Here is a 57,671-nt window from a genome sequence, read left to right as displayed (position 1 = left end):
CCTGTTCTTTGGACATCGAATCATTACTACCACCAACAGAAACACAAGTGCTGCCTTGGGTGCAATTGGTCGCCTGTGCCAGGGCCGGTGTTTGCCAGGCAAGCATAACCAAAGCTAGCGGTAGAAACGCACGCGTCAGGCGTGGCAGGCTAGTTATTTTCATCGTCTTAAGTCCTTTATTAGTCGGTGATGTTAAATCATCATGTGGTTTACTGGCACGCTATCAGCGGATAAAAAATTATATCATTGCTTTCGGTATATAAACCAGTCAGCGACAGGTTTGTCGGGAATATGTAGAGTAACCTAATGTTAATTTTAAACATTTGCCTCAGAGGTAAGATGTTGCTGGCAATATCAAGAGATCAGAACATGTTAAAGACGTCGTTACTGTTTTTTGTTACCGCACTGGCTGAGATAATTGGCTGTTTCTTGCCCTATTTGTGGTTACGTAAAGGAGGCCCTCTCTGGTTATTACTGCCCGCGGCGGCCAGTCTGGCAATGTTTGTCTGGTTATTGACACTGCATCCCGCTGCCAGTGGGCGTGTTTATGCGGCATACGGTGGGGTTTATGTCGCGACAGCGCTAATTTGGTTACGGGTAGTGGATGGCGTGAAACTTTCACTGTTCGATTGGGTCGGCGCAGGGGTCGCTCTGATTGGGATGCTGATTATTGTTGCGGGCTGGCGAGTAAATTAAGGGTGGGGCGGTGATAGCCCCCTCGTTTTCTTTATTGTACTAAATGTGATTATGATGATATTAATTAAAACTGACAAGCAGCCATTGAGATTATATATAATAAATTTTCGACTATATTTTTAGTTGATTTGTCTTTTGGTATGCATATGGATAAAATGCCTAAACGGAAAAATTTTTATTACAGTGATTTCGTTAAAACCATCACTTCAATATGATAGCATCCATCAAGCTTCATGCGGCAATGAATATTTAAATTTATTATAATGGGTTTATTTATAATTATTTTCCTAAATAACATTAGGGCAGGATTAATTCACTTAAGATTAATAAATAGTAGATAACTAAAGTGCCTTCGAGACCATCTTGATATCGCGGATTCTGTTGAGTATACTTTATAGGGTTGCACTCAATGGTCACATTCTTTTTTATTAAAAATAACTTGAGAGGCTGAACTGATCATGGATGAAAAAAATAAGCCATCGGATTCAAAAAATTTAGTCGTAAAATCCTTAAATTCACTGCCGCTGATTTCCATTATGGAACACAGCCATGAACCGTGGGTTGTGAGAGATTGCCAATCGCGTTACGTGTACGTAAATCAAGCCGGTCTGGATTTTTTAAATTTACCTGCTGGTTTTGATATCGAGGGACGGTTAGATAACGAATGTCCGGCTGATTGGGCGGAGTTTGCTGAACAATATCAAGCGAATGATAGAAAAGCGGAAAAAAGTGGAAAACGTGTGGCTATTATTTCAACCAATTTTTATGGCCGAGATAGAATACTAGAACCCTACTATTTACCCAGGTTTCCTATTTACAATAAAATCGGTGAATGTATAGGAACATTAACAAATGCCAGCAAATTAAATTTTATTTCTCTTTCTCAATATATAGACCGCCGTACACCTTCAGTATTAACACTTACCCCGCCAACAGATCTGTTTAGTGAAAAAGAACTTGAGATAATCTTTTTCATATTACAACCTATGACTACTAAGATGGTAGCGAAAAGGCTTTCTTTATCAAACAGAACAATAGAAAATAGATTAGGTATAATGTACGAAAAATGCGGTGTTGGTTCTATAAATATGTTTAGAGAGTATTGTGGGAACTTAGGTTTTGATTTATATATCCCCCCTAAGTTTGTAAGACCCAATGTTCAAAATCAGAGTTAATTTTATATTAAAAACACCCAACGCCAAGCATGCTGATAATTGTTGCGGACTGGCGGATAAATTAAGGGTGGGGCGGTGATAGCCCCAGCCCAATTTTACCCAATAACGCCTGATATTAACCTTCGCGATGAATACTCAACCCAGCAAAAGATTGACTGACCGGCATCATCTCCAGTGAGTTAATATTGACCCGTGCTGGCAGCGTAGCAACCCAATAGACGGCTTCAGCGATATCCTCAGGTATCAGTGGATTAGCGCCATCGTAGGTTTTATTGACTTTATCGCCATCGCCTTTAAAGCGAACTGCTGAGAATTCAGTGCCACCGACCATACCAGGCTCAATATCCGTCACACGAATATGTGTACCGTGCAAGTCAGCACGCAGACCCAGACTAAATTGTTTCACAAACGCTTTCGTGGCTCCGTAAACATTACCACCGGCATACGGCCAGTTGGCGGCAGTAGAGCCGATGTTAATCACGTGACCAACATTACGTGCCACCATTGCGGGCAATAATGCACGAGTCATATTCACCAAACCTTTGGTGTTGGTGTCAATCATCGTATCCCAGTCTTCAACATTAGCTTTATGTGCAGGTTCCAACCCCAATGCCAAACCGGCATTGTTAACTAACAGATCGATATCTTTTAGTTCGGTAGGTAGCTCATCGATAACTTGCTGAATAGCCGCACGATTCCGTACATCTAAACGAATGGAAGGGACTTCCCCTGGATATGCGCCTGATTAACTCTTATGCAATCATGGGGTAAACATAGCCCCGGAGGGATTCGTTATGACCATCACTACTGTCGGTATCGATCTTGCTAAAAATGTGTTTGCTGTTCACTGCGTTGACCAACACGGTAAAACTGTTCTGGTTAAACCCAAAGTACCGCGTGCTGCGCTTCCTGAGCTGATTGCCAGTTTACCTCCCTGTGTTATCGGGATGGAGGCATGCTCTGGGGCTCACTACTGGGCAAGGTTGTTTCGGCAGTATGGTCATGAACCGCGCCTGATGGCAGCTAAATTTGTATCGCCTTACCGTATGGCAGGTAAATCAGGGAAAAATGATGCTGCTGATGCTCAGGCTATCTGTGAAGCTGTTCGTCGTCCGCATATGCGGTTCGTACCAGTGAAAGACGAAAGCCAGCAGGCCATGCAGTGTTTACATCGTACCCGGCAAGGTTTTATCGAAGAGAAAACAGCAACATATAATCGCCTGCGAGGGTTGATCTCTGAATTCGGCGTCATCGCTCCACAAAGTACAGATGCCCTGCGCCACATGGTATCTGAACAGAAGAAATCTTTGCCGCTTCAGGTTCAGCAATGTGTTGATGACCTGCTGAAACACATTGATCGCATTGAAAATAACGTTACTGAATATGACCGGATCCTGTCCCGCATGGCAAAAGCGGATCACCGCAGCCAACGACTGATGGAACTGAAAGGGATTGGCCCCACAACAGCCTGTGCTCTGGTCGCCAGTATCGGTAATGCACACGATTTTAAAAATGGACGACAACTGGCAGCTTGGCTGGGACTAACGCCATCGCAATATAGTAGCGGCGGAAAATCAAAGCTTGGCAGGATAACGAAGGCGGGCGATTCGTATCTACGAACGCTGTTGGTCCAGGGCGCTCGTTCAGTTCTGATTGGCGCCGAGAAAAAGACAGACTCATTCAGTCGTTGGGTTTGCTCGCTAGTTGAGCGCAGAGGATACTGGCGTGCCGTTGTGGCCATAGCGGCTAAAAATGCAAGACTGTGCTGGGCATCACTACATTATGGTGATGATTTCAGGTTGTACTCAGTGAGCTAAAGCACGAAACTGATTAACCATCTTAACTGCAACTCGTTGATGATAAAGGGTTAGACCCCGTGAGATATATCTGACTATTGTACAGGATATACGTATCCGTTAAACGAACAAGAATCTCACGAGCGTCTTTCATCAGGGTCCGAATCGATTACGATTCCTCATGACCGTTTATAGTACCGCAGTCTCTCCCCTTTAATTTTAATGACGAGCAGACAGGAACCGAAAAAACCGGTGTTGACATGCCGGGGAAGCCCTTATAGTACGATATGTAACTGCTCACCCAATTCGTCCTTCAATTCTTCCAAACGCTCCTGACGACGACCTGTCGCGATAACCTGATGACCGTGGCTAATAAACTTTCGAGCGATTGCCTCACCAAACCCTGAGGTTGCACCAGTGACGAAAACGATCATACACATTCCTTATTTTTAGTTGTTAAAAATATAATTGATATGATTAACATACTCTTAACTACAGAAGGAAGCTATTCCGGCATAGTCCACTACACATTTTAGCGTCGTGATGGTTTCTTACGTACTTCATCGCCCGCATCACCGCTAAGGGTTAATGTATCTACTAACGATAGTAATGCGACCAGCGCGATAACCACAAATGCTATCTGGAAATTCTCCAATGGGATCACACCTGCGCGATGGGGGTGAAACCACTCAGCTATCCGCAGCGCTAAGGCTCCGATGGCGATGCCGAGGCCAATTGCCATCTGTTGCGCCATATTAGATAGCGTATTGGCACCGGCCATTTTCGGACCAGGCACTTCAGAAAAAGCCAGCGTATTGAAAGCAGTAAACTGCATTGAACGCGTCAATCCGCTGATAAATAACAACACAATAATCAGCGTTGTTGGTGTTTCTGGCGTGATAAACGCACAGGCAAAGATAGTCGCGGCATTGAGTAAACCATTAACCAATAGTGTAGGGCGGAAATGAAAGCGATAGAGGATAGCAGAGGTAAAAGGTTTCATTACCAGGTTACCAGCAAACACCGCCAACACTAACAAACCGGCATTAAAAGCGCTCAGGCCAAAACCTATCTGAAATAGCAACGGCAGCAAGAAGGGAACAGCACCAATAGCCATTCGGAATAAACCGCCACCCCAGATAGTGACGCTGTAACTTTTTATTTGCAAAGCCCACAAATCAACCAATGGGAATGCCTGATGTTTTGCATGATACACCGCCAGTGAACCTAGTATCAGGCTGCCTGCAATACAGAATAGTGGGATTAAACGTGACAAGTTTTGATGATTAAATAATTCCAGACCAAACATCAGGCTAAAACAAGCAGCGCCGGTTAACAGAAAACCAAGGGTATCAAAAGGCGTTTCTTTCTGTGGCGACTCCTGCGGTATTAACCGCCATGCAAGCCATAACCCAATGATCCCCAATGGAACATTTAATATAAATATCCAGTGCCAAGAAGCATAGGTAGTAATAAAGCCCCCCACAGGAGGTCCGAGTATCGGGGCTACCAATCCGGGCCAGGTAATGGTGGCGATGGCTTTGATCAGATCAGGTTTGGCCGTATTACGTAATACAATGAGCCTACCGACCGGGACCATCATCGCACCGCCAAAACCCTGCAAAATTCTTGCGGCAGTAAATGTCATCAAATCAGTGCTTAATGCACACAGCACTGATGCTAATGTGAAAATAATCATTGCGGCAGCAAAGATATTACGAGCGCCACAGCGATTGGCAATCCAACCACTGGCAGGAATAAAAACCGTCAGTGTCAGAATGTAAGCAGAAATACCAATATTCATATCAATGGGATGTACTGCAAATGCCGTCGCCATCTGCGGCATGGCGGTGACAATAACTGTCCCATCGAGATTTTCCATAAAGAAAGCGCCAGCAACCAATAATGGCAGAGCGGAATTGCGCACTATCGATTGGCTCATCATTCGCACCAGTGGGAGTTGTGGTAATTTACTGATTTATATTGGAATAGATAATTTAAGTTGGCTACTGGAATCACGTTTCAGATCCACAAGATTTTCTGACATATTTCGAGCATACCGGATCTAGATAGGATTAAAAAGGGGGGTTATTGGTGACGGTGTAACAAAAAAACAGGCAATCAGGGAGATTTGCCATCTAATAAAATGGGCTGTCACTTCACAGCCCATTCTGATATTACCGAGCAAACTATCATGGTTATTTTTTCTTATAAACATCAGCAGTAGCATGAATTTTTGTGTTGGTATTTGCTGATGTTACAACAAAGTAATCCCCACCAAGCTCATCAGCCTTTTTAGACAATTCTTCCTTAGCATCACTTGGCGCTAACTCGCCAGCAGTAACAATATTGCCGATTTTTTCGTATTGACCTGGGCTTTTACTCAGTTCATCTTTAGTTAACAATTCGGCGGCGATGGCACCGGAAGAGAATGCCCCTAAAAGAACTAATGTTGTCATTGCTTTAAATAATTTCATAGTATCCTCTCATCAATAATATTTACGGTTATGTGAAGCCTTATTCTAGTGGAAAGGTAAGTATTGTTCTCATTGCGGGTTTTATCCAGTGGATCAGCTGCTTTTAGGATTTTTGCACATTCGGGCGAGGATCATCGCCCGATTGAACATATAAGATAATTTGCTTAAAATAGATAAAAAGGTGATCGTGATGAATATGAATTTTTACCTCTGTCCGCTGTTGCTCCATCCCCGAATAACTGAATGCAGTGATTATTTGAGCGTGTAGTCACTGCCACGAAATTAAAATGTTCCGTGGCTTTCTTTTTGAAAGGGAAAAGTCATGAAAGAGAAACATTGGTCAAGAGTGGAATATCTCCATCTCACTGTTAAAAATCCAAATATTGAAATCAAAGGCCAACATAGCTACTACAGCGATAGCTGGGATCAGGGATTTGAAAGATCTGTCGTTCGATACCTGCATGGGGATACCATCAGTCAGGAATGGGAGCCGCTTGGGCATACAGACAGGCTTATCATCGGAGATTATGTCTGTATTGCGGCTGAAACAGTTATCTTGATGGGAGGTAATAACAATCATTGTACTGATTTTATTAGCCTTTATCCATTTATGAGCATGATAAAAAACTCATATCAGCACCGGGGGGACACAGTGCTGAACGATGGCTGTTGGCTCGGTATGCGTTGCATGATTATGCCTGGAATTACGGTCGGTGAGGGTGCCGTTATCGCGGCTGGGAGTGTTGTTACAAAAGACATTCCGCCATACGCTATTGTTGGTGGCAATCCGGCACGCGTTATTAAATTTCGTTTTACACAAGATGTCGTAACACGCATTCTAAATTTAAGTATTTACGACAAATCTGAAGACGAAGTAGCCCGGTTAATTCCCATACTCAGCTCTGATGATATTTCCGCATTGGAAGTCGCGTTAGCAAAGTGAAGTGCCTTAATATCGTATTTGAACAATGATCCAACCACAGCACTGGAAGACGATTCCAGTGCTGTTTTTAGTAGAACGTAGATAACTCAAAAGGCCCAGCCAAGGATAGTTGAGTAATTAATGACGGACCGTAAAATATGAAGCGTGAACTACGCCAGCGCAATGGTACAAGATGTTCGTGAGTACGGAACACCTGCCAGGAGCTTGGCAAGTACACTGGATTGATACAACCTGAGCAGGCAAGTTTCCCCTGAGCTGGCGTACCAACGAAGAGATTTAAATAATCAACAACCACATACCATGATAAAGCCTAAACCCTCAGATTCTACCTAACACCACCTTTGTCTATCCCAGTTTAAAATGTCACCCTGATTTCCCATTTTTGAATGTCACTTTTTATCCAAATTCTGAAGAGAAAAGGGCAGTCAGGTCATCTTTTCAGACTGGGTTTGAACAGGGGCGGGTCGGCAAGTACCGGGTTCATTGCCCTCAGTTGTTCCTGAACCTGAGCACGCCTTTTAGGCATATGTTGGCTGCGATTTCTTTTCCCCGCTGTCTCGAGTTCGTCCTGCTTTTCCTGCGCTAATTTCAGAACTGCCCCCAGTCGCTTGTTGTCCACAATGCGGCCCTGATCGATACAGGCCAGCTTGTCGAATACCTGATACTTCAGCGTTCTGTTGCCATAGCGGAACGCCAGCGTGCCGTCCGGATAGTCAAAAGCCAGGATTTTCTCACCCGCAATATGCGCATTTTCCCCCGAGGGTTCAACAAGATAAAGCATCTTATCATATTGAAAGGTCAACGATTTTGAGAGCGTACGCAGCGTCTGCCAGGCAAAAATATCATCCAGCTCTGAGCGGTTCTCGCTGACAGGTCGATGGAGGTCTTTCGGGTAGGTTGCGGGTCTGGCGAATCGACGATTAAAGTCGCGAATAAAAACGTCCAGCCACGCATTGGCCGCGTCAATGCCACTGATGTTTTCCAGCCGCATCTCCTTAATCAGCCGATCCTGCAGCGTCAGGTTGGCACGCTCGACGCGCCCCTTAGCCTGGCTGCTGTTAGCACATATCAGTTCAATATTGAGATCATGCAACGCACGTCCGAACTGAGTCATGCCGGTCCGACGAGTCTCAGCCTGGCTGACTCTGAACACAGCATGCTTGTCGCTATAAAACGCCACCGGCTTGCCGTGTTTATCCACGTACTCGCGCGTTGCCAGCATGTAGTCGAAGGCTGATTCGCTCTGACAAAATCGCAGATGCATCAGGCGACCGGTGGCATCATCGATGTAAACCAACAGGCAGCACTTGGAGGCACGTCCTTCAAACCAGTCGTGGTGTGAACCGTCGATTTGAATGAGTTCACCCAAACAGTCGCGTCGATAACGGGGCTGATAAACTCGCGGTCGCCGATGGGCATGCGGCACCCAGAGACCGTCGGCAGTCATCCAGCAGCGCAACGTCTCGACAGAAACGGAAATCCCATGGCGCTCCTGAAGCTTTTCTGCGGCAAGTGTGGGCCCGAAACCGACGTAATTTTCACGTAGCAGCGTCAGTATCCGATGGCGCAGTGCAATATCAATGCGATGAGTTCCGGGCAAACCGCGACGGCTGTTCGTCAGCCCGGCAGCACCGGATTCCCTGAAGCGGTTCATCAGACGTTGTACCTGACGTTCTGTGAGATCCAACTGAGAGGCGGCATCACGGCGACGCAGGCGCTTTTCAACAACGGCCTGGATCACCGGCAAGCGGTGAAGTTCTTTATTGGACATGGTTACCAGCATCAGAAGAGATCTCCCAGAAAGGTGGAAAATGCGCCGTATCTGGGTGACATTATAAACTAGCTAAAAAGTGACATTATCAAATGGGACTTACAACCTTGGTGCGCATAATGTATATTATGTTAAATTGATTGGAGCAACCCATAACTTCATGGTTATCTGTGCCACCATCACAAATCCGTCAGTTACCTTTGATGATGCCCCTCTCTATTTTGTTATGATCTTCATTGTTCATTGCAGATTTTGATGAATGTTCGTTATGTTGTCAGGAGTGATTTCTCATGTATTCACTCCCCAACCTCTGTCGACATTATCAGTTTCAGGAAATAATTCTTTACTGCCTCATCACCATCTTTAATGGTTTGCGAACCTAACATTATTTATGTCATTATCCCAAGGTTATTATTTATTAACTAACTCGCCATAATGCACCGCTAACCAGATAGTCGGTCCATTCGGATCGGTCCATGCAACCCGATGCCGGCACTGGGCTGGAATATTAACAAAATCCCCGGCGTGTAGTTCACGAACGCTCGATTCATCTGCAAAATGCAAACATGCGGATCCCTGTACAACCATCACCCACTCACTTTGTGGCTGACAATACCAGAAATCTGGCGGACTCGATTGCCCGGTTGATATTATGCGTTCAATACGGACATTTGGTTGAGATATCAACTCTTCAAAAGTTTCTGATGCCGCCTGTCTCGCCGCGTCTGGGAAGTTAGTAAATATATTTTCCGTCATATAAAATAATTCCTCTATTCGTTAGCTGAAGATCCGCGCAGGTCTGTGTGACTATGGGAACGATGTGCGAGTATCCACAGCAATGAGTAAAATCAAATTTCATGTATTTGGATACAAGAATCGGATGATTTGAATATAATTCTGCTCGAAGGAATAATAAATAAGGCACCATTGAATACTGACTCAGATATTAAGTACAATCCCTGTTAGCGTTAGTTAAGGCTCAACTGGCCTGTTTAGCTCCGGTTTATGCCTTTTAACACCATTAACAGTAAGATAAAGAAGAAGTTATCAATAGAAGAATTAAATAAAACAATTGAAAACTTAAACAAACAGAGGACAAAAATGTCCGTATTGTCTATTTTTGCCACTGATGACCATAGCCGCTGCTTGCACTTTAGCAGAGGATAGTCGGTTTCTTTGCCAGGCAATTATCAAAAACTGGAGAGTATTATCGCCTGTTCTCATCGCTTTCACTCTGTAACTAAAGTTACACCGCGGGGTGCACTTCTCGCTTGTACTCTTTTACTTGCCAGTTGCTCCTCCGAACCGCCGAGGTCGCTCGTCACCCCGCTACCTTCGGTGGCTAAAGTTCAGCAGAGTCAGGAGCCGGTGCGCGGTGTCTGGCTGGCGACTGTTTCCCGCCTCGACTGGCCACCGGTAGCGTCAGTCAATGCCAGCAGCTCTGCTATCCGCATCAGCCAGCAGCAGCAAGCACTGACCGATAAGTTAGATAAGCTAAAAACTCTCGGTATCAACACCGTGTTCTTCCAGATTAAGCCTGATGGAACTGCACTGTGGGCATCAAAAATTTTGCCATGGTCAGATATGCTGACGGGCAATATTGGTGAGGATCCTGGATACGATCCCCTGCAGTTTATGCTGGATGAGGCGCACAAACGTGGCATGAAAGTCCATGCTTGGTTCAATCCCTATCGGGTATCTGTCAATACCAAGCCGGCTACTGTTACAGAACTGAACCGTACATTGTCGCTACATCCGGCCAGCGTATTTGTGCTACATCGCGACTGGGTCCGCACCGCAAACGAGCGTTTTGTCCTCGACCCAGGTATCCCTGAGGTACGGGACTGGATCACCAGTATCGTGGCCGAAGTCGTTGCACGTTATCCTATTGACGGTGTGCAATTTGATGATTATTTTTATGCCGAGTCAGCAGATTCAGCCCTGAACGACAGCCAGACATTCAAAAAGTATGGTCAATTATTTGAATCAAAAGCGGACTGGAGACGGCACAACACTCTGCAACTTATTCAACAAGTTTCACGCACTATCAAGCAATTGAAACCCAACGTTGAATTCGGCGTCAGCCCTTCTGGTGTCTGGCGTAACCGTTCACACGACCCAGCAGGTTCCGACACGCGAGGAGCGGCGGCATATGATGAAGCTTATGCAGATACCCGCCTCTGGGTACAACTGGGATTACTGGATTACATTGCTCCGCAGCTTTATTGGCCCTTCTCACGCCAAGTAGCCCGTTATGATGTGCTAGCCAAATGGTGGGTTAGCGTGGTGAAACCCACAAAAACACGGCTCTATATTGGTATTGCCCTGTACAAAGTGGGTGAACCTTCAAAAAATGAGCCTGAATGGTCGAATAATGGGGGCGTGCCAGAGCTGAAAAAGCAGCTCGATTGGAACGAGTCAGTACCACAAATCACCGGAACGATTCTGTTTAGAGAGAATAACCTCAACCAACCACAGACCCAAGAAGCAGTCAGTTACCTTCGAAGCCGCTGGGGTGGTTAACTAAACTATTTAGGCAATTATTTGGCTCAGCCGCTGTATCCCTGCTACGATTTCCGCAGGTGAATGAGCGGCAAAACCTAATAAAATAGCCTGTTCTGGCGAATTTGTTTGGCAATAACGAGAAAGTGGTTGTGCCCCTAGCCCAATTTTACGACATTTATCGATAATATCTTGCTCTTTTAGATTGTCTAATAACCAGCAGACAATATGAATACCTGAATCAGCAGGTTCAATCTTAAAACTATTTGGCAGATATCGTTGTATGGCGTCTATTATTACTTTTTTACGTTCGTAGCAGGCTTTTCTGACCCGTCTCACGTGGCGGGCGTAATGACCATCAGAAATAAACGTGGCCAGTGTAGCTTGTTCTAAATAAGATGTACGCGTATCTGCATAGTATTTAGCGAGCTTAAATGACTCAATGAGATTATTCGGTATCACCAGGAAACCTAAGCGAAATTCGGGGAACATCATTTTTGAAAAGGTTCCGGCATAAATTACTCGTTGTTGTTTATCCAACCCCTGAAGAGCTTGTATCGGCGGAGCGGTATAGCGGAATTCACTATTATAGTCATCCTCAAAAATCCACGTTTTATTTTCAGCCGCCCAGTCAAGTAAAGCCATCCTCCTCGATAAACTCAATGTTCCTCCCAGCGGAAATTGATGTGAAGGAGAAGTGAAAATCATTTTGGCATTTGGCCAGCCCCTGATGCCATAGGAAATATCCATACCGTCTTTATCACTGATTACAGGGCAAATTTTGGCACCCATGGCAGTAAATGCACCTAAAGCACCATCATATCCTGGCTCATCCAGCCAAACTTCATCGCCCCTTTGCAACAGAACTTGTGCCGCCAAATTCATCGCCTGTTGAGTCCCATTAACAATGAGTATTTGGTCTTCATTACAATTTAAACCACGTGTGGTTCGAACATAATCAGATATTGCCATCCTTAATGGCTGAAATCCTAAAGGTTCATTTAATTGCCCAATCTGTTGGCGAAACTGCCGCCACGCTCGCCCTAATAACCGCCCCCAAAGTTCATGGGGAAATAAATCTGTACACCCTATTCCAATACTAAACATTCGATTTTGTCCGGTATAAGGTGAGGATTTATCCCAAATTGAGGACATTACTTTCATTTGCGGATTAATATTGAGTTCGATGTTTTTATCATCAGCACATTGGTGTTGGGGAGTAGCTTGTATATGAATCATTTCATCAGGAATAATGGATGAAACATAAGTACCCGCGCCCTTCTTGGTAATTAGATAGCCTTCATCAATCAAGCGTTCGAAACCCGAAATAACCGAATTCCTGGAAATTGACATCATTTCAGAAAGCGTTCTGCTGGAAGGAAGTTTAGTTCCCGACCTTAATTGCCCATTGAGGATCAATTCTTTTAGCGCATGATGAAACTGCTCTTTAATTACGCCTTTCTTAAGCAATAAACTGGGGAAGTTGGCATCGTTCTTTTTCATTGTAAAGTGGACCCATGAAAAATGAAGAAAGTGTACCTTATGTAAGACCACTATAAAAACTATGATTCAATCTCTAAAGGCTTATATTTCTATTTATGAATACAAGAGGTTGATATGATTGACAATACCCATACTATTTCAGTGAGCCCAGTACAAGCAGATGATTACGCTAAATGGCTGCCCTATTGGCTGGACTACCAGAAATTTTATAACGTTCAGTTATCGGAACAGACAACGCTAGTAACATGGAAACGGTTTTTTGCAGCAGAGATCCCACTGTATTGTGCAGTTGCGCGAGAAGGTTCGAAAATTCTTGGCTTCGTTCACTATGTTTTTCACGGTTCAACTTGGGCTATCAATGATTTTTGTTACTTAGAAGACCTGTTTGTTACCCCAGAATCCCGAGGTAAACATGTTGGTAAACAGCTCATTGAATATGTAAACCAACAGGCACAGGAGCGCCAATGTGCTCGATTATACTGGCATACTCAGGAGAGTAATTTGACGGCTCAAAAACTGTATAACTGGATTGCTGAGAAGCCCGGCGTCATTGAATATAGAATGCCCGTTTAAATAGCGAATGCTGAACATTTCAACCTTATATAATTGATGCAATAACAGATAGTCAGGCGGAGTTTAAAGCATCGAGCAGGTTAATCGTCGATGCTTTTCTTTCTAATCGATAGGCTTTCGACCCCACTCACTCGGATGGTAATAGTAAAGAGTCATATGGCACAAATGAGCAAACATTATTTCATTTATTAAAAATGTGACTATATGGCTTAATTTATTTAACTTTTTTACTGTATTTAACTAGCGTCAGTGATTAATGGTTTTTTTATGGTGGTGCTGGACCCTCTCTATATGCCCTAAAGCATAATATGCCCGTAGAAGACCATGGTAGCAGTGACCTATAAACACTTTTCTAAACGGTACTATAGGGCGCGGTAAATCCTCAAATTAATAAATATACCAACCGTTTAACTTTCATTTATATTTAAAATGTTAAATATCGTAGTGACATTATCATTTAAATTTCTGTGATATTTTGTCGTTTACTTCTTCATCTGAAGATCCTTATTGTTTACTTATAGCGTAAAGAAAATCATGTTTTCTAAAGAAGAAAGTATTAAGTTACGTAAGAGATTACACGGGATTAGCGGAGGGAGTGATTTCATTCTCGCGAAGTTAGAGAGTATGGGTTACCACTCATTAAAACAGCTCTCCGACGTTAGTGTTACCGATATTGTCTCTATCGAATACATGCGTTCTGGAGCGCCAAATTGGACAGAAAAACCAGGATTCAGGACATTACTTCGCTCAATATTAGATATTGCAAAACAATCGAAATATCCTATATAAGCTATTTAGAAGGTCTGTTTGTTGCACAGAATCCCAAGATAAACAGCTTATTGAATATGTGAAGTAACAGGCTAATTTGCTCGATTATATTGGCATACTTAATCGAGCGAATTGACAGTTCAGACGCAATTAACGCGATTGCTGAGAAACCCAGCGTCATTCAATAGAGAATGCCCGCTGAATGTCTGATTATTCAGCTACACGTCTGCCCTGCTCATCTACCAACCGTTCACCATCTTCCTTGGTGAACGAACCACGTTGCGCATCGGGCAAAATCTCCAACACCACCTCAGAAGGTCGACACAGCCGGGTACCCAGTGGCGTGACAACAATCGGGCGGTTGATCAGGATGGGATGCTGCAGCATAAAATCAACCAGTTGGTCATCGCTGAAGGTGTTTTCTGCCAGACCTAATTGCTCATAAGGCTCGACGTTTTTACGTAATAACGCCCGAACCGTGATCCCCATATCGGAGATCAATTTTACCAACACCTCACGACTTGGTGGTGTCTCCAGATACCGAATAACCGTGGGCTCAGTGCCACTGTTGCGAATTAACTCCAGCGTGTTACGCGATGTGCCGCAGGCCGGATTATGATAAATAGTCACATTGCTCATTTGGGTGATCTCTCATTGAAACCCCAGCCGGCATTGCCTTCTGGAGGGTAAATAATAGTTATTGCATCATTGATAATCGCAGCGCCAATGCTGCCAGCGTGACCAACAGCACCGGGATCGTCATGACAATGCCCACCCGGAAATAATAGCCCCAGGTAATGGTCATATTCTTTTGTGACAGTACATGCAGCCACAATAAGGTCGCCAGGCTACCTATCGGGGTGATTTTTGGCCCCAGATCACTGCCGATAACGTTGGCATAAATCATCGCTTCCTTGATCACGCCGGTGGCAGAGCTGCCATCAATCGATAGCGCCCCCACTAACACGGTCGGCATATTATTCATGATGGAAGACAGGAACGCCGTCAGGAACCCGGTACCGAGCGTAGCCACCCATAATCCCTGCTCCCCCAGTTGATTCAACAAGGCGGAAAGGTAATGAGTCAGTCCCGCATTCCGCAGGCCATAGACTACCAGGTACATACCCAGTGAGAATATAACGATTTGCCATGGCGCACCACGTAGCACCTTGCCGGTGTTGATGGCATGTCCTTTCTTCGCTACGGCAAACAATATCAGCGCCCCCACGGCGGCGACCAAACTGACGGGCACACCAAGTGGCTCCAGGCCAAAGAAACCCAACAGCAGCAGCACCAGCACCAACCACCCGGTTTTAAAGGTGTTGATATCGCGGATGGCCTCTTTTGGTGCCTTCAACAGCGACAGGTCGTAAACGGCAGGAATATCTTGGCGAAAAAACAGATGCAGCATGACCAGCGTCGCCGCAATGGCGGCCAGGTTAACCGGCACCATCACTGCCGCGTATTCAGTGAATCCAAGATTAAAGAAATCAGCTGAGACAATATTGACCAAATTCGAGACGATAAGTGGCAAGCTGGCTGTATCGGCAATGAATCCGGCTGCCATCACAAAAGCCAACGTAGCACCACGGCTGAAGCCCAGCGCCAACAGCATCGCAATCACAATCGGTGTCAGGATCAGCGCGGCACCATCATTAGCGAACAGTGCTGCCACTGCTGCACCTAATAAGATGATGTAAGTAAACAGTAAACGGCCACGGCCATTGCCCCAGCGGGCCACATGCAGTGCGGCCCATTCAAAGAAACCGGATTCATCCAACAGCAGACTGATGATGATCACGGCAATAAAAGTCGCGGTCGCATTCCAGACAATCTGCCACACCACAGCAATATCACCCATGTGAACCACACCGGTCAGTAACGCCAGTCCCGCACCGAGCAGCGCACTCCAGCCAATTCCCAACCCTCTGGGTTGCCAGATAACCAGCACAATAGTCAGGACAAAAATAGCACCTGCCAACAACATACCGCCCCCGAAAGGCAAGAGTTCTCTCCTGCCCGGTAAATTTTAATGGATTAAACATCAACGGCCAGATGAGCTAGACCATCCTTCCTGCTATCTGCTTTCTCTTCCAATCAAATATGTAAATTCATATATGATTAGGCAAATTTTTACTGTATTAGCGGCAAATTGCCTTACCGCCCGAGGCTACATTACCGCTCGCCAGCAAAACGATTTTATCTCGTTGGCTAAGATAGGCCTGCTCAATCACCGTGGCCGCCCAAGCTGGGATATGTGGTGACAGACGATAGTGAATCCACTTCCCTGCACGGCGATCGAGTAAAAGTCCAGATTCTCTCAGCATTGCTAAGTGTCTGGAGATCTTGGGTTGAGACTCATCCAATGTGTCACAAAGCTCGCAAACACATAGCTCGCCCGACTCTCGCAACAGCAGGATGATATTCAGACGTGTTTCGTCGGACAGATTTTTGAAAAGCTGTAATGGCGTGAGTGTAATCATGGGATCTCCAAGACTGAATACTGAGGTTATCTTAGAAGTCTTGGCGTTAAAGTCAATTATATATTCGTTTTACCATATCTGTTTTCATCGTCACCGATTACAATTTTTGTGTTGAAAGTCATGTCCCCTGGCCGCTCATTGGGTCTGGATGATAAGAAAGTCACTTTTATGGCATGAAACGGGCCATTCTAATGAGAAAATTCTTATTAATCTGGAACAATTTGCACCTGTTGTTTAGTATGTCGCTATCCTGTCTACGCTATCAGCAAATCCAATATTTATGAAAAAACTCATTAAACGGCTGGAGATCATTAAAAGTGCTATTGAGCTTGAAGATGAGGATATTATCCGACAACAACTGCCTTATCTTAAAAGCGAATCCCAGGACGCGGTGCTGGCTTTTATTGCCATGGAAATTGAACAAGGGAAATTTACGCATGCGCTAGACGCAATTGCAGCCTGGCTGGCGAGTAAACAAGCGGTTACCCAGTGGCAAGACCTTGAATTGGCCGCCTGTAAAATGGAGCTAAAAGCACTGGAGGAACAGTTACGCGAGTTAATCGATAAACGTAACGAGCGGGTTCAGTTGCTGGATGACTTTAATGATCTCTATCTGGTGCGCCTTGGCCCATTGATGAATAAAATCCTCCAGTTACGTAAACAGTTGGCGGAATGTACTCTGCGTAAAGCAGAGGCCGAAGCCCGGCGCAGGGAACGCGATTATCGCAACTGCCAGCAGTATATATCTCAAGCCATTGATGAACTTGCCGCGTTAAAACAGCGCTGGTTAGCGCTCTCTGCTATGTCGAGTGAAACCATTGAGATACGACAACAGATTCAGCAGCAAACGGATTTAATCGCCGCACTGCTGGCGGAAATTAAAGAGCTGGAAAAGGGTTTTTGTACCCGCAATACTGAGTCAACCCGTAAAGCTCGGGAAGAAGCGAAAGAGAAGTACGAGAGCTATCAGGAGCAGCAAAAAGATGCCGAACAGCGGCATAGTAATGAACAAAAACTCTCAGTTGATCAGCGCCAAGAACTAAAACGCCTGTGGCGGCAAGCCAGTCGACTCTGCCATCCAGATTTAGTCGCCGATGAATTTAAAGAGAAAGCACATCAACTGATGGTCCAGCTCAATCAAGCCCGCCAACGGGGAGATTTCCCCGCAATTAACGCGTTACTCGAGAGTTTAAAACGTGGGTTTGAACCGCTAATGGCAAGTGATTGTATTGACGATCTTGAACGGCTGCGCAGAAAAATTAAGCAGGTCAGAGATCAAATTGACGTGATGTTGCGTGAACTGGAAGCATTAGAGGATGAAGACTCTTGGCAGCTTGTCACCTCTTTGTCCGATAAAGATAACTGGTTCAAAGAACAAGAAAACGTATTATCAAAAACGCTAAAACTGCTGGAGCGGCAAGTTGAAGAAGCATCAAAGGTACTGTATGAAATTTGAGTGACCTCATGCTTACTGGTAATGCTCTTTTGGCCTACTGCCAACTGTGCCCGGTCCATGCCTGCCGCTTAACAACAAATATTATCCCTGTTATCTTTTATTATTGATGCATAATCACTATGCGTATTATTAAGTTCGTATTCATTCTGAAATAAGGTAATCAATGATGAAAGATAACGAATACCAGCCTCCAAAGGTCTGGACGGAAAATAACGAGAGTGGCGGTGTATGGTCCAAAATCAACCGCCCAACGGCAGGTGCACGTCATGAAGCGGTCCTGCCTGTTGGCAAACATCCGTTACAGCTTTACTCCATGGCGACACCCAACGGCCAGAAGGTCACTATTCTGCTGGAGGAGTTATTGGCGCTGGGCGAGAAAGGCGCAGAGTACGATGCCCACTTGATTCGAATAAGTGAAGGCGACCAGTTCTCAAGTGGTTTTGTCGCAGTGAATCCTAATTCAAAAATCCCCGCGCTGATGGATCACTCAACGCCGACTCCGGTGAGAGTTTTTGAGTCCGGTGCTATTTTGCTTTATCTGGCGGATAAGTTCGGCCATTTCCTGCCAAAAGATCACGCACAGAGAACGGAAGCACTGAACTGGTTATTCTGGCTACAGGGCGCGGCACCTTATTTAGGCGGGGGTTTTGGTCATTTTTATCATTACGCACCGGTAAAAATCGAATACGCAATTGACCGTTTTACCATGGAAGCTAAACGCCAGCTTGATTTGCTCAATACTCAGCTCAAAACACATGAGTATATTGCAGGGGATGAATATTCGATTGCCGATATCGCCATCTGGCCGTGGTATGGCAATTTGGTTTTAGGCTTGCAATATGAAGCCGGGGAATTCCTGGATGTTAAATCCTATACCCACTTGATACGTTGGACGGAGAATATTGCGAAACGACCAGCCGTGCAACGGGGGCGTATCGTCAATCGGACCTGGGGAGAACCAAATGAGCAGTTGCCTGAGCGCCACGACGCATCAGATTTCGATCACTTATAGCTCATAAGCGATCAAGTCAATTCGACTAGTAAAAGGCGATAAACTCTGTTTACGCCTTTTTCTAACTCGAGTGACTACAGCTACTGTACCCCATCAAAATGGAGAAACAATAGAGCCAATACGCTGGCAGAAATCATCGTAAGCATCGCCCAGTTTTTCAAACAATTTACTGATGTCATTTAAGTGTTTCATTGGCTGTTCCTCTGAGAGCGTTGAGATTTATTTGTGTGATCTGTATCACTAAATAAAGCTTACCGTTTTTAAAACAGCATTTCAATATTTTTGTGATGTGGATCACAAAAACAGTAACTCTGCATAATGCTTATGATTATTGAGCGACACCTTCCCCGCCCGCAAGCCACAGAAACTCTTCTAGCGAGATTCAGATATAGATATTTATTCATAAAAAATGCGTTTTTTTTCATACAACCCACCAGATCGTGATCGTGATCTCATTTTAAACACAGCAAGAGGATTATAAAAAAACGCAAGATCGATAAATATGAAACATTGTTTCATTTAAATGAAGGGATGCAAATGGAAAAGAAAATAACCATCAGGCACACGGTTGCATACGGCAGTGCAAACCTGTTGGGCAGTGGTGCATTGGCGATCAGTGGCGCGTGGCTTATGTATTTCTATACCACGTTTTGTGGACTTTCTGTCGTTGAGGCTGCCGCCATATTCTCTCTAGCCAGCATTCTTGATGCCATCAGTAACCCTATCATGGGCTACATCACCGATAACTTTTATAACACCCGCCTTGGCCGCATGTTTGGTCGTCGTCGCTTCTTTATCCTCATCGGTACTCCGCTGGTCTTGTTCTATCCCCTACTTTGGGTGAGTGGTTTTGGCTTTTGGTACTACTTGATAACCTATGCCATGTTTGAATTGATCTACACCTCGATCATGGTGCCATACGAAACGCTAGCCACAGAGATGACAACCGATTTTGCTAAGCGCTCCAAGTTGACGGGATCAAAAGCGATATTCGGAAAAGTTGCCAACTTTATGGCGGCCTTTATTCCAGGGCAATTTATTGCGCTCTATGGCAAGGATTCTCCGGCCCCCTTCCTTTATACCGGCATCGCATATGGAGCTATCATGTGTTGTGCCATGATCTTCCTGTACGTTTCTTCTTGGGAGCGCCCGGCCAGTGAAGTGGTCAAAGAGACCACCAGTAGTTTGTTTCAGGCGCTGAAAAAAATGTGTATTGATATGGCGTCAACATTTCGGCTCCGTATTTTCCGTAAACATTTAGGGATGTATCTATTTGGATTTGGTGCCGAGTGGTTATTCGCTTCCTCATTCACCTACTTTATCATTTTCGGTTTACGCCAAAGTGCTGTTCTGGTGTCGCAACTCAATAGCTTCAGTTCGATTATGCAACTGATCTCGACCGCATTCTTTATCGGCATCTGTGTGAAAATGGGCTTCGCCCGTCCTTTCCGTATTGCATTGCAGGTGGTGATTGTCAGTGTTTTTGCCTATGCCGCGCTCTATTTTACCGGTTGGTCTGACACGACCACTGTCATTGTATTATTCGCAATCACCGTTGTTTTTGGTCTGAGTACCGGCGGTATTTATTATATTCCCTGGACCGTTTATACCTTCCTCGCTGATGTAGATGAAGTTCTCACGGGGCGTCGGCGTGAGGGTCTATATGCGGGTGCAATGACATTCGCTGGCAAAATGGTTCGTTCGGTTATTGTGTTTGCGATGGGCTGGACACTCAGCAGATTTGGCTTTGTCTCTGGTCAGTCGGTGCAACCAGAAACCGCGGTTCAGGCGATTGTTGGCGTCTTTGCTATCGGTGTAACCGCACTGGCATTAGTGGCAATTTTTTATACCACACAGATGAAACTCGACAGAAAGAGTCATATGGTTCTGTTGGAAGAAATTGCCCGGATTAAGGCCGGTGGTGCGATAGCTGACATTGCTGCTGGCCCCCGCGCAACGATTGAAGAACTGACAGGTTGGAAATATGAACAGTGCTGGGGGAATAACCCACTTGGTCAAAAGAAACCGGCAGAAAAATTGACCGAGCTGACATCAGAGGACTGATGACTACTGTAGATTCAGGGACCGTATCATGAAAACGCTCGTGGGGAAGTGGCAGGTATCGCTTCTGAGGAAGAGGGAATTGTCATATTTGAAGATGCATAATCACAAAAGGGGAAAAATCGTATTCTGGATATTCCACCAGAGCAATTACATCAACGAGTCCCCTTCTTTGTCGGCACCTCTTCGATGGTTGAGGATGCCGAACGTTTCATTGCCGAAAATCCTGATTCCTTATCCGGTTAATGCTCATTTACCCAGGCACGTCACTAACCGTTGGATAAAATGGACTGTTGGTGACGGCGGCCTCCTATCGTTTTATGCCGAGCCGTTTGGCAAGACGATGGAGGTTGCCTGCGTCAAGGTTTAGCGCACGAGCAGATGCCGACCAATTCATCCCATGCTCCTGAAGAACCTGCATGATAACCTGCCGCTGAAAATCACGGGTCGCCGCTTGCAGGTCTACAGGCGCGCTACCTTGGTCCTCACTGACTGATATCGGTGAAATACCCGATATAGTGGTGACTGTAATATTAAATAAGTCAGCATGCAGTTGCGCAGATTCTGTCGCCGGTTGTGAGGCACGCGCTAATACCGCAGCACGATAAATAGCATGTTCCAATTCACGCACATTTCCGGGCCAACTGTAATTCTCTAGCAAGGTTAGTGTGGTTGCCGGGATGCCCAACTGCTGAAGCCCCAGTTTCTTTCTTATCCGCTCCACAAAAAATCCTGCTAACAGGACAATATCCCCTTTCCGTTCCCGTAACGGTGGAACATGTAACGGGAATACACTCAAACGGTGAAACAGATCAACGCGAAAGTGCCCTTCGATAACTGCTTGTTTAAGATCACAATTGGTAGCAGCAATAATACGCACATTCACCCGCTTGGTACTGTCGTCACCGACGCGCTGTAAGTCGCCGTACTGAATAACACGGAGTAATTTGGCCTGAAGTACCAAAGAAAGCTCGCCTATCTCATCAAGAAATAGTGTGCCATTGTCGGCAATTTCGAACTTACCGGTTCGGTCATGTATTGCACCGGTGAAAGCCCCCTTCACATGGCCAAATAATTCGCTCTCCGCCACATTCTCGGGCAAGGCGGCACAGTTTAAATAGATTAATGCCTTCGCAGCTCTGGGTGATAAATGATGAATTGCCTGAGCAACCAACTCTTTACCTACCCCCGTCTCTCCGGTGATTAGCACATTCAGTTCTGAACCTGCTACCACCCCTATCTCATGTTTTAGTTGCAGTATCAACGGTGACAGGCCAATCATCTCGTCTTCCGAGCTTGGTGTGGCTTGTTTTTGGATGCTTAATGAACTAACCGTAGGGAGCGCTTGCTTCTCCAACACATCGACTAAAAGTGCATTATTCAATGCCGAGGCCGCTAATACGCCAATCAGTTTAAGCTCTTCATCACTGAATCCATCAAATTGCAGCGGGTTCATACTGTCGAAAGTTAATGCACCAATAAGTGTTTGATCAGCAAACAAGGGCAGACCAATACAGGCATGGACTTTTAGCTCATCATGGCCCGGGATCAGGCCGTCATAGGGATCAGGCAGATGGCTGTCAGTCGGGAAACGGACCACATTCCCTGCCCGGGCAATGGCCTCTAATCGCGGATGGGATGACAACGAAAAACGCCGCCCCAACACATCAGGCGATAAACCATCAATGGCCAAGGGGCGGAACAATTGATGTTCATAACGTAAAAGTGCCGAGGCATCGCATTGCAGTAATTGCCGCAAGCTACTGACTAACGTCTGAAAACGATCTTGCCCTGATAAGCCGCCCTGTAGCTCAATGGCTATTTTGGCCAGTGACTGAATGGATAAACTCATATTCTGTCATTCCGACATAGTGTTAGTCATTATGACAATGACACATCAATGTCATAATGACTAACTTTAATTTTTATATGATTAAAATCAATACTATAAATCATGGCACGCTATTTGCTCTCTAAGGTGAGGTAAATCATTTATTTTAGTTGAGGAACGGTTCATGGCGATTCAAGTTAAGAATAATATCAAATGGGTTGGGCAACGTGATTGGGAAGTGCGTGATTTCCATGGTACTGAGTACAAAACCCTGAAAGGGACCAGTTACAACAGCTATTTAATCTGCGAAGAAAAGAACATTCTGATCGATACAGTTGATCAGAAATTTGATCGAGATTTTGTTGCCAATTTAGCACGGGAGATCGACTTAAATGCGCTCGACTATATTGTTATCAATCATGCAGAAGAAGACCATGCCGGCGCATTAACCGAGTTAATGGCGCGTATCCCCAACACTCCGATTTATTGCACCGCCAATGCTATCGACTCAATCAACGGACATCATCATCATCCTGAATGGAATTTCATTACAGTTAAAACAGGCGATACCTTAGATATCGGCAACGGTAAGCAATTGATCTTTGTTGAAACGCCGATGCTGCACTGGCCTGACAGCATGATGACTTACATCACGGGTGATGCCGTGTTGTTCAGTAATGATGCTTTCGGTCAGCACTACTGTGATGAGCATCTGTTTAATGACGAGGTCGATCAGACCGAACTTTATGAACAGTGCGCTCGCTATTATGCCAACATTTTGACCCCTTTCAGCCGCTTGGTAACACCAAAAATCAATGAAATTCTTGGTTTCAATCTGCCAGTATCAATGATTGCCACCTCCCATGGCGTGGTATGGCGCGATAATCCAACCCAAATTGTCACGCAATATCTGGCTTGGGCGGCAGATTATCAGGAAGACCGGATAACCATTTTCTATGACACCATGTCAAATAATACCCGCATGATGGCCGATGCTATTGCTCAGGGTATTCACGATACCGACCCCGGTGTGGCAGTGAAGATCTACAACATTGCCCGCCATGACAAAAATGAAATCCTCACCCAGGTCTTCCGTTCTAAAGGCGTTTTAGTGGGTTCTTCCACCATGAACAACGTCATGATGCCAAAAATCGCCGGGATGCTCGAAGAACTGGCCGGATTACGTTTCCGTAACAAAAAAGCTGCGGCATTTGGCAGCTTTGGCTGGACTGGCGGTGCGGTTGACCGCATTCAAACTCGCCTGATGGATGCCGGGTTTGATATCTCCCTCTCCTTAAAAATGAAATGGCGGCCTGATACTGATGCTTTAGCAGAGTGCCGTGAACATGGGCGTAAAATTGCCCGTGAATGGGCACTTCATCCATTGGAGACCCCCCATTTATCTGAGGTTGACGACGTTATCGCCCTCACTCAAGAAAAGGCCCGCGCCGAGAAACAGAATCTGGGTATTTCAATGCAATGCAGTGTTTGCCAGTGGATATATGACCCAGCACTGGGTGAGCCTCTTCAAGAGGTTAAGCCGGGAACCTGTTGGGAAAATGTCCCCGACTTCTTCCTCTGCCCAGAGTGTGGCTTGGGCAAATCTGTGTTCGATCCACTGTAATGGAGCATGTTATGACAGATAACATTATTATTGTGGGTTCAGGTTTTGCCGCCCGCCAAGTGGTTAAAAACATCCGTAAACTTAACCCACAAGTGCCAATCCAGATGATCGCCGCTGACAGTGGCGTGGATTATAATAAACCTGATTTAAGTCATGTATTTAGTCTTCAGCAGAGCGCTGACGATCTCACCCGGTTGTCGGCCGAGAAGTTTGCAGAAGAGAATAATCTTACTTTGCATACAGCGATGTTGGTCACCGCCATTGAGCGGCACACTAAACGCGTTTTTTGTGGTGATCGGGGATTTAATTACCATAAATTAGTGCTGGCTACCGGGGCGTCTGCACTGGTTCCGACCGTGCCCGGTAGCGAGATGATCGTTACATTTAATAGCCAAAATGAATACCGGCAACATCAAGATAGGTTGCAAAAGGCATCGCGTGTTTTAGTGCTGGGCGGCGGGTTAATCGGGACGGAGTTGGCAATGGACCTACAGCGTTCTGGTAAGCAGGTGATTCTGGTGGATAAGGCACACAGTTTGCTAGCCTCTGTGATACCAGTGGAGATCAGTAGCCGCTTACAACAGCGCCTCAGCCAAAGTGGTGTTACTTTGGTGTTTAATAATGAATTGCTCAGTGTGACAAAAGTCACCAACGGCTTGCGAGTAGAACTTCGCGCGGGTCAAACGTATACCGTTGATGCTGTTATTGCCGCGATTGGTTTAATGCCGGAAACTGCCCTCGCCGCTGCCGCAGGTCTCGATATTGGGCGTGGTATTAAGGTCAATAATCAGTTGCAAACGGTTGATCCAGATATCTTTGCCGTGGGTGATTGTGCCGAGGTCGAGGGGAAAGTACTGCCATTTTTGCAGCCCATATTAGTGGGAGCCATGACACTGGCAAAAAATATTCTAGGGGGAGCCGCGTGTCTCACCCTGCCGCCGATGTTAGTTAAAGTCAAAACACCTGATCTACCGCTCTATTTCGCTGGCGAAACCAACCGCGAGGATCTCCACTGGGAAATATGCCTGACAGCGCAGGGGATAGTGGCGCGTGGCACTGATAACTCACAGCAATTACGCGCGTTCGTCGTCAGCGAACAACAGACCCAACAGGCTTTCCCCCTGTTACGTGAACTGAGTGTGTAACATTAATCGTGCTGCGCTATAACATCACAACGCTAACCCCCCGCCACCTGCGTAGGGGGTTTTGCCTGCAATTTTCATCACTTCTGCCCCCAACGTGACAAAAGGTGCCCGCCGACTGGCGTAGATAATGCCGCCAGCCTGAGCGCGAACCGCTTTTACCGTATCGGTGAGCGGATCAATAATTTCAGCTACCACTTCATCTTTCCCAACCCATTCACCCGGCTGGCGTAATAACAGCAGAATGCCACTGGCAGGTGCTGTCACTATCTCACCCGCCGTAAACGGCAACAGGGTGACTTCCCGCTGCGGAATAACCAAAGATTGCCCTTTGACTGCGCCACGGTACTGCAAATAGTGATAAAGACGCTCGGCATCAGCACTGGCCAACGCGTGGCTAACATCCTGTTGACCCCGTAATTCTAGCGTCACCGCCATGCAACCCGGTTCAAGCTTTAACGCCGGATAGTGCGCCGCTAACCGGTGCCATGGCAAGCCGCAAGCCTCATCAAAGGATCCACCACCGCTATCTTGCGACAGTAATACGGTGCCAATATCTAAGAACCGTGCCAAGGTTTCGGCGGGTTCACGCCAGGCAGGATCAGCGTACATGTGCAAAATAGCGTGATCATCACAATGCAGATCCAGCACCAGGTCCGCATCACAAGCCAGTCTTAATAAGTGTTGGCGCAGCGCTGCAACTTCACTGCTGGCAGGCAAATCCTGCAATGCCTCAACCATGGCAACTCGCACTTGTTGCTGTATACCAACACTATCAGTGAGCGGCCGCGATGCCAGCCGCGTTTGTACCCCTTGCGCCAGATCAGGGAAGTCACGGTTGAAATTGCGGCCACTGCCCAGATCAAAACGGCCGATACCACTATTAAGGAGCACTTGCGCAATACCTACCGGGTTGGCAAGCGGCACAATAATTATTTCGCTCTGAATTTCACCGCGCCGTTCCGCCTGACTCAGTAATCTTTTAAGATAATGTAATACCAGCATGCCGGGCAGTTCATCAGCATGCAGGCCAGCTTGTAGATAGATTTTCTCACCAAAACCTTGCTGGCCGAAATGAAAGCTGGTTAATTGACGCTGCCCACCTAGGGCATGTTCAGGTAACTTATGATTATTGATTTTCATTGGACGTCCTATCTGTGGAAAAGAAAGCCCGGCTTGACCGAATTGACAAAAAAATCCTTGAAATACTGAGCCAGGATGGTCGCATCTCTTATCAAAAGCTCTCTGAACAGGTAAACCTTACCGCTCGCCCTTGTCTGGAGCGCGTACGGCTACTGGAGCGTGCCGGTATTATCCGCGGTTACAGCGCGATTATTGAGTTGCCGGAACCTGCGCATGCTTTTGTTATACAAGCACAAATTGCACTGGCCGACCATGGGCACTCGCAGGCGGCATTCGAACAGGAAGTATGCAAAACGCCGGAGGTGCTGGACTGTTGGTTGGTCGGTGGCAGCTTCGACTTCCTGGTGCGCATTGGCTGTCGTAACATGGAACACTACCGGTTACTGGCTGATAGTTGGCTGACCAGTAAAAAATTCCGGGTCGATAAAATTGTCACCCTGACGGAATTACAAACCATCAAACGCACTTAAATCCGCAGTGCCCGCACGGGATACTTAATCGTGACGGGCAAAAGCCAGCCAGCGCCGTTCTGCACGTGAAAATAGGTAAATCAGCATAAAAGTGCATAACAGATAGAGCGCCGCCGCCATCAGGAACGGGATGAACGGGGAATAGGTTGCCGCATAGAACGAGCGCGCCACGCCGGTAATATCCAATAGCGTTACGGTACTGGCAAGCGAGGTGGCGTGTAGCAGGAATACCATCTCGTTATTCAGCGCTGGGATACCGCGCCGCAATGTTGCGGGCAGTACCAACCGGCGAATAATCTGCCACTGGCTCATGCCAAAAGCTTCGCCAGCCACCCACTCCTGACGTGGAAACGTCACCATCATTCCCGCCAATAATTCTGCCACATAAGCACTGGTATTCAGCACCAGCGCGAGCGTGGCACAGAAAGTGGCATCACGGAACAGCAGCCAGAACGGTTGGTCGTCCTGCCAACCCAACTGCACGATGTCAAACTGTGACAAACCGTAGTAGATCAGCATTAATTGCAGATAGAGCGGCGTGCTACGGAAAAAATAAGTTACGCTGCGGATGAACCAAGAGAGCGGCCGTGGGCCAAAAGCTTGCCCAACTGCCATCAGTAGTGCCAATAATAAACCCGGCACCACGGACAGTAAAAACAGCTTAGCGGTCATGGCCAACCCGGTAACATCCGACCCGTCGCTATACAAAAATGTCGGTGCAGCCTCCAGCATGGTTTGCAGATTCATCCTTGCCTCGCTGCACTAGAGGTTGACAGCGCATAGCGCCGTGAAAGCAGACTGAATCCCCAACTAGAAAGCGCGGTGATGACCATGTAAATCATCGCCACCAGGAAGTAAAACAAGAACGGTTTTTGTGTCGCCCGCCCTGCCTGTTCAGCCAGCCACACCATATCTTCCAAGCCCAGAATGGATATCAACGCCGACGCTTTCATTAAACCAAGCCAGTTGTTATTGATCCCCGGAATGGCAAAACTGAGCATCTGTGGCAACATAATGCGCCGGAATACCTGAGCAGGACTCATACCGTAAGCTATTGCGGCCTCCAACTGACCACGATCAACGGTTTGAAATGCGCCCCGGAAGGTTTCAGTGTAGTAAGCGCCGAATACAATACCAATGGCCAACACGCCAGAGATAAAAGTGTTGAAGCGAACCGGCCCCACGCCCAATAAACTGAGGAACCCATTCACCAGCATTTCGCCACCGAAAAATAGCAGCAACATAATCACCAGTTCAGGAATCCCTCGCACCAACGTGGTGTATCCGGTTGATATCCAGCGCAACCAGCGCGGACCAAACAGTTTGATAACCGCATTGATCAACCCAAGTACCAGTGCCACCGCGAGTGACAGCAGCATCACACACAGTGACAACCCCGCCCCCTGTGCCAGTAAAGGCAAATATTCGGCTACCATTATTGGCCCCCTGTCGCTGAAAAACCGGTGCCGGGCGCGTTAGTCATCGGCCCGGCGGGTTTACATCACAAAAAATGGTGGAGCACTCAGTTGCCGTAAATATCGAAACTGAAATATTTTTTCTGAATGGCGTCATAAGTACCGTCAGCACGGATCGCCTTAATTGCTCCATTCAATGCATCGCGTAACGCTGGATTATCTTTACCGACGGCGATACCCACATCAGATGAGATAGTTTCGTCTTGGATAACTGGCCCGGCAAAAGCAAATTTCTGCCCACGCGGGGTATCAATAAAGCTACTGGCAGCCTGAATGTTATCTTGTAGCGAGGCGTTGATGCGCCCAGACAGCAGATCCAGATAGACATTGTCCTGATTAGCATAAGAGACGATTTTCACCCCTTGTCCACCCCAGTGTTTTTTCGCATAGGTCTCATGGATTGAGCCGGTTTGCACACCCACGGTTTTGCCTTTCAAGCTGGCGGTGTCCGGTAACAGCGGACTGCCTTTGCGCGCCACCAATTGTGCGGCACTGCGATAGTATCGATCCGTGAAATCCACTTCTTTTTTGCGCTCTTCAGTAATGGTCAGCGACGCAATAATTGCATCGAACTTACGGGCATTAAGTGCCGCGATCATGCTTTCAAACGGTTGTTTAACGAATACACACTTCGCATGCAGGTTTTCACACAAGGCATTCGCGATATCGATATCAAAGCCGGTGATCTCGCCACTGGGAGAAAGAACATCAAAAGGTGGATAACCCCCGTCTACACCAAAGCTAATAGTGTCAATGGTCTGAGCCGCCACGGGCGCGGAAAGTATCAGGCCGGTCAATATTGCAGCTAATGTCTTTTTCATGGTTAAGATCCCAATGTTGGCAAGTAATAGAAACCGCAAAGATTAGAAACGAAGCGAGAGGCAGGTCAAGCCGCCATCCATTTTTTTAAATTCACTGGTATCAAGTAGAATAATTGGCATTCCCAGCTTTTCAATTTGCGCCAACGTGTAAGGATACCCTTGCGGTGTAATCAACGTATCATTGATCCACAAAGTATTACCGGCGTAAGACTCATCTTCAGGAATAACAATGGTATTAAACCGAGAAAACGCAGGATGGTGCTGATAATCCTCGGTCAGCAACAAGGTGTTACGCCCAACATAGTTAACAATCGACTTCAGGTGTAACCCCGCACTCACTGCTATTGGCGTTACCCGATAGCCATAGCGCGCGACCGCGGCAGTAAACTCGCTGATCCCGACTTCATCAGTGCGTGAAGTCAGGCCGATAAAAAATTGTTTATCCACCAACAGCACATCACCCCCATCAAGATGGCCTTGCTCGCTCATTCGAAAGACCGGACGGTCGGTAAATAGCGGCTCGATAGTCGCCACTTCGCCTTGGCGGCTGGGTGCCCCAGGGTGGGTTATCACCGCCAGTTCCGGCATGACGACGGCAGTATCCTCAACAAAGTGCGCATCAGGGAATGCCGGTGCTGCCGGTAAAATAGTCACTTTCAGGCCAAGACGGAGCAAGGTATCAACGTAGGCCAAAAATTGGTGACCCGTCACAGCAATATCTGGGGCGCCCAATTGGGACGTGGTCTGGCCGCTACCACAGGTAGCCGCCGGCAGTCTGGCAATGGCTTGAGTAAAGTGCATAGGCGAGTCTCTTGATTGAGTGTTGCAAAAGTGTTGATCTGATTATTAAACAGATACTGTTACCAATCAGGTTGAATCAGCTATCACTGCCATACATTTACGCTGTATATGACTCTCTCTGCGACCTATTCAGTTGTCAGATGAAAACCATAGACAACCCGCTTTAGCTATATACTATTTGATATAACTTATCGGGCAGTATCCGAGACAGGCAAGCTACCCTTCCTGTCTCTGCGCGCGTAGCGTGCTAGCGAACCTAAGGAAACCGAATGAAAAAGTTAATCATGGTGATGATTACACTATTGCTGATTGCCTGTGCAAATACCGGTCATGTCGGCGTGAGTGGGGGTTCGGGCGGAGTATCGAGTATCAGCATTGGCACCGGCATTCGCCGGTAATACAGGCAGGTGTTTTCAGTCCCTGCCTTACCAGTATTGACTGTAAAATTGGCTGTCAGCTATCTGTTTTTCAGGACTGGAGCATCCTCGGAAAAACGTGCTGAAATAGCATCCCGTTCATAACCTTGCCGCTCAGTCAAAATGGTATATAACTCAGGGCGGCGACCATAGATCCAGCGCCGTCCAGTACTGAGTGGGATCAAGGAGAGATCCAGCTCAGCGCACACCATCATGTCGGCGGCCTCCCAGGTTTCATTGATGATGCGACCATACGGGTCCAGTATCATCGCATTACCGGTGCGCACTTCATCATCATCGGCCCCAATACCATTACTGAACAGAATAAATAAACCATTATCATGTGCCCGGGCTGGTAACCAGCGCATCAGCCATTCCCGGCCATTGATGCCACGAATTGCCGCGGTTATTTCTTCTTTTCGTTCAACACGTTGTTGCCACAGTTCGAGTGGAATGGGCTTCATGCCATAAGGGCTACGGGAGTGAGTTCCACCGGTTTGGTGTGGTGCCAATAATATATCCGCGCCCAGTAAGGTGGTAGCGCGAACATTCTCCACCAAATTGTTATCCCAGCAGATAAGTATGCCCACTTTGACCCCCCAAGGGGTGTCAAACACGGTGTAAGAATCGCCGCTGCTAATGGTTGGATGCTCAAAAGCATGCAATTTGCGATGAGTGTGCCAGGTGCCATCAGGCATGCAAGCAACATAGGCGTTATAGAGTCGCCCGTCATCTGCCCGCTCAATCAGACCCACACCAATAAGCATTTGATATTTAACTGCTAACGCACGAACCAAGGCGATTGATGGACTGTTTCCTATCGATTCCGCCAGTGCATTGACTTGCACCGCAGTCAACTTAGGGACATGCCAGTATCCAGTGATACACATCTCTGGAAAGGCTAATATTTTGATGTTTTGCAGGGCTGCCTGCTCGATAAACTTCTCAATAACCAACAGATTATATTGTTTGTTATTGGCCTGATGCTGGAACTGCACTGTTGCTGCTGTTATCAATGGTAATTCAGTCACATTATCCTCCTAGGGCATCTACCGCTGATTTTTATCATTGGCATTACAGCAGCCGTATTGATAACTTTATAATGAATGATTTTCCTTTATCGATTACCAATTGGAATGAAACAGTGAATATTAAGTTGCTAAAAGCCTTTGTTATGCTGGCACAGAAAAGCAATTACAATGAAGCTGCACAGGCGCTTTGTATCACGCAACCGGCCCTGTCTAAGCAGATTAACTTATTGGAATCGATGCTAAATCTTCATCTGTTCTCACGCGGGCGTCATGGTGCGCTACTGACCCCTGGCGGCCAACAGTTGCTGGCAGAGGCGGAGAAAGTGATTAATCAGTCTAATTTTTTTCTACAACATGCCGCCAGAGTGGCCAAGGGCATTGAAGGGTTTATATCGATAGGTTTTGGATTGTCGACTTTCTATACTGCTCCGCACTGTATCGCCAAATTCAGAGAGCAGTTCCCTGGCATTGCCATTACGTTGGAGGATATCCCCTCGGCACAGCAATATGCATTATTAACCCACGGTGAACTGCAAATAGGATTTGTTCGAGTGCCGCCCAAGGCGCCGTTACATTATCATCCCTTATTTGACGATCGCCTGGTGCTGGTAACCCCGCAAGATAAGGCACTAACACTCGACGAATGGTTAAAACATCTGCCGTTACTGCGTTTATATACCGAGCGTGGGCGCGGGCTAAATGCACAAATTGACCTGTTCTTACAGTCAAATCAACTCTACGTGCCAGCGATGCAAGAAGTTGAGGATATTCAAACCATACTCGCACTGGTGATTGCCGGTCTCGGCGTGGCATTACTGCCGCAGAGTGTGGTGCATATCGCGCCCCCGACGATGAATATTATTGCGCTCAGCGGTGACACCCTCAGTTGGCAAGTGGGTATCGCTTGGAATAATACTATTCCTGATTTGGTGCGGGACAATTTTATTAAGATGGTCATCGAGCATAACCGGCAAAACATCGATTGATACTTTGCCGGTTTATGGCGCGATTAGATTAGCGGAACGGCGGCTCGTTAAAGGTGCGCAGTTTGCGTGAATGCAGTTGATCACCCTCCGCGCGCAATAAATCTATTGCCCGAATACCAATCTGCAAATGCTCAGAAATAGCACCTTCATAGAAATGGTTAGCTTGCCCCGGCAACTTGATTTCGCCATGTAACGGTTTATCTGAAACACAGAGCAATGTGCCATAAGGCACTCGGAAGCGATAACCTTGAGCTGCAATGGTGGCACTTTCCATATCGACGGCAACTGCGCGGCTTAAGCTAAAACGCAGTGCTGACGCAGAAAAACGCAACTCCCAGTTACGGTCATCAGAAGTGACTACCGTCCCAGTGCGCAACCGCTGTTTGACTTCAACGCCTGGCATGCCACTCACCGCTTTGGTGGCGTCGTACAATGCCCGCTGTACCTCAGCAATACTTGGGATCGGGATATCTGGCGGCAACACCGCATCCAACACATGATCATCACGCAGATAGGCATGAGCCAGCACATAATCGCCGATGGCCTGACTTTCACGCAATCCACCACAGTGCCCAATCATCAACCATGCATGAGGCCGCAGTACCGCCAGATGATCACAAATAGTTTTGGCATTGGATGGGCCGACGCCAATATTCACCAAAGTAATGCCATGACCCCCTTCTGCAATTAAGTGATAGGCCGGCATCTGATGTTTTTTCCATGCCAGATCAGAGGTGGTCTTTTCAGGATCAGCATTTTCAGCCGTTATGTAGCTGCCACCGGCACAGGATAAGGCTTTATAAGGGCTGGCGGAGTCGAGAATCTGCTCACAAGCCCAACTGACAAACTCATCAACATAGCGGCTGTAGTTAGTGAAAAGGATATAAGGCTGAATATGTTCTGCGGGGGTGCCGGTGTAATGTTTTAGCCGCGCCAGTGAAAAATCAGTCCGCAAGGCATCGAAATGCGATAAGGGAAAATCAGCGGTGGCAGTATCAATACCATCAGTAATGCCATCACCGATTTTTGCCAAATCCGTGGTTGGGAAGTGCTGAGCAAGGCCCGCCGTCATTGACCGGTCGAGAATGAGGTCAGAACCGTCGATCACAAAAGGATATGGCATTTCTTGTTGTGACGGTGTCACTTCAAACACCGCGCCGTACTCACTTTCAAGCAAGGTGAGTTGCTCTGTCAGATAGTCCCGAAACAATGTCGGCCGAGTAACAGTAGTACTGTATTGCCCGGTCCGTGAGAAACGCCCATAAGCACGGGTACGCTGGTGGTCGCGGAATCTTCCGTCCCAACTGACGCTGAGCTGCGGATATGAAAACAAACCCTTAGCCCTTTCACCAACATCCGGCAGAGCGCCATCGCGAATAAAAGCGCTAATGGCATCACGCAATGCCGCAAGTGCTGACTCGTATAGCGTCTCAAGCCTATCAATCGCTTCGCTGGCTGATAGGTGAATGGTATTTTGTGATTGATTCAAGATATCTCCTTTCAATACGCGTAAAGGCGGTGCTTAGCTTACTCAATTAACCGACGCAGAAACATAGTAAAAAACACGGTTTTACTGTCCATCGACGTAATGTGCCCTGTAATGAACATTTTGCCGTTACAGGTCAAATATCCAAACACGCGTTACACCAAAAACCTCCATTCATTGAAAACAAGAGGACATTTTGCCACTTATTCCGTCGTTTGATTCCCCTTCACCAACACTAAAGTATAGGTTGTCGCAGATAACACATTATTTTCTGCCTTGGGCAACACTATAAAGGTCTCTTTTGCGTGGCAAAATCATTTTTACGCAGTGGTAGTTTGGACGACATTCTGGCGTTAGGCGAAAACGGGCAACCGGTTTATGCCTCTGCACGGCAGATAAGAGAGGCATTACGCCTTAAAAAACAGCAACATATTGCTGACTGTCTGGCCATACCTCAACTTAATGAACGCGGCGACCGCATAGATTGGTATGCCCCCATTGAAGGCAAAGTGACCTCATGGCTGGCAGCCAGCAGTGTTGAGCGCAAGGCAGCGGTTAAGCAGTTGTCAGCCTGTCTGGCAAGTGCCAATGACTTGTGTCAGCGGGCGCAAAAATCAGATAACGCCGCACAGCAGCTATTTGGCGTACTGTTGGCCAAAACAATGCAATTCCCCGATCAAAATCACGTTTATTTAGTGGCAGGCAAGCCAGTACTGACCTTTTGGGGATTTGTCAGCCCGGATAAAAAAACACGCACTGACCCACTCGATTGTCTGCGCCAGACCACCGAAGTTTACGAGCCGATTGAACCTATTATCGCTACCATTGCGGCCCCAATGCCCACGCCGCCTGCCGCTGCTGTCAGTGAGTTAGCACCTCAGGCCGAAACTACGTTGCTGCCCCCCCTGCCGGAGCCTGTCGCAGAGGTCACCCCGCCATCAAAAGCAGTAAAAAAACCAACACGTTGGCTACGATTTAGCTGGATGTTACCGGTGTTGGCGCTAATCATCGCCTTGATAGTGCAATTCAGTGGTGGAATGCCGGAAAATGCCGCTGCCGCCCCAGATGTTAAGCCCACTGTCCTAGAAGATAAATCAGCCACTGAAGATAGAACCCTGTCAGTTAAAGACCTTGCACCGGTAACCACTGCACCTGTTGCTCAAATTATCCAGCCCACAATTGCATCACAACTGCCGTTGAATAATGCCACCGTCGTGCCTGCATCAGCTATCGCGGAACCAACCGCCGTCGCATTGCCGACCACCGTTGAGAGCAAAAGTGCGCTGATACTCCCTTCAGATGCCGTCAAAGTGGGATCGACTACATTCCTTAATGGAAACTGGCGTGTCAGCCCGGATATTAAAACCGCCCAAACCGGTAAAGCACCCAGCCTGAAGTATCAAATTAAAAACGGTAAAGGTACGGTGAAAATCACCCACGGGGATAACGTGACTTGCCGCGCAAATATCACTGCTGGTGTAATGAAGTCAGGCAATTTGGTAATCAATAGCCGCTATAGGGCGCAGTGCAGTGATGGTTCAAAATATCAAATGCCTGAGATCGTCTGCAAACAAGGCGTGAGCGGGATTGCAGATTGCAAAGGCCGTTACGATGCCAATACGACCCTTCCAATGACGATGAAGCGTGAGACTAAATAATATTATGCTGGCAACGATCACGGATTTAAAACAGAAAATTACGCTTATTCAGGACAGCGGCATTCAGTTTCTGGACTTCGCTTTAAAGCCCCAATTAGATACTGAGCTGCCAAATAAATTCGTCCGCAAAAGCGCTAATGGCCCACTATTACGCCTGAACTACCATCCACATAACGGTAAATATTCGCTAATGGTACCCGGCTCAGCCCCAGAGATTGTTAAACCTGAATTTAGTATTCCATTGGAACAATCGCTAAAACTGCTGAACAAGATTTGGTTGCCGCTGCCCTTCTTGCGTTTTAATCCGCCGCGCACCTTCGTTAATGGGCCTGATAACTGGGCCAGAGTACAGATTTTAGTGCTAGATTCGCCAGATCAAGATGGCAATACTTTACGTGCCACCATGGCATTTGATACCAAAGTCTATCCTGAAGGTGATGCTAATGAGTATTTGGCACCTAATGAAAATGATGTCAAAACCGGATTAAGTTTCGCCCTGGCCTACCACAATGAAGAATTGGCAGAATTCCTTGATTTAACCTGGGTTGACGGTTGGTTGCGGGAAGTTTTTGTTCAACAGGCATCAGAGCAGGAAGAACGCACCGAAAGGCATATCAGTGTGTCGCTGCGCGAATTCGAATATCAGGCGCACTATCTTAATTTGCTGGAGTTACTTGGCAGCCAAATTGGTGTGCCAGAAATAAAAATCAATACCAGCACCCTACAAGAACCTACCGTTAATGTTGATTTGATCCTCGATGTCGGCAACTCGCATACCTGCGGCATTTTGGTGGAAGACCATGCAGATGAAAGTAATGGCCTGAAACAGACTTACGAATTACAAATTCGTGATTTAAGCGAGCCACACTATCTGTATAACGAACTGTTTGAAAGCCGGATTGAATTTGCGCAAGCGAAGTTCGGCAAACAGAATTTTTCGGTGGAAAGTGGCCGTGACGATGCCTTTATCTGGCCTGCGATTACCCGTGTTGGTCGTGAAGCCAGCCGTATGGCACAGCACCGTTTAGGCACCGAAGGGTCTACCGGCATTTCCAGCCCCCGCCGCTATCTGTGGGATGAAGAGACCTATACTGCGGGCTGGCGCTTCAACGAGACCCAAACCACACTAATACATGAACCGCTGGCGACGGCGTTGCCGCTGACCAATCTGGTCAATGATGACGGCCAACCGCTCTATACGATGCCAGTAGATGAACGGCTCCCGGTATTTTCACCACATTATAGCCGTAGTTCATTGATGACATTTATGTTGTCGGAACTATTGGCGCAAGCGCTGATGCAAATCAACAGCGCGGCACAACGTTTAAAAATGACCCATGCCAATGCGCCACGGCAATTACGCGCCATTATCTTAACGCTGCCGTCCGCCATGCCAAAACCGGAGCGCGAGATATTCCGCCGCCGGATGAATGAAGCCATTGCCTTAGTTTGGAAATCTATGGGTTGGCATCCGGCAGATGATAACTTTGCATCCACCCAAGGCCGCGCCAAAAGCCAGGTTCCAGTACCAGATGTACAGATGGAATGGGATGAAGCGACCTGCGGTCAGATGGTTTATCTGTATAACGAAACTCAAGTTAATTTCGGTGGCCGTACCGCAGCCTTTTTTGCCAGTATGGCACGACCCGATAAACAGCCGGAAGCTGGGGATGTTGCCGGGAAAACCTTACGTATCGCCTCTATCGATATTGGCGGTGGCACCACCGACCTGGCAATTACGCAATATTGGCTGGATGATGGTATTGGCAATAATGTCAAAATCAGCCCGCGCCTGTTATTCCGTGAAGGGTTTAAAGTGGCCGGTGATGATATTTTGCTGGATGTTATTCAGCTCTATCTTCTACCTGCCCTCCAGGCTCGCCTTAAGAAAGCTGGCGTCACCAATACTGATGCCTTGCTGGATAAATTATTCGGCAATGATGGCCGCATGGATGGGCAATCAGCCCTGCGTCAGCAAGCCACATTGCAGATATTTATGCCCGCAGGCCGGGCTATTCTGGAAGCCTACGAGAACTTTGATCCCCTGGATGCCAGTGCAGAAATAGACGCTAATTTTGGCGAGCTATTGCCCCAATTACCGACGCAGAAAGTCCTTGATTACATTAACAGCGAAGTTCAGCGTGAACTAGCAACAGATGCTGGCGGGTTTGATATTTTGCAGGTTCCGTTAGTATTAAAGCTAAGCAAGTTGCACGGTGAGTTTTTATCTAACCGAATGAGTATTACGCAAAACCTGCGTTCACTGTCTGAAGTGGTATCACTCTATTCTTGTGATGTGCTGTTATTGACTGGCCGCCCTTCACGCTTCCCCGGCATTCAGGCACTATTTCGCCATCTGCAACCTCTGCCCAACAATCGTATTCTCTCGCTGGATGGATATCACACCAGCGATTGGTATCCGTTTAACAAGCATGGTCGCATTGATAACCCAAAATCGACTGCCGCAGTGGGGGCAATGCTATGTTTACTGGCACTGGACTTACGGCTGGCCGGTTTTTACTTTAAAGCCGGTGATTTCCAACCTTATTCAACCATACGCTACCTCGGGATGTTAGACAGCAGCGACGCACTGACAGAAGAGAATGTCTACTATCGCGATATCGATCTGGATAGCAGCAATTTTGCCTTGCCATCCGACGCTCATTTTCAGGTTAGAGGGTCGTTGTGCCTTGGCTTTCGCCAGCTCGATAATGACCGTTGGCCTGCCTCGCCGCTTTATACCTTATCCATTGTTGATCAGGAACTGGCGCGCAAAGTCGCGGGTGACAGCGTATTGCATGTCAGACTGAGATTAGCAAAGGGCGACAAGCAGAATGACGATGGTCAGGAGCGCTTTGAGATAGCGGATGCCGTATTGCAAGATGGGAGCCGTGTGCCATCCCACCACCTGCGCCTCAAGCTCAACACATTAGCCAGCAACGGTTCAGGATCAACCCATTATTGGATTGATAGTGGGAGTGTATTTAGAAAATGAAATCATTAATCACCCAACAGCTCAATAACCAGCTTGAGCAGGTCACACAAGGTATTGATCAAACAATTGATTGGATTAACAATGTGCGCCAACACGCCATTCGATTGGATATTGAAGCCGATCTTCTCACCATCAAACTGCGTCGCCATCGCAATAAAGCACGTCAACTAACGGAAACATCCTTAACCGGCATGAGCATTGGCTTTTTTGGTCAGTCATCTGCCGGGAAACAGCACCTTATTTCAGCGCTGGCGGCGGATGAAAATGGCCGCTTGGAAACCACCCTTGGCGGGAAAACTCTCGACTTTTGGCAACAAATAAAACCGGGCTATCAGGCCAGCGGGCTGGCAACACGTTTTAGCCAGCAAGCCGTTAGTCATTCCGAAAGCCATCCGGTACGGCTTTCTCTTCTCAGTGAAGTGGATATTGCTAAAATAGTTGTGGGTGCTTTTCTACTGGATAACCCTCAAGGCCCCCGTCATCAGGATGGACGAGAGCATTCGCTGGATGAACAGCATATTACTGACCATCTGCAACAGCTCGTTATGCGCAGACAACCGATCGCCAACGCAGGTATCAGCAGTGATGATGTCATTGGGCTGTGGGATTATCTGGTTCGTCATGACGCCCCGCGCCAGAGAAAACTGGAAACTCATTTCTGGCCGGTGGCCATTGAACTGGCTCCTTATCTGAGCATTGATGATCGTGCCCTTTTGTTCTCATTACTGTGGACAGAATTACAGCCATTGACCGATGCTTACCGCCATTTTGCCTATACTTTGCAACATCTGGGCGGCGCGACTCAAGTACTGTCACCACTAAGCGTATTAGTGGACGATACCCTACTGCCCGCCAATGGCGTTATGAATGTTGCGACACTCTATTCTCTGAACACACCCGCGGATAGCCACATTCAAGTTATACCCTTAGTTGATGACAATGCGACTGATTTAGTGACGTTGTCACTTGCTGAGCTAACTTTTTTAGCTGCCGAGTTACATATCCCGCTGACCACATCTACCCGTAAAAATGTATTTGAATCCATTGACTTGCTAGATTTCCCTGATTTTACTGAGCCATTCGATACACCAGAATACCTTGAACATCCTCCTTATCCGCAGGCCGTTTTGCTATCTCAAGCTAAAAATGCCTATTTGCTTGACCGCTACACGGATAAACAGCAGATAAACCTGCTATTAGTCTGTAATGCGGCGGGTAAACGCTCAGAAGTCAAAACTGTCAGTAAGGCACTGGATTATTGGGTTAAGCAAACACAGGGGGAAAATGTGCAGGTGCGTTCCCGTCGCAATCCTGGGTTAATCTGGGCATTAACACCTTTTGATCAACGGGTTACTGCTGACCCACAGTTGGCTGGTGCGAAAAATTATGACGAAGCGGTACAACGTCATGTGGGTAATCCTGGTGATAGCTGGGGCTCCATGCTGGCATTGGACACTCGTGGTGTTGAACGAATGGTCACTTATCTGACCCAAGAGATCCGTCGTGATATCAAAACAGAACGGATAACCGAACAACTTCATGAGTTACAACGAGAATTGACCGATAATCTGCTTGCAGGCTGGTATCAGCCAGCAAACAGCGAATTGCAACAGAAACAACGTATTGCTGAAACCTTACTCAAAGCCTTACAAACGCGAACCGGCTTACACGGCGAGTTATTAGAGCGACTGCTGCCCTCTCGTGATGAGTTACGCGGTTTATATCTACAACAGCAAAACCGTGCGGCTGAATTGATCACCCCAGCGACCCATAGCGAACCTTTTAGTATCGGTATCGATATCGACTTATTCAGTGATCAGCCCGAATCCGCGGCATTTCAAACCACGGTAACACCTGCGATAAGCCATGATTATGAAACAGCCTATGCCGCAAGTGTGCAGCGTTATTGGATAAATCACCTGCGACAACTGCCCGATAACGGCCCATTGATTGAACTGCTCGGTATTGCCAAACCCACCATTGAATTGCTGGTTGCAGAACTGATTACCGCCAGTATCCGACTGGATATCGCCGGGCAGTTAATCACGATACTGGCAGACAGTGAGCAAGTTGGTCTGCACCGTGAAACCAAAGCCGATCGTCAGGTATCGCGTGCGTTGACGGTATTGGGCGATTTTGTTGCCTGGCTTGGTTTCTTACAAATAGAGGAAAACCAGCGCCCTGATAGCCGTATTAATCGGGGAAATAAGATTTTTGCCCAACCACCTAAATCAGTATCGCCGTTGGGGGCATCACAGCGATTGACCAAATTGGCATTGACCCCAACCAATAATACTGCATTTTATATTTATGATTGGCTGGTTGGCTTAGGTGAAATGATTATTCACAACCAGGGTTATTCTGCCAGCAGCGAAATAAACTTGCAGAATCGTGAACAATTAGCGGCAATATTCTTGCTGATTAATCCGCAATTCAGGCCGTAAACCATCAGTAATATATCCGTTATTCCCCGTTGAGTCGGGGGAGTAACGGATACCACCATACTGAACTCAACCCATTGGTTCTAAATCACTATCTCCGACCGGCAATGCCCTAAGTACCACAATGCCTGGGGTTTTCTTCACATATTCCAAGAAAGGTGAGTCGACAACTTTATTGTTCCCTTTCATTGATGATGCATTACGGAACATCGCGCCTTTTGCTGTCCTGATAAATATTCCTGTATGGGTGACATCCAGACCTAAAATAGGGGTGTAAATGCCGATATAATCCCCATTTTTTAACTCCGCGACTACCGCATCATTAATAAACTCAGCCGGAATATAAACAATATTACGCTCAATAGCACTCAGCCCGGGGATAAACTCGCCACCCTCTTTTTTCTGATTCAGATTTTTGAGAACAGTGTGGGTATGAGTACTTATTTGTGCAGTAACATCTTGTGCGTTTAAAGGGGATCGCTGTGACCAGTCAGTAAAGAAATGTTTTCGGTGCAAGTAGCTGACATCAGCATCAACATATCTTGTTCTGATAACTTGCTGCACAAACTCCGCCTTGCTTCCTGATTTTCGCAAGGCTTCAACATAATCCAGGTAGGTGAAGCAGTCCAATCCACGGAAATCGACCACTAACTGTTCCGGTTGCGTTAGCGAACCAATGAGTACATTTGCCTCATAAGGTGTACCTAAAAACTCAGCAGATATATTCGCAATAGCATCACCCTTATTGCTATAAGGTGCTGTTTCTAATTTAGCTTCTATAATACTGGTGATACGATTTGCGGTGTAATTATCAATGCTGACCGTTTCGGGAGGGGGTTGTTTCGCACCACATCCTGCGATAACAGCAATGAGAACCAAAGATAACGATTTATGCATAAGTCCCTTCTATGCCTTATCAAGCGGCTATTCCATACACTCCAAGAGTTTTACTTTAATGTTTAAATTTTAAACAAGGTATCAACAAGAGCAGATTAGCCTGTGTTGATAGGCTATCTGAGTGCTGACACCTCATGCTATATGATAAAAAACCTTATCTTGCTAAATCGCTAACCAAACATCTATTAATTACTTTAATTTTCAAATAATTAAAAAAAATATTTAACTACCGCGTCCAGCCACACCAGTAACGTTGTGATCCGCCTCAGATTTTTGCATTGTTATCATTCTGATTGCTTGTGCCTTTTGGCGAATCGTGTTTATCTTTTAAGGCTTATTACACTTATTGATGAGATACCTCGTGAACTATTCCACTGCCACCTTCAGTCTACAAAATACTGCGTATGTTAACGCAGTGGTAGTCGTACGCGTGCTAGTGGTGGTGGTCGGCAGCGCGCCGTAACGGGTACCGAATCCAGAAAGATTCCCAAACCCCGCCGGCGCCAGCCGAGCGGGGTTTCTTTTTAGCCCCACTCTGTTAACCGCCGGCCCTGATGAAGGATATAACCATGCGTTATACAGGCGCCCAATTAATAGTTCGCTTGCTCGAGCAGCAAGGTATTACCACGGTCGCAGGCATTCCCGGCGGCGCAGCGTTACCGTTGTATGATGCTCTAGGGCAAAGCCGTATTATTCGCCATGTGCTGGCACGACACGAACAAGGTGCTGGCTTTATGGCTCAAGGCATGGCCCGCGCCACCGGCCAAACCGCAGTCTGCTTAGCCTCCAGCGGCCCTGGGGCAACCAATCTGGTCACGGCAATTGCCGATGCCAAACTAGACTCTATTCCACTCGTGTGTATTACAGGTCAGGTTTCCTCCTCAATGATTGGCACCGATGCTTTTCAAGAGGTTGATACCTATGGCATATCGATACCTATCACCAAACATAATTATTTGGTTCGCGATATCAGCGAATTGCCCCGGGTGATCCCGGCGGCATTTCGCATTGCCCAGTCTGGGCGGCCCGGTCCAGTATGGATTGATATTCCCAAAGATGTGCAAACAGCAGAAATTGAGCTTGAGAGTTTGCCGCTACCAGGAGTTGCCGATGAACCTTGCCCAATAGACCCACAAGCTATCGCGCACGCCGCTCAAATGATCAACCGTGCGGCACGGCCTGTGCTCTATCTGGGGGGAGGAATCGTTAGTTCGCAGGCACACCAACAAGCAATACAACTGGCTGAACAGGCTGGACTGCCAACTACCATGACATTAATGGCACTGGGTACCATGCCCGTTGACCACCCATTATCCTTGGGAATGTTGGGAATGCATGCAGCACGCTCAACCAATCTGATCATGCAACAAGCTGATTTATTGATCGTACTTGGGGCGAGATTTGATGATCGTGCTATCGGAAAAGCAGAACAATTCTGCCCTGATGCTAGCATCATTCATATTGATATTGACCCAGCTGAATTAGGCAAAATCCGCCGACCACACCTGGCAATGAATGCCGACATTAAGCAGGTATTAACCCACCTGTTGCCTTTAGTTGAAACTCGTTCACGCAGCGAATGGCGCTCAACCGTCAGTGATATGCAGCGCGAATTTCCGTTCAATCAACCCAACAGCACCAACCCACTGTGCCACTATGGTTTGATTCGCGCGGCGGCCGAAGCGCTGGATGATGACACCATCATTACCACTGATGTGGGACAACACCAGATGTGGGTAGCGCAGGCTTATCCGTTGCATCGCCCGCGACAGTGGTTAACGTCTGGCGGACTGGGCACCATGGGATTTGGTCTGCCCGCTGCCATTGGTGCAGCACTGGCGAAACCAGAGGCAAAAGTAGTGTGTTTTTCTGGTGATGGTAGCCTGATGATGAATATTCAGGAAATGGCGACCGCCGCTGAAGAGCAGCTGAACGTTAAGATTATTTTGATGAATAACCAATCATTGGGTTTAGTCCATCAGCAACAGGAACTGTTCTTTGGTAAACGTATTTTTGCAGCCGATTACCCGTATCGCACAAACTTCATCCATATCGCAGAAGGGTTTGGTTTCTCCACATGTGACCTCAACACAGCCAGCGACCCTTATGCTGCCTTGCATGAAGCCTTAAACCGCCCAGGCCCAGTATTGATCCACGCACTGATTGATGTGGATGAAAAAGTGTATCCGATGGTGCCACCGGGTGCTGCAAATATCGATATGATTGGAGGGGAGTAATATGACTACTCAACAAATGGCAGGACAACCAGCACCAAACCTATCGACATCTGCGCAGGTGACACTGTTACTCACAGTACGCAACCACCCCGGGGTGATGTCTCATATTTGTGGGCTATTTGCCCGGCGCGCATTTAACGTCGAGGGAATTTTGTGTATGCCGTTGGCTGGCGGTGACGAAAGTCGCATTTGGCTGCAAGTCTTGGATGATCAGCGATTACTGCAAATGATAAGCCAGTTGGAGAAACTGGAAGATGTGCTCCAGGTGCGCCGCTTCGGGCCTGAAATGCCTATTTTTGACCAAGTAGAAGACTTAATTGCCAATCAACGGTGACGTTGTCACTAGCATTGAATTACGTTAGATGGCAGACCTTAGTTGTAAACCCGCACTTCCGCTTACTGGCGGCTGTGCGGGCTAGCTCAATTTTAGGCTGGATTAATAGCAAATAGCGTTTCTATCTCAATATTTATCTCAGGTGAGAATAAACCTTTAACTTCAACCAAAGAACTGGCTGGCAAGTTTGCACCATAAAATTTATACATAACATCACGCAAGGTACTTAGCTGCGAAATGTCCGTCACAAAAATCGTTATCTTAATAAGATCAGCAAAACTGCTATTTTCAGCCTGCACAATGCTAGCGATTTGATGAAAAATCTCTGTAGCTTGTTCGGCCATACTTCTCCCTTGTGCAATGGTACCGAACGCTGTCATACCTGAAATATAAAGCAATCCATTGTGCTTCACGCTATGAACGTAAGCCCCCGCAGGGTTAGCAAGATGAGGATAGTTTTTACGAAGTAACGTCATATTTAAAATTCCTCTTTAAATCTATTGAAAATAAAATCTTGCACTCACCCCGTGGCTACGGGCCTTCCTTCAGAATTAATATAGTCAAGCTTTGCAACTAATATACGAGCATAGATAACCGGCTGTTATCGATAATATACCGTTAACAGCCTTTTAAAATTAGATAGGAGGTTAATTAGGCCAAGAGTAATTTCTGTAACTCTGCCAGCGAACTGACTTGGTAACGAGGCGCAATATTATCATCCGGTACACTGCCGTGCATATTAAGCCAGCAAGTATCTATCCCTGCATTAATACCACCCTGAATATCAGAATGCAGATTATCGCCCACCATTAGAATATGCTCTTTGGCCGGATTATTCATTAAATTGAAAGCATGCTCAAATATAGCCACATCCGGTTTGGCCACCCCGACTTGTTCAGAAATGATCAGCGGAGAAAAGACATTTTTCAGACCAGTACGTTCCAAACGTATCGTTTGTAGCTCGGTAAAACCATTGGTAATAATGCCCATATTCACTTTACCACTCAAGGCATCAACCAACTCACGGGCCCCCGGTAGGAGTGAACAGATATCCGCCATGGCGACTAAAAACTCACTGTTCAACCGGGTAGCTGCCACCCCCAGTTTCTCTGCCCACATCTCAAAACGGGTGTTTTGTAATTCGCTGGCGGATATTTTCCCATCTTGATAATCAACCCACAGCGGTTTATTAACCAATTGATAATAATCGAAATCCTGCACGGAAAAATCCACATTAAAGCGAGAAAACATCAGCTTTAACCCTTGATATGCATCAAAGTGAAATAGTGTCTCATCCGCATCGAACAGTATCCATTGGTATTTCATCACGACTATCTCTCTGACATTATTAGGCGCGCTATGGTAGCGATTATTAGCATTCAGCTCAAGTTACACCGCGGCGATACCTGGCTAATCATATTAATAGTGCTGCCGATATATCACGGTTTATTGCGATAACTTCTTCACCGGTTACCAAGGGTGCATCAAACGCCGATAATACTTTGCGGTTGATTTCAATCAGCGCGTCGTCAATTTTGATTTCCATATCTAACGCGATATCTGCTAATTTTTCTCTTTCCCAAGAGTCGCGGGAAATCAATAATTTCAAGAAAGTCACGATGCTATCGGGCAAATTAGCACTAATTGCTGCTATTGATTGTGGATTAATATCTTCCTGAGTCGATACCTCAGTATTTTCAGTAACAAACAGACTCTCCAGCAACACCACTAATTCCTGGCTTTCATTTTTTAACAGATTAATACGGTCTGTATCATTAATAACTTCAGCGGCTTGAGACGGCAGACTCAGTGTCATCGGGGTTGCACGGCTATCAAGATCGCTATAAACCAATTTGCTGTCTAAGGCAAAACGCTTATATACCCGCTCAAGAAATTTCACTTCTGGTGGCGTAATGGTTCCCTCTACCTGAATCAAATGTGCCAAAAAGCGAGCAATGGCCCGACGGTTCTCCAGTGAGAGCGGCTCAAGATTATTTTTCAGGGCCAGCAGGGTATTATTTTTCCTGATACCGGGTTGGAGATAAGCTTTCAACCGCATACGCTGACCGGGGCTAAGATAACCCCAGGCATCAATATGTCGGGTCAATATCATAGATTCTGGCTCACCGATACGCCCATCGATCATCACCGCTGCGCAAGCCAACTCCACCGCAAGCATGGTCACGCGGTATGCGGCAAAGGTGGCAGATTCAGCCACCATTGACTCAATAGGGAACAGTGCCACAGTATCTTGCAAAACAGGTGTGCGGTTATCTGCTCTGACATCAGGTTCAATACCCACTTGCAGTGATGCTAATGCAAAGGTTAATGCCATAACCTGACTGCGGGATAAACGCTCTAATGGCTTGGTGTCGCACGCCGTACTGAGCCGAAGAAAAAGCTCATCCAGCGTTACCATCAACAAGCCATAACCCACTCTCGCTTTGATACTTTCTAACTCTGTTTTTAATGCTGCTGACCACAACGGCATCGGTAATAATAGTTGCCCTTCCAGTGACATTTTTTTCTTTGGATTAACACTGGCAAAACGGTTATAGATATCCAGGTCATGCTGGCAAGATTCAAATATTGGCCTCAGTTTATCCCTATGCGCTTTACACACAGCCACATTCGGCAGTTCCCCCATCTGCTGAAAGAACTCTTGCCCCATTAATCCCGCAGATGCAGGGCGATAAAATATCAGTAACTTGGTTTTATTTATGGGTAATAAAAATCCGTCTCCATACTGCTCACGATAACGCTGCTGAAAAAGTGAGGAGAAAATATCAGCACAATGTGCCATTGAGATATTCTGATTTATCGCCGGATCAGCCTCGCCCCAGGCGAGCGCCCAGGTGGCAGGCAAAGGTTGCTGGTCGACAGCCAACTGCCCTAAACCAACCAGTAGCGCCAACGGAAGTTCTGTTGATGCCTCGCGGGTTAATGGGGGTGGAGATAGATAGAGTTTCTCTTCTATATTCACTCGAGATATATAAACCAACAAGTTCTGCGCATAATGATTAAATGCGTTATTTTTCCCATAAATATTTAGCAGGCGATTAATTTCTTCTTCAAGAACAGGAAGTTCTTTTTTCGCTACCGGATCAATCGCAGCATCGATTAAAATCCGATGTTCCAAACCATAGAAGAATAGGAAGACGTAACCAATATGCGCAGTAGGTGATTTACGCCCATCTGCAAGCCATTGTAAATAAGCTCTTCTCGCTTGCGGCGAACATGTCGAGTAATCAGGCGCATTATCAATCCGCGGCAAGGAGATATCTATTTCTTGTTCTGCCACATCCATCGATGGGTTAATAAATGCAGGTTCCGCACCAGTGCGATTACTTTTGTATTTATTACCAATGTAAATCATGCCATCGGGTAAATTTATTCCAGCCACAACCGCCAACTCTCCAGGACGTAACCAGGAAGCGCGGGCTAAAGATCCTCGCGAGGTCTCGGGTTTTTTAGTCGCGGGTTTCTTGATTTCATCAACTGATGGGGTCTGATTTGCGCTGCTACCTTCAATGCTATTTTCGGGTTCAAGCTGTGAAGGGGTAATAGGATAATCGCCAAGATCAGGTATCGCTGCAGTTTTCTGCATGTCCGCGCTAATAGATGAGGCGACAGACCGCTTAGTCCCTTTAAGATTTTGCCAGACAAAATACATGCATAAGATAGCCGCACTCAGTGCAATCCACACTTCTCTTGGGATACCTGTAATCAGCCCTAAAACGACTATTAGTAGGATAACCCAGCCGGTACCGGTAGATTTTCTCTTCGCCACGATGGTTTATATGCCCCTATCTTAAAATAGTAATTTTTATTCTGCCTTTAATGGCGATTTTTAATAAATAACTCTTTTCACACACGGTTTTTACACAAATAAACCACGGCAAAAAGCCGTAGAGAAAACCTGTAAATTTAACTTAAGTGCAATTTACAGGTTAAATAATAAGTCAGTGTTTTAATTTAATGCATCTGCCCACCATAACAACAGGCCAGAATGCACAATAAATCAATTATGCCAGTTGATTATGCATTCAGCTAGCAAAGACTATGCAACCATTGGATAAACTCCACCGCTCTTGGTTTGTCCAGGGTTCGCTTGGGGTAAATTAGATAATAAGGTTTTGTAACGGGTAATTTATGTTCAGACAACTGAATTAAACACCCTTCATCTAATTCTTTTTTAATCAAATGTTGTTGGCCCAGTAAAATACCGTTCCCCGCCACGGCCGAATCAATTGCCATGGAGGTTAAGTTGTAGATTGGCCCTCGGTTGGGAACACACTCATCTAGTTTTGCTGACAGCAGCCATTCATGCCAATCAGGTAAGAACTGCCCTTCTTTGCCCCAATCAACATGTATCATCGGGTAGATAATGTTGTGTTTGCCATCAAGCCAAGGGGTAGTTAATAGCAGTGGGCTTGCAACCGGAAAAACCCAATCCTGAAATAGCATTTCTTTCTCTTGTTGGGGATAATGTTCATCACCAAAAGCCAGGTAAAAATCTGCCGCAGTACGGTTGAAATCAACCACCCCGTGAGTAGCATGAATCCGAATATCCACATCGGGATATTGGGCTAACCACTGTTTGAGACGCGGATTAAGCCATCGACTCGCTAGGGCGGGCAGTGCTGAGATATTTAATGATATATTGCCTTTATCCCGCGCCATACTCTGTTGGGCCATCCGTAATGTTTCAAATGCCTGCTGTACATAAGCTAAATAGGCACTGCCCTGCGAGGTCAGTTCAACGCCTGATTTCGAACGGGCAAATAATTGAATCCCCAGATGTTGCTCTAACTGACGTATTTGCTGGCTAACCGCCGCTGGCGTTAATGATAACCGGGCCGCCGCACTGGCCAGACTGCCGGTATTAGCGGCTGTCTCGAATGCTAAAATGGCGGTTAACTTTGGCAAACGAACAGCCTTCAAACTATTCATAACAGCCCCCCTTATCCATAACGCATTATATTGATACCGATAGCCAAACTTAACCTAACAGTAACGTTTTATTGTTATTCCAGTTACAACTAATCCTATACAGTTAGGAACAGAAACCAAGCAACATTTAGCATTACTGGGAGGATATATGCAGCAGCTCAGCGAAATTATTAATATGGAAGCCAACCCAATCAACGATGTCATGTTCATCACACAGTGCAAGAACACGTTAGAAACATACGGCGCCTTGGTACTATCAGGCTTCTTGCAGCCCCGCGCACTGAGTAGTATTAAACAAGAAGGCGTCAGTCATAAGCATCGAGCTTACTATGCCGCTAATCAGCATAATGTTTATCTGACCAAAACCGATCCCGCCTTCCCTGCTGGTCATCCCCGTAATCGGTTGGTTACTTCATCAAAAGGCTGTATTACTGACGAAGAAATCCCTACCGATTCCGCATTACGAACGCTGTACAATGCGCAAGATTTCCAAGACTTCTTGTGTGCCGTATTAGATGAAAAACAACTCTACCCTTACGCCGATTCACTTTCTTCAATTAACTTGCACTACGCCAGTCAAGGCCAAGAGTTAGGTTGGCATTTTGACAATTCATCATTCGCCATCACCTTATTAGTACAAAAACCGCAAGCGGGTGGCGTCTTTGAATATATTGAAGAGATGCGCGATGCCGATAAAGGAGAGATGAATTACTCAGGAGTGGAACAACTGTTAAACCAACAGGTCACACCTAAAACATTGCAAATTGAACCGGGGGACTTAGTGCTATTTCGTGGAAGAAATGCGATTCACCGGGTCACGCCGACCCAAGGGAATATCACACGAATGCTGGTAGTGTTAGCCTATAATGCTCAACCCGATATTGCGCTATCCGAGACAGCCAGAATGACTTTTTACGGTCGTATTTAGTTTTCAGTGGTTTGGCATTTACTTAACGGCTCTGCGGGCGTCCTTGCCCGCTAATAACATAGCTATTCTCTGCCAGCATACAACATTAAACCACTCCGGTGGTCACGCTGAAATGGCGGCTCTCTCCTGGCGATAACATTATTAACGTCCCCTTTTCTTTCGCCGCCATATACCCTTCCGGGCGACAGGTTGCAGGTAAAATAAATGCAGCCACTTTTTGATCGCCATTATGTAAAATCCAACGAGTAGCATAATTAAACTGCGCGGTGGAAAAACGAGTCACAAAACGATGCCCTTGCGGGGACAACATAAAGAATTCTGCATTATCAACATATTGTGCAAGATTATCGGCAAAAAATACAATTTCTGGATCGTAAAACTCCGATTCATTTAAATCGGTTAATCCCTGAGTTCTTTCCCGTAATTGTTGGGTGTAGTGCAACCATTGCGGGGTTGGGTGTACATGTGCCGGTACTGTCTCACGCAATTTCAGTGCTGAACCGGGTAAGTTTTGACGGAAAGTGGCCCCAGGAATATAGGTGTAATTCATATGACACATATATTGCAGAGGCATCGGCATACTGGATAAGTTAGTCACCTTCATCTCAATATCGAACTGCGCACTACCGGCCCTGAGCCTAACCAGCGGTTGCGCGCAATAATGATCACCGAACCCTTTCACATATTCCACACTGCCCGTGACGGCAAGTGTGTCGCCGTCAATAAGGAGCCAAGCGTAGTCCATTTCAGCACAAGGCATCTCGCCGTGTAATACATGGTCGTCCTCAGGCGATGGACAACCATTACGGCGCAAACCCGAATGGAAAGCAAAACAACCGTAGGTATCAACAATGTTCTCTCCACGCTTAGGTTGAGAGAACATATTTTCCATTTTCAGGTTATGCCCATCAAATTCCGCATCCCAAATCATTTGGCCGTAATAAGGTAAAACGGTCAGGTACCCACGAGAATTAACAATTTTCAGAGCTTCAATACCTGAGGCATATTTAAAACTGATAACAGTAAAATCACTACTGCTATAGATCTCTTGCTCCTGAAGACTGAACTGTTCACGGATTAGCGTTATTTTGGCGGTCATTTATTGTTACTCCCGGTTCAATTAAGACTCATTATTTGCCAATGTTGCCGCACTTGTCCGTTGTTTATTGCGCAGTTCACCCCAAAAATAGAAACCAACATAGGCGAAACACAATAATGAGACAAAAAATGCATGTTGCATTGAACCAAGATGGTCAGAGACAAACCCTTGTAATGCTGGTACCACTGCAGCCCCCACTATCGACATCACAATAATGGCCCCGGCCACTTCGGTATATTTGTTGTCAACTGTATCCAGGGTGCCTGCATAGATAGTCGCCCAGCAGGGCCCAAACAAGACGCTAACAAATACGGCTGCATATACCGCCGTAAAGTTGGGTACGGTTACGACATAAAGCAACGTTAATGCACCTAAAATAGAATAGGCAATTAACACTTTTTCGGCTTTAAATCGTGTCATCAGGAAGTTGGCCACAAACTTACCAATGAAGAAGCAAATAAAACTGTAAATCATAAAGTTCGAGGCATCTCGTTCATTAGATGCGCCCAGGTTTAAGGCCAGGCGAATCGTAAAGGACCATACTGCGACTTGCATACCCACATAGAGGAACTGCGCCGCAATGCCTTTTTTAAAACGACTGTTCCCAGCTAAATATTTCAAGGTTTCTTTTAATGACGGTGAAACCACTTTTTTACCGCTATCACCTTGTGGTTTGCAATGAGGATAACGAGTAATAACAAATAACAGCATAACCAGCAGTAGAACGAAAATCAGATATTTATAAGGCTCCAATGTATGTTCTAACATCGTAAGACGAAAAGCATGAATCTGTTCTGGCGTCATCGCGGCCATTTGGTTGTGTAAACTATCACCTTCCTGAAATACCAAGTATTTACCGAGTACTATCCCCATCAATGCACCGATCGGGTAGAAAGTTTGGCTGATATTAAGCCGTAAAGTGGCATAGTCTTTATGACCAATCATGGAGCTGTAGGTATTAGCAGCAGTTTCAAGGAAACTTAAACCAATAGCGATGGCAAAAATAGCGGCCAGAAACATAGTATATGTTGCCATATGGGAAGCAGGATAAAACAACATACATCCGATAATATAAAGTGTTAACCCAGTTAATATAGCAACTTTGTAGCTGCTTTTTTTGATGACCAAAGAGGCAGGAATAGCAATCAGAAAATAACCGCCATAAAAGGCACTTTGTACCAGTGCACTGGCAAAATCACTGAGTGCAAATACGCTTTTAAATTGAGTAATTAAAATATCATTCAGACTGGCTGCACATCCCCAGAGCGGGAATAAGCAGGAAAGCAAAATAAATTGGAATAACGGTGTTTTATTTAAATAGCCATCTGGCAGTTGAACGGTATTAAGGCGCATTTTATTTTCCTTGGTGTAGGGTCTTTAAAAAATCAATAAATTGCGACGCATCAGGATAAGAACGTTGGGTTCCCTTTCCTGTGACACTGTAGGCTGCAAAAGCAGAAGCCATTTCCATCGCTTTTAATATATTGCCGTGCTGGACATATTCATGAGCAAAACAACCAATGAAAGCATCACCTGCGCCGCTGGTGTCGATGGCGTGGACACTAACCGGTGGCACATGGTTAATGTGTTCACCGTGCATCCATAATGATCCGCGATGCCCCAAAGTAATGATCAGGTTATGTAACCCTTTATCCAATAAGCTGCGCCCTGCACGGTAAATGTTATCCAGACTATCAACTGGCATTCCGGTCAGAATCGCGAGCTCAGTTTCATTTGGCATAAAGAACTCGCACTGACATGCATAGCCGATATCCAATGCTTTAGATGCGGGGGCTGGATTAAGAATGACTTTAATCTGGTGCTGGCGGGCAAAGTCGATAGCGGCGTAGACCGTTTCCAGCGGAATTTCGAGTTGTAGAATAATCAATTGGCAAGCTTTGAGCGCATCAGCAGCAGCATCGACATCCGCGGGTAACAAATGATTGTTAGCGCCTTTGATAATCAAAATTCGATTTTGTGATGATTTATCGACGAAAATCGGAGCCACACCACTCGAGGCCCCTGTAACTGCTTTTACATACTGGGTATCAACCCCAGCTTTTTGTAGATTCCTTATGGTATTTTCCGCAAATAGATCATCACCAACCCGAGTGATCATCATCACATTGGCACCTAACTTGGCAGCGGCAACCGCCTGATTGGCCCCTTTACCGCCGCACCCAATTTCAAAATTCGGTGCCTCCAATGTTTCCCCGACTTGCGGCATTTCATCAATATAAGTGATCAGATCAACCATGTTGGAACCAATTACTGCAATATCCATTGTTAACCCCTTTATTCTAATTTTTACCACGCAATGTTATTGCAATAACATTATCAGCTGACAAATGTTATGTGTGTGACAAAGATCGCAGCAATTTAAGTACACAGCACGCGAAAGACAGGAGTTTGGCATGAATTAAAATGTTATTATTATAACAATTGGTAAGAAATGATAATGTAAATCAGTGATATTTAGAGGATGGATATAATCGTAGCTAACAGAAACTAAAAATCCCGGCCATTATTGCACCGGGATTATTCAGCGAATTGTGCTGTAACAGGTGTATCGTGACTTATTTAATCGCCATAGCATCACGCATGGTAAAGAACAGGTCGGTTTGGTCTGTTAGACCAACCACATTTGCCGCATGTGGTCCGTAAGCTGCTATGCGCAATTGGGTACCCGTGTGCCCTTGAGAATCATCTTCAGAGTTGCCATAGCTTATCGCCATAACTGCGCCATCTTTCGTGGTTAACGCTTGTGTTAAGCCAGGAGCTTTTGCATCTGCTTCAATAATTTGACTGGAATGCGCGTGATCTGCCGTCACAATAACCAAGGTATTACCTTCTGCACGCGCAAACTCCAGTGCTTTTTGTACTGCTTCATCCAAATCGACAGTTTCACCGAACTGACCACAAGGATTCGCCGCATGGTCTTGTTTATCAATGGATGCCCCTTCAACCTGTAAGAAGAATCCTTTTTCGTTATGTTTCAGCAGGTCAATTGCTTTTTCAGTCATCACTGCCAAGGTTGGAATATCTTTAGTACGCTCGGCATTGTTTTCACAAACTACCGGCGGCTTATCTAAATTGCCATGATAAGACGCTTTCGGCCCCTGCCAACGTACTGGCATGTTACCTGGGCTAAATAACCCTAATAGCGGTTTTTGTTGGTCTGCCTGCTTTATTGCATTCAGATCGTCAAGATTTTCGACAATAACATAACCTCGAGCCAAGGCTTGTTCACGCAGAGATTTATCTTTCCATTCACCGGCTTTAGCGACTTGGCTGAATGATTTAGCGCCACCACCCAATGTGACATCCGCGCGCCCGGCAATCATCTGCTCAGTAATTGAACCGCGCCCACCCTTTTCCAGCGCATTGCTACTGCACTTCTCGCTTGTTTCCTCCGGGCCATAGCATTTTCGCCCAGTTACGTGAGCAAACTGTGCCGCAGGAGTGGCATCTTGCAGTTCAGCAGTTGAAACGTTACCAGTTGCTTTACCGGCTTTCTTCGCTAACTCCAACAAGGTGACGTGATCTTTTCCGAACACATCAACACCCAGCGCGCCGTTATACGTTTTTACACCTGAGGACCAAGCTGTTGCGGAGGCAGCTGAGTCAGTCACGTAATCCGGTTTTTGCGTTTTCTTATCTAATGAGTAGTGCGTGTATTGCCCTGTCAGTGGTAACGCATCAATTCCTTTAAAGAAACCACCGGCCCCCATAGCATAGTTACGTGCTGAGGTGATTTCTGAATCGCCCATACCATCGCCAATCAGTAAAATGACATTCTTTACGGTTTTATTGGAAAGCGAATCACGAAGAGCCTGTGTCTGATCACCGGTCAAACGTCGTGCCCCACCAAATTGAGTGATATCTCCCTTGGCGCTACGGTCATATAAGCCAGTGGCGGAAGCAACAGCATTCGGTGTAAACAATGAACTGGTGAGTATCAGAGTGGATAACGCTATGCCGGACAAAGTGGATACGCGGTTCTGCATCGGTATAATTCCTTGTTGTAAAACAGTAATACAATTTGTATTGATTGGTTACAACGGATACTAGAACAAGCGAATGACGCTTTTATGACAGTCGCGATTAATTGTTATCTCTGACAATGCAGGCTCCCCTGACCTTTCCACGCGTTCACCACAGGCTAAATCAGGCCACCGTTGGCGCGTAAAACTTGCCCATTAATCCAGCCACCGTCTTTTCCAACCAGAAAAGCCACGGCTGCTGCAATATCCTCTGGCGTTCCTAATCTTTCTAGTGGCGCCATTTTCGCCATTTTTTCAATTAATTCGGGTGATTTACCATCAAGGAAGAGCGAGGTTGCCGTCGGCCCAGGAGCCACAGCATTAACGGTGATATTACGCCCCCGCAACTCTTTCGCCAGAATAGCTGTCATGGTTTCAACCGCCGCTTTGGTTGCAGCATAAACACCGTATTTTTCCAGTTTCAGCCCGACAACACTGGTTGAAAAGTTTACGATGCGGCCGCCATCTTTCAAACGCTTTGCCGCTTCACGCATCCCGTTAAAGCTCCCTTTCAGGTTAATGGCGATCTGGCGGTCAAAGTGTTCATCATCACTGTCTGCAATGGCACTGAGAGATAGAATTCCAGCATTGTTGACCAAGACATCAACCCCGCCAAACGCAGCTTCTGCTTGAGAAAATAACTGTGCAACCGCTGCGGCATCACTGATATCCCCCTTCGCACTCGCTGCATTTCCGCCCGCTTGTTGAATTTTGCGCACCAGTGTTTCCGCCTCAATGTTACTCCGGGCATAATTGATCAGAACGGTATACCCCTCCTGAGCCAAACGCTCAGCAATTGCTGCGCCAATACCCCGTGATGCTCCGGTTACAATGGCAACCTGCCCGGTTGTATTCACCATGATTTTCTCCTCGATGTGTATTTTATCGTTTGTGACGATGCATTGATTGCTATCCAGCAAGTGGAGCATGCTATGTTTAACCACCCGCAAACAGAGAATGCCACTTTTATCGTTTCGGATAATCATCTATTATTCGTTAACACTATCCGAATAAAGCGAACAATCACGTGGACCGAATTGATGCAATGCGGGTATTTATCAGGGTAGTGGAACAACGCAGTTTTACCCAAACCGCCCAAGATTTAAATCTACCGCGATCTACAGTGACAGATGCCATTCAACAGCTCGAAAAGCGTTTAAATGTGCGCTTATTGCAGCGAACTACCCGACATGTTAGCCCTACGCTGGATGGTGGAGCTTACTACCAGCGCTGTCTGCGTATTATTGCTGATATTGAAGATGCTGAAATGGCCTTTGCCAATGCCAAGCCACGAGGTTTGTTACGAATTGATGTACAGGGCACGTTAGCCCGCCATTTCGTCTTGCCACAATTACCTGATTTTATTGCTCAATATCCTGACATTGAGTTATTTATCAGTGAAGGTGACCGCTTGGTCGACCTTATTCGAGAAGGTATTGACGGGGTGCTACGTGTAGGTAATTTACAAGACAGCGATATGGTCGCCCGCCGAGTGGCGTTGTTGCCACAAGTCACCTGTGCTGCACCGCAATATTTACAACGACAGGGTACTCCACTCCGGTTGGACCAGTTACCAGGCCATCAGATGGTAGGTTTTCGTTCTAGCGCAACCGGTAGCCTGATGCCACTGGAATTTGGCACTGA

At 46.4% G+C, this 57,671-nt stretch carries 49 protein-coding genes and 3 pseudogenes (2 of these 52 only partly in view); 23 read left to right on the top strand and 29 right to left on the bottom strand.

What is annotated here, in order from left to right:
* Window positions 1-163, bottom strand: partial view of a hypothetical protein gene (locus A6J66_005580; protein ID PNM23713.1) — the 5' end (the start) only. The gene continues 203 nt to the left of window position 1, outside the view; 163 of the gene's 366 nt are visible here — the first part of the coding sequence; its start codon is at window positions 161-163; the stop codon falls past the left edge of the window.
* 206 nt (window positions 164-369) lie between these two features.
* Here A6J66_005580 and A6J66_005575 point away from each other — a divergent pair, with 206 nt between their 5' ends.
* Together A6J66_005575 and A6J66_005570 are read left to right on the top strand one after the other, a co-directional pair.
* The gene (locus tag A6J66_005575) at window positions 370-696 is read left to right on the top strand and encodes a YnfA family protein (protein PNM23712.1); all 327 of its coding nucleotides are present in this window, start codon (window positions 370-372) and stop codon (window positions 694-696) included.
* Window positions 697-1,154: 458 nt separating this feature from the next.
* The gene (locus A6J66_005570) at window positions 1,155-1,871 is read left to right on the top strand and encodes a LuxR family transcriptional regulator (GenBank protein PNM23711.1); all 717 of its coding nucleotides are present in this window, start codon (window positions 1,155-1,157) and stop codon (window positions 1,869-1,871) included.
* A 115-nt stretch (window positions 1,872-1,986) separates the two neighbouring features.
* Here the strand turns inward: A6J66_005570 and A6J66_005565 are convergent.
* Window positions 1,987-2,586, bottom strand: a pseudogene (locus A6J66_005565) (NADP-dependent 3-hydroxy acid dehydrogenase).
* A gap of 79 nt (window positions 2,587-2,665) precedes the next feature.
* On the opposite strand from A6J66_005565, the gene A6J66_005560 reads away from it, so the two are divergent.
* Window positions 2,666-3,688, top strand: a complete 1,023-nt coding sequence (locus tag A6J66_005560) for an IS110 family transposase (protein ID PNM23710.1) — start codon at window positions 2,666-2,668, stop codon at window positions 3,686-3,688.
* A 260-nt stretch (window positions 3,689-3,948) separates the two neighbouring features.
* Here the strand turns inward: A6J66_005560 and A6J66_005555 are convergent.
* From A6J66_005555 to A6J66_005545, 3 genes and pseudogenes are all read right to left on the bottom strand, one after another.
* A pseudogene (locus A6J66_005555) lies at window positions 3,949-4,107 on the bottom strand (NADP-dependent 3-hydroxy acid dehydrogenase).
* Between the two features lie 92 nt (window positions 4,108-4,199).
* Window positions 4,200-5,609 carry an MFS transporter gene (locus A6J66_005550; protein PNM23709.1) on the bottom strand — a complete coding sequence of 470 codons (1,410 nt, stop codon included), beginning with the start codon at window positions 5,607-5,609 and terminating at the stop codon, window positions 4,200-4,202.
* A gap of 256 nt (window positions 5,610-5,865) precedes the next feature.
* Window positions 5,866-6,144, bottom strand: coding sequence for a DUF1471 domain-containing protein (locus A6J66_005545; protein PNM23708.1), 279 nt, complete (start codon window positions 6,142-6,144; stop codon window positions 5,866-5,868).
* Between the two features lie 322 nt (window positions 6,145-6,466).
* On the opposite strand from A6J66_005545, the gene A6J66_005540 reads away from it, so the two are divergent.
* Window positions 6,467-7,087, top strand: a complete 621-nt coding sequence (locus tag A6J66_005540) for an antibiotic acetyltransferase (protein PNM23707.1) — start codon at window positions 6,467-6,469, stop codon at window positions 7,085-7,087.
* A gap of 430 nt (window positions 7,088-7,517) precedes the next feature.
* Here A6J66_005540 and A6J66_005535 read toward each other — a convergent pair whose 3' ends face one another.
* Together A6J66_005535 and A6J66_005530 are read right to left on the bottom strand one after the other, a co-directional pair.
* Entirely contained in the window at window positions 7,518-8,858 is a 1,341-nt protein-coding gene (locus A6J66_005535) for an ISNCY family transposase (GenBank protein PNM26905.1), read from the bottom strand.
* Window positions 8,859-9,269: 411 nt separating this feature from the next.
* On the bottom strand, window positions 9,270-9,614 hold the full coding sequence (locus A6J66_005530; GenBank protein PNM23706.1) for a cupin domain-containing protein: 345 nt from the start codon (window positions 9,612-9,614) through the stop codon (window positions 9,270-9,272).
* Window positions 9,615-10,034: 420 nt separating this feature from the next.
* Between A6J66_005530 and A6J66_005525 the strand changes: the two genes are divergently transcribed.
* Window positions 10,035-11,381, top strand: a complete 1,347-nt coding sequence (locus A6J66_005525) for a glycoside hydrolase family 10 protein (GenBank protein ID PNM23705.1) — start codon at window positions 10,035-10,037, stop codon at window positions 11,379-11,381.
* 9 nt (window positions 11,382-11,390) lie between these two features.
* On the opposite strand, the gene A6J66_005520 is transcribed toward A6J66_005525, so the two are convergent.
* Window positions 11,391-12,863 (bottom strand): PLP-dependent aminotransferase family protein, encoded by a 1,473-nt coding sequence (locus tag A6J66_005520; protein ID PNM23704.1) that lies wholly within the window; start codon window positions 12,861-12,863, stop codon window positions 11,391-11,393.
* A 114-nt stretch (window positions 12,864-12,977) separates the two neighbouring features.
* Here A6J66_005520 and A6J66_005515 point away from each other — a divergent pair, with 114 nt between their 5' ends.
* Together A6J66_005515 and A6J66_005510 are read left to right on the top strand one after the other, a co-directional pair.
* The gene (locus A6J66_005515) at window positions 12,978-13,436 is read left to right on the top strand and encodes an N-acetyltransferase (GenBank protein PNM23703.1); all 459 of its coding nucleotides are present in this window, start codon (window positions 12,978-12,980) and stop codon (window positions 13,434-13,436) included.
* Between the two features lie 534 nt (window positions 13,437-13,970).
* Window positions 13,971-14,225, top strand: a complete 255-nt coding sequence (locus A6J66_005510) for a hypothetical protein (protein PNM23702.1) — start codon at window positions 13,971-13,973, stop codon at window positions 14,223-14,225.
* A 189-nt stretch (window positions 14,226-14,414) separates the two neighbouring features.
* Here the strand turns inward: A6J66_005510 and arsC are convergent, their stop codons facing one another.
* From arsC to A6J66_005495, 3 genes are all read right to left on the bottom strand, one after another.
* A complete protein-coding gene (gene arsC / locus A6J66_005505) occupies window positions 14,415-14,843 on the bottom strand; it encodes an arsenate reductase (glutaredoxin) (protein ID PNM23701.1) in 429 nt (142 codons plus the stop codon).
* A gap of 58 nt (window positions 14,844-14,901) precedes the next feature.
* Window positions 14,902-16,191 carry an arsenic transporter gene (locus tag A6J66_005500; GenBank protein PNM23700.1) on the bottom strand — a complete coding sequence of 430 codons (1,290 nt, stop codon included), beginning with the start codon at window positions 16,189-16,191 and terminating at the stop codon, window positions 14,902-14,904.
* A 154-nt stretch (window positions 16,192-16,345) separates the two neighbouring features.
* Window positions 16,346-16,687, bottom strand: coding sequence for a transcriptional regulator (locus A6J66_005495; protein ID PNM23699.1), 342 nt, complete (start codon window positions 16,685-16,687; stop codon window positions 16,346-16,348).
* 280 nt (window positions 16,688-16,967) lie between these two features.
* On the opposite strand from A6J66_005495, the gene A6J66_005490 reads away from it, so the two are divergent.
* The 4 genes and pseudogenes from A6J66_005490 (at window position 16,968) to A6J66_005475 (ending at window position 21,462) form a co-directional block, all read left to right on the top strand.
* Entirely contained in the window at window positions 16,968-18,143 is a 1,176-nt protein-coding gene (locus A6J66_005490; GenBank protein PNM23698.1) for a DNA repair protein, read from the top strand.
* 166 nt (window positions 18,144-18,309) lie between these two features.
* Entirely contained in the window at window positions 18,310-19,155 is an 846-nt protein-coding gene (locus A6J66_005485) for a glutathione-dependent disulfide-bond oxidoreductase (GenBank protein ID PNM23697.1), read from the top strand.
* 537 nt (window positions 19,156-19,692) lie between these two features.
* Window positions 19,693-21,219, top strand: a complete 1,527-nt coding sequence (locus tag A6J66_005480) for an MFS transporter (protein PNM23696.1) — start codon at window positions 19,693-19,695, stop codon at window positions 21,217-21,219.
* A 111-nt stretch (window positions 21,220-21,330) separates the two neighbouring features.
* A pseudogene (locus A6J66_005475) lies at window positions 21,331-21,462 on the top strand (fructose-bisphosphatase class I).
* Between the two features lie 64 nt (window positions 21,463-21,526).
* Here the strand turns inward: A6J66_005475 and A6J66_005470 are convergent.
* Window positions 21,527-23,068, bottom strand: a complete 1,542-nt coding sequence (locus A6J66_005470; protein ID PNM23695.1) for a nitric oxide reductase transcriptional regulator NorR — start codon at window positions 23,066-23,068, stop codon at window positions 21,527-21,529.
* 163 nt (window positions 23,069-23,231) lie between these two features.
* Between A6J66_005470 and A6J66_005465 the strand changes: the two genes are divergently transcribed.
* Both A6J66_005465 and A6J66_005460 read left to right on the top strand, forming a co-directional pair.
* Entirely contained in the window at window positions 23,232-24,671 is a 1,440-nt protein-coding gene (locus A6J66_005465; GenBank protein PNM23694.1) for an anaerobic nitric oxide reductase flavorubredoxin, read from the top strand.
* An 11-nt stretch (window positions 24,672-24,682) separates the two neighbouring features.
* Window positions 24,683-25,816 carry an NADH:flavorubredoxin reductase NorW gene (locus A6J66_005460; protein ID PNM23693.1) on the top strand — a complete coding sequence of 378 codons (1,134 nt, stop codon included), beginning with the start codon at window positions 24,683-24,685 and terminating at the stop codon, window positions 25,814-25,816.
* 24 nt (window positions 25,817-25,840) lie between these two features.
* Here the strand turns inward: A6J66_005460 and A6J66_005455 are convergent, their stop codons facing one another.
* Window positions 25,841-26,956 (bottom strand): succinylglutamate desuccinylase, encoded by a 1,116-nt coding sequence (locus A6J66_005455; protein ID PNM23692.1) that lies wholly within the window; start codon window positions 26,954-26,956, stop codon window positions 25,841-25,843.
* 14 nt (window positions 26,957-26,970) lie between these two features.
* On the opposite strand from A6J66_005455, the gene A6J66_005450 reads away from it, so the two are divergent.
* Window positions 26,971-27,426: an Lrp/AsnC family transcriptional regulator gene (locus A6J66_005450; GenBank protein ID PNM23691.1), complete on the top strand. Its 456-nt coding sequence runs from the start codon at window positions 26,971-26,973 to the stop codon at window positions 27,424-27,426.
* Window positions 27,427-27,450: 24 nt separating this feature from the next.
* Here the strand turns inward: A6J66_005450 and A6J66_005445 are convergent, their stop codons facing one another.
* The 5 genes from A6J66_005445 to A6J66_005425 all read right to left on the bottom strand — a co-directional run bounded on the left by A6J66_005445 (window position 27,451) and on the right by A6J66_005425 (window position 31,970).
* Window positions 27,451-28,173 (bottom strand): polar amino acid ABC transporter permease, encoded by a 723-nt coding sequence (locus A6J66_005445; protein PNM23690.1) that lies wholly within the window; start codon window positions 28,171-28,173, stop codon window positions 27,451-27,453.
* Window positions 28,170-28,862 (bottom strand): ABC transporter, encoded by a 693-nt coding sequence (locus A6J66_005440; protein PNM23689.1) that lies wholly within the window; start codon window positions 28,860-28,862, stop codon window positions 28,170-28,172. Before A6J66_005440 ends, A6J66_005445 begins: the two co-directional genes overlap by 4 nt.
* A gap of 86 nt (window positions 28,863-28,948) precedes the next feature.
* Window positions 28,949-29,722, bottom strand: coding sequence for an ABC transporter substrate-binding protein (locus A6J66_005435; protein PNM23688.1), 774 nt, complete (start codon window positions 29,720-29,722; stop codon window positions 28,949-28,951).
* 42 nt (window positions 29,723-29,764) lie between these two features.
* Entirely contained in the window at window positions 29,765-30,523 is a 759-nt protein-coding gene (locus A6J66_005430) for an amidinotransferase (protein ID PNM23687.1), read from the bottom strand.
* Between the two features lie 457 nt (window positions 30,524-30,980).
* Window positions 30,981-31,970 (bottom strand): acyltransferase, encoded by a 990-nt coding sequence (locus A6J66_005425; GenBank protein ID PNM23686.1) that lies wholly within the window; start codon window positions 31,968-31,970, stop codon window positions 30,981-30,983.
* A 113-nt stretch (window positions 31,971-32,083) separates the two neighbouring features.
* On the opposite strand from A6J66_005425, the gene A6J66_005420 reads away from it, so the two are divergent.
* Window positions 32,084-32,956, top strand: coding sequence for a LysR family transcriptional regulator (locus A6J66_005420; protein ID PNM26904.1), 873 nt, complete (start codon window positions 32,084-32,086; stop codon window positions 32,954-32,956).
* Window positions 32,957-32,984: 28 nt separating this feature from the next.
* Here the strand turns inward: A6J66_005420 and A6J66_005415 are convergent, their stop codons facing one another.
* Window positions 32,985-34,445 carry an AMP nucleosidase gene (locus A6J66_005415; GenBank protein ID PNM23685.1) on the bottom strand — a complete coding sequence of 487 codons (1,461 nt, stop codon included), beginning with the start codon at window positions 34,443-34,445 and terminating at the stop codon, window positions 32,985-32,987.
* A gap of 332 nt (window positions 34,446-34,777) precedes the next feature.
* Here A6J66_005415 and A6J66_005410 point away from each other — a divergent pair, with 332 nt between their 5' ends.
* Genes A6J66_005410 through A6J66_005400 form a run of 3 tightly spaced genes read left to right on the top strand, consistent with a single transcriptional unit; the run spans window position 34,778 to window position 41,539 of the window.
* A complete protein-coding gene (locus A6J66_005410; GenBank protein PNM23684.1) occupies window positions 34,778-36,100 on the top strand; it encodes a virulence factor in 1,323 nt (440 codons plus the stop codon).
* A gap of 4 nt (window positions 36,101-36,104) precedes the next feature.
* Window positions 36,105-39,095, top strand: a complete 2,991-nt coding sequence (locus A6J66_005405; protein PNM23683.1) for a virulence factor SrfB — start codon at window positions 36,105-36,107, stop codon at window positions 39,093-39,095.
* Window positions 39,092-41,539: a virulence factor gene (locus A6J66_005400; protein PNM23682.1), complete on the top strand. Its 2,448-nt coding sequence runs from the start codon at window positions 39,092-39,094 to the stop codon at window positions 41,537-41,539. Before A6J66_005405 ends, A6J66_005400 begins: the two co-directional genes overlap by 4 nt.
* A gap of 66 nt (window positions 41,540-41,605) precedes the next feature.
* Here the strand turns inward: A6J66_005400 and A6J66_005395 are convergent, their stop codons facing one another.
* Window positions 41,606-42,433, bottom strand: a complete 828-nt coding sequence (locus A6J66_005395; protein ID PNM23681.1) for a DUF1460 domain-containing protein — start codon at window positions 42,431-42,433, stop codon at window positions 41,606-41,608.
* A gap of 349 nt (window positions 42,434-42,782) precedes the next feature.
* On the opposite strand from A6J66_005395, the gene A6J66_005390 reads away from it, so the two are divergent.
* From A6J66_005390 to A6J66_005380, 3 genes are all read left to right on the top strand, one after another.
* Entirely contained in the window at window positions 42,783-42,896 is a 114-nt protein-coding gene (locus A6J66_005390; protein PNM23680.1) for an ilvB operon leader peptide IvbL, read from the top strand.
* Window positions 42,897-42,987: 91 nt separating this feature from the next.
* Entirely contained in the window at window positions 42,988-44,670 is a 1,683-nt protein-coding gene (gene ilvB, locus A6J66_005385; protein ID PNM23679.1) for an acetolactate synthase, large subunit, biosynthetic type, read from the top strand.
* Between the two features lie 16 nt (window positions 44,671-44,686).
* Window positions 44,687-45,004: an acetolactate synthase 1 small subunit gene (locus A6J66_005380; protein ID PNM26903.1), complete on the top strand. Its 318-nt coding sequence runs from the start codon at window positions 44,687-44,689 to the stop codon at window positions 45,002-45,004.
* A 92-nt stretch (window positions 45,005-45,096) separates the two neighbouring features.
* Here the strand turns inward: A6J66_005380 and A6J66_005375 are convergent, their stop codons facing one another.
* The 4 genes from A6J66_005375 to A6J66_005360 form a co-directional block, all read right to left on the bottom strand.
* Window positions 45,097-45,480 (bottom strand): RidA family protein, encoded by a 384-nt coding sequence (locus A6J66_005375; protein PNM23678.1) that lies wholly within the window; start codon window positions 45,478-45,480, stop codon window positions 45,097-45,099.
* Between the two features lie 175 nt (window positions 45,481-45,655).
* Window positions 45,656-46,330: a noncanonical pyrimidine nucleotidase, YjjG family gene (locus A6J66_005370; GenBank protein ID PNM23677.1), complete on the bottom strand. Its 675-nt coding sequence runs from the start codon at window positions 46,328-46,330 to the stop codon at window positions 45,656-45,658.
* Between the two features lie 88 nt (window positions 46,331-46,418).
* On the bottom strand, window positions 46,419-48,794 hold the full coding sequence (locus A6J66_005365; GenBank protein PNM23676.1) for a hypothetical protein: 2,376 nt from the start codon (window positions 48,792-48,794) through the stop codon (window positions 46,419-46,421).
* A gap of 260 nt (window positions 48,795-49,054) precedes the next feature.
* A complete protein-coding gene (locus A6J66_005360; protein PNM23675.1) occupies window positions 49,055-49,957 on the bottom strand; it encodes a DNA-binding transcriptional regulator in 903 nt (300 codons plus the stop codon).
* Between the two features lie 148 nt (window positions 49,958-50,105).
* Here A6J66_005360 and A6J66_005355 point away from each other — a divergent pair, with 148 nt between their 5' ends.
* Window positions 50,106-50,885 (top strand): arpA protein, encoded by a 780-nt coding sequence (locus A6J66_005355; protein PNM23674.1) that lies wholly within the window; start codon window positions 50,106-50,108, stop codon window positions 50,883-50,885.
* A gap of 85 nt (window positions 50,886-50,970) precedes the next feature.
* Here A6J66_005355 and A6J66_005350 read toward each other — a convergent pair whose 3' ends face one another.
* The 5 genes from A6J66_005350 to A6J66_005330 form a co-directional block, all read right to left on the bottom strand.
* Window positions 50,971-51,984, bottom strand: coding sequence for a DUF4432 domain-containing protein (locus A6J66_005350; GenBank protein ID PNM23673.1), 1,014 nt, complete (start codon window positions 51,982-51,984; stop codon window positions 50,971-50,973).
* Between the two features lie 21 nt (window positions 51,985-52,005).
* Entirely contained in the window at window positions 52,006-53,337 is a 1,332-nt protein-coding gene (fucP, locus tag A6J66_005345; GenBank protein PNM23672.1) for an L-fucose:H+ symporter permease, read from the bottom strand.
* A gap of 1 nt (window position 53,338) precedes the next feature.
* A complete protein-coding gene (gene rbsK / locus A6J66_005340; GenBank protein ID PNM23671.1) occupies window positions 53,339-54,268 on the bottom strand; it encodes a ribokinase in 930 nt (309 codons plus the stop codon).
* 292 nt (window positions 54,269-54,560) lie between these two features.
* On the bottom strand, window positions 54,561-55,991 hold the full coding sequence (locus tag A6J66_005335; protein PNM23670.1) for an alkaline phosphatase: 1,431 nt from the start codon (window positions 55,989-55,991) through the stop codon (window positions 54,561-54,563).
* A 155-nt stretch (window positions 55,992-56,146) separates the two neighbouring features.
* Window positions 56,147-56,887, bottom strand: coding sequence for a KR domain-containing protein (locus A6J66_005330; GenBank protein PNM23669.1), 741 nt, complete (start codon window positions 56,885-56,887; stop codon window positions 56,147-56,149).
* 167 nt (window positions 56,888-57,054) lie between these two features.
* Between A6J66_005330 and A6J66_005325 the strand changes: the two genes are divergently transcribed.
* A protein-coding gene (locus A6J66_005325; protein PNM23668.1) for a LysR family transcriptional regulator crosses the window boundary here: on the top strand, window positions 57,055-57,671 show its 5' portion. 379 nt of this gene lie beyond the right edge of the window; 617 of the gene's 996 nt are visible here — the first part of the coding sequence; the start codon lies at window positions 57,055-57,057; its stop codon lies off the right edge, out of view.

The organism is Yersinia enterocolitica, assembly GCA_002082245.2.
Taxonomy (GTDB): domain Bacteria; phylum Pseudomonadota; class Gammaproteobacteria; order Enterobacterales; family Enterobacteriaceae; genus Yersinia; species Yersinia enterocolitica_E.
Note: the sequence above shows the minus strand (reverse complement) of the source record. Positions and strands in the feature narration are given on the sequence as shown.

What these genes read in the sequence shown, in the direction of transcription:
- A6J66_005575 (PNM23712.1), top strand. Translation starts at nt 370, where the DNA reads ATGTTAAAGACGTCGTTACTGTTTTTTGTTACCGCACTGGCTGAGATA.
- A6J66_005570 (PNM23711.1), top strand. Translation starts at nt 1,155, where the DNA reads ATGGATGAAAAAAATAAGCCATCGGATTCAAAAAATTTAGTCGTAAAA.
- A6J66_005560 (PNM23710.1), top strand. Translation starts at nt 2,666, where the DNA reads ATGACCATCACTACTGTCGGTATCGATCTTGCTAAAAATGTGTTTGCT.
- A6J66_005550 (PNM23709.1), bottom strand. Translation starts at nt 5,609, where the DNA reads ATGAGCCAATCGATAGTGCGCAATTCCGCTCTGCCATTATTGGTTGCT.
- A6J66_005545 (PNM23708.1), bottom strand. Translation starts at nt 6,144, where the DNA reads ATGAAATTATTTAAAGCAATGACAACATTAGTTCTTTTAGGGGCATTC.
- A6J66_005540 (PNM23707.1), top strand. Translation starts at nt 6,467, where the DNA reads ATGAAAGAGAAACATTGGTCAAGAGTGGAATATCTCCATCTCACTGTT.
- A6J66_005535 (PNM26905.1), bottom strand. Translation starts at nt 8,858, where the DNA reads ATGTCCAATAAAGAACTTCACCGCTTGCCGGTGATCCAGGCCGTTGTT.
- A6J66_005530 (PNM23706.1), bottom strand. Translation starts at nt 9,614, where the DNA reads ATGACGGAAAATATATTTACTAACTTCCCAGACGCGGCGAGACAGGCG.
- A6J66_005520 (PNM23704.1), bottom strand. Translation starts at nt 12,863, where the DNA reads ATGAAAAAGAACGATGCCAACTTCCCCAGTTTATTGCTTAAGAAAGGC.
- A6J66_005515 (PNM23703.1), top strand. Translation starts at nt 12,978, where the DNA reads ATGATTGACAATACCCATACTATTTCAGTGAGCCCAGTACAAGCAGAT.
- A6J66_005510 (PNM23702.1), top strand. Translation starts at nt 13,971, where the DNA reads ATGTTTTCTAAAGAAGAAAGTATTAAGTTACGTAAGAGATTACACGGG.
- arsC (PNM23701.1), bottom strand. Translation starts at nt 14,843, where the DNA reads ATGAGCAATGTGACTATTTATCATAATCCGGCCTGCGGCACATCGCGT.
- A6J66_005500 (PNM23700.1), bottom strand. Translation starts at nt 16,191, where the DNA reads ATGTTGTTGGCAGGTGCTATTTTTGTCCTGACTATTGTGCTGGTTATC.
- A6J66_005495 (PNM23699.1), bottom strand. Translation starts at nt 16,687, where the DNA reads ATGATTACACTCACGCCATTACAGCTTTTCAAAAATCTGTCCGACGAA.
- A6J66_005490 (PNM23698.1), top strand. Translation starts at nt 16,968, where the DNA reads ATGAAAAAACTCATTAAACGGCTGGAGATCATTAAAAGTGCTATTGAG.
- A6J66_005485 (PNM23697.1), top strand. Translation starts at nt 18,310, where the DNA reads ATGAAAGATAACGAATACCAGCCTCCAAAGGTCTGGACGGAAAATAAC.
- A6J66_005480 (PNM23696.1), top strand. Translation starts at nt 19,693, where the DNA reads ATGGAAAAGAAAATAACCATCAGGCACACGGTTGCATACGGCAGTGCA.
- A6J66_005470 (PNM23695.1), bottom strand. Translation starts at nt 23,068, where the DNA reads ATGAGTTTATCCATTCAGTCACTGGCCAAAATAGCCATTGAGCTACAG.
- A6J66_005465 (PNM23694.1), top strand. Translation starts at nt 23,232, where the DNA reads ATGGCGATTCAAGTTAAGAATAATATCAAATGGGTTGGGCAACGTGAT.
- A6J66_005460 (PNM23693.1), top strand. Translation starts at nt 24,683, where the DNA reads ATGACAGATAACATTATTATTGTGGGTTCAGGTTTTGCCGCCCGCCAA.
- A6J66_005455 (PNM23692.1), bottom strand. Translation starts at nt 26,956, where the DNA reads ATGAAAATCAATAATCATAAGTTACCTGAACATGCCCTAGGTGGGCAG.
- A6J66_005445 (PNM23690.1), bottom strand. Translation starts at nt 28,173, where the DNA reads ATGAATCTGCAAACCATGCTGGAGGCTGCACCGACATTTTTGTATAGC.
- A6J66_005440 (PNM23689.1), bottom strand. Translation starts at nt 28,862, where the DNA reads ATGGTAGCCGAATATTTGCCTTTACTGGCACAGGGGGCGGGGTTGTCA.
- A6J66_005435 (PNM23688.1), bottom strand. Translation starts at nt 29,722, where the DNA reads ATGAAAAAGACATTAGCTGCAATATTGACCGGCCTGATACTTTCCGCG.
- A6J66_005430 (PNM23687.1), bottom strand. Translation starts at nt 30,523, where the DNA reads ATGCACTTTACTCAAGCCATTGCCAGACTGCCGGCGGCTACCTGTGGT.
- A6J66_005405 (PNM23683.1), top strand. Translation starts at nt 36,105, where the DNA reads ATGCTGGCAACGATCACGGATTTAAAACAGAAAATTACGCTTATTCAG.
- A6J66_005400 (PNM23682.1), top strand. Translation starts at nt 39,092, where the DNA reads ATGAAATCATTAATCACCCAACAGCTCAATAACCAGCTTGAGCAGGTC.
- A6J66_005395 (PNM23681.1), bottom strand. Translation starts at nt 42,433, where the DNA reads ATGCATAAATCGTTATCTTTGGTTCTCATTGCTGTTATCGCAGGATGT.
- A6J66_005390 (PNM23680.1), top strand. Translation starts at nt 42,783, where the DNA reads ATGAGATACCTCGTGAACTATTCCACTGCCACCTTCAGTCTACAAAAT.
- ilvB (PNM23679.1), top strand. Translation starts at nt 42,988, where the DNA reads ATGAAGGATATAACCATGCGTTATACAGGCGCCCAATTAATAGTTCGC.
- A6J66_005380 (PNM26903.1), top strand. Translation starts at nt 44,687, where the DNA reads ATGGCAGGACAACCAGCACCAAACCTATCGACATCTGCGCAGGTGACA.
- A6J66_005375 (PNM23678.1), bottom strand. Translation starts at nt 45,480, where the DNA reads ATGACGTTACTTCGTAAAAACTATCCTCATCTTGCTAACCCTGCGGGG.
- A6J66_005370 (PNM23677.1), bottom strand. Translation starts at nt 46,330, where the DNA reads ATGAAATACCAATGGATACTGTTCGATGCGGATGAGACACTATTTCAC.
- A6J66_005360 (PNM23675.1), bottom strand. Translation starts at nt 49,957, where the DNA reads ATGAATAGTTTGAAGGCTGTTCGTTTGCCAAAGTTAACCGCCATTTTA.
- A6J66_005355 (PNM23674.1), top strand. Translation starts at nt 50,106, where the DNA reads ATGCAGCAGCTCAGCGAAATTATTAATATGGAAGCCAACCCAATCAAC.
- A6J66_005350 (PNM23673.1), bottom strand. Translation starts at nt 51,984, where the DNA reads ATGACCGCCAAAATAACGCTAATCCGTGAACAGTTCAGTCTTCAGGAG.
- fucP (PNM23672.1), bottom strand. Translation starts at nt 53,337, where the DNA reads ATGCGCCTTAATACCGTTCAACTGCCAGATGGCTATTTAAATAAAACA.
- rbsK (PNM23671.1), bottom strand. Translation starts at nt 54,268, where the DNA reads ATGGATATTGCAGTAATTGGTTCCAACATGGTTGATCTGATCACTTAT.
- A6J66_005335 (PNM23670.1), bottom strand. Translation starts at nt 55,991, where the DNA reads ATGCAGAACCGCGTATCCACTTTGTCCGGCATAGCGTTATCCACTCTG.
- A6J66_005330 (PNM23669.1), bottom strand. Translation starts at nt 56,887, where the DNA reads ATGGTGAATACAACCGGGCAGGTTGCCATTGTAACCGGAGCATCACGG.